This is a genomic window from Microcoleus sp. Pol12B4 (assembly GCF_036701385.1).
Lineage (GTDB): Bacteria > Cyanobacteriota > Cyanobacteriia > Cyanobacteriales > Microcoleaceae > Microcoleus.
Genome location: NZ_JAUBQR010000018.1, coordinates 1 through 48533, shown reverse-complemented (window position 1 = coordinate 48533; position 48533 = coordinate 1). Strand labels below are relative to the sequence as shown.

At 45.3% G+C, this 48533-nt stretch carries 46 protein-coding genes and 3 pseudogenes; 28 read left to right on the top strand and 21 right to left on the bottom strand.

From position 1 onward, the window contains the following. Positions 1–133, top strand: a pseudogene (locus QUA38_RS04650) (tRNA (guanosine(37)-N1)-methyltransferase TrmD); the annotation flags it as partial. A gap of 213 nt (positions 134–346) precedes the next feature. Here the strand turns inward: QUA38_RS04650 and QUA38_RS04645 are convergent. After that, positions 347–514 carry a hypothetical protein gene (locus QUA38_RS04645; RefSeq protein WP_333159622.1) on the bottom strand — a complete coding sequence of 56 codons (168 nt, stop codon included), beginning with the start codon at positions 512–514 and terminating at the stop codon, positions 347–349. A 394-nt stretch (positions 515–908) separates the two neighbouring features. Between QUA38_RS04645 and QUA38_RS04640 the strand changes: the two genes are divergently transcribed. The 6 genes from QUA38_RS04640 to larB all read left to right on the top strand — a co-directional run bounded on the left by QUA38_RS04640 (position 909) and on the right by larB (position 6269). Then, on the top strand, positions 909–1574 hold the full coding sequence (locus QUA38_RS04640; RefSeq protein WP_333159621.1) for a DUF1517 domain-containing protein: 666 nt from the start codon (positions 909–911) through the stop codon (positions 1572–1574). A gap of 277 nt (positions 1575–1851) precedes the next feature. After that, the gene (gene ispF, locus QUA38_RS04635; protein ID WP_333159619.1) at positions 1852–2331 is read left to right on the top strand and encodes a 2-C-methyl-D-erythritol 2,4-cyclodiphosphate synthase; all 480 of its coding nucleotides are present in this window, start codon (positions 1852–1854) and stop codon (positions 2329–2331) included. A gap of 62 nt (positions 2332–2393) precedes the next feature. Then, a complete protein-coding gene (locus QUA38_RS04630; protein WP_333159617.1) occupies positions 2394–2912 on the top strand; it encodes a hypothetical protein in 519 nt (172 codons plus the stop codon). Beyond that, the gene (locus QUA38_RS04625) at positions 2887–3492 is read left to right on the top strand and encodes a PIN domain-containing protein (protein WP_333159615.1); all 606 of its coding nucleotides are present in this window, start codon (positions 2887–2889) and stop codon (positions 3490–3492) included. The genes QUA38_RS04630 and QUA38_RS04625 overlap by 26 nt, the downstream gene beginning before the upstream one ends. A 40-nt stretch (positions 3493–3532) precedes the next feature. Then, positions 3533–5293: an ABC transporter substrate-binding protein gene (locus QUA38_RS04620; RefSeq protein ID WP_333159614.1), complete on the top strand. Its 1761-nt coding sequence runs from the start codon at positions 3533–3535 to the stop codon at positions 5291–5293. Between the two features lie 172 nt (positions 5294–5465). After that, positions 5466–6269 (top strand): nickel pincer cofactor biosynthesis protein LarB, encoded by an 804-nt coding sequence (gene larB, locus QUA38_RS04615; RefSeq protein ID WP_333159612.1) that lies wholly within the window; start codon positions 5466–5468, stop codon positions 6267–6269. Positions 6270–6640: 371 nt separating this feature from the next. On the opposite strand, the gene QUA38_RS04610 is transcribed toward larB, so the two are convergent. Beyond that, positions 6641–7252 (bottom strand): hypothetical protein, encoded by a 612-nt coding sequence (locus QUA38_RS04610; protein WP_333159610.1) that lies wholly within the window; start codon positions 7250–7252, stop codon positions 6641–6643. A 225-nt stretch (positions 7253–7477) separates the two neighbouring features. Here QUA38_RS04610 and QUA38_RS04605 point away from each other — a divergent pair, with 225 nt between their 5' ends. The 3 genes from QUA38_RS04605 (at position 7478) to QUA38_RS04595 (ending at position 9144) form a co-directional block, all read left to right on the top strand. Continuing rightward, complete coding sequence (locus tag QUA38_RS04605; RefSeq protein ID WP_333159609.1) at positions 7478–7690, top strand: high light inducible protein; 213 nt, start codon at positions 7478–7480, stop codon at positions 7688–7690. 142 nt (positions 7691–7832) lie between these two features. Continuing rightward, the gene (gene psbP, locus QUA38_RS04600; RefSeq protein WP_333041087.1) at positions 7833–8372 is read left to right on the top strand and encodes a photosystem II reaction center PsbP; all 540 of its coding nucleotides are present in this window, start codon (positions 7833–7835) and stop codon (positions 8370–8372) included. 121 nt (positions 8373–8493) lie between these two features. Further along, complete coding sequence (locus tag QUA38_RS04595; protein ID WP_333159607.1) at positions 8494–9144, top strand: nucleoside triphosphate pyrophosphatase; 651 nt, start codon at positions 8494–8496, stop codon at positions 9142–9144. A 166-nt stretch (positions 9145–9310) separates the two neighbouring features. Here QUA38_RS04595 and QUA38_RS04590 read toward each other — a convergent pair whose 3' ends face one another. Beyond that, positions 9311–10216 carry a calcium-binding protein gene (locus tag QUA38_RS04590; protein ID WP_333159604.1) on the bottom strand — a complete coding sequence of 302 codons (906 nt, stop codon included), beginning with the start codon at positions 10214–10216 and terminating at the stop codon, positions 9311–9313. A 302-nt stretch (positions 10217–10518) separates the two neighbouring features. Between QUA38_RS04590 and eno the strand changes: the two genes are divergently transcribed. After that, positions 10519–11799: a phosphopyruvate hydratase gene (eno, locus tag QUA38_RS04585; protein ID WP_445305028.1), complete on the top strand. Its 1281-nt coding sequence runs from the start codon at positions 10519–10521 to the stop codon at positions 11797–11799. A 161-nt stretch (positions 11800–11960) separates the two neighbouring features. Here the strand turns inward: eno and argC are convergent, their stop codons facing one another. Beyond that, positions 11961–13019, bottom strand: coding sequence for an N-acetyl-gamma-glutamyl-phosphate reductase (argC, locus tag QUA38_RS04580; protein WP_333159602.1), 1059 nt, complete (start codon positions 13017–13019; stop codon positions 11961–11963). Between the two features lie 317 nt (positions 13020–13336). On the opposite strand from argC, the gene QUA38_RS04575 reads away from it, so the two are divergent. Further along, positions 13337–14353, top strand: coding sequence for a sulfate/molybdate ABC transporter ATP-binding protein (locus QUA38_RS04575; RefSeq protein WP_333159600.1), 1017 nt, complete (start codon positions 13337–13339; stop codon positions 14351–14353). Positions 14354–14514: 161 nt separating this feature from the next. Here QUA38_RS04575 and QUA38_RS04570 read toward each other — a convergent pair whose 3' ends face one another. Together QUA38_RS04570 and hisF are read right to left on the bottom strand one after the other, a co-directional pair. Further along, entirely contained in the window at positions 14515–14856 is a 342-nt protein-coding gene (locus QUA38_RS04570; protein ID WP_333041098.1) for a low temperature-induced protein, read from the bottom strand. Between the two features lie 433 nt (positions 14857–15289). Next, positions 15290–16081, bottom strand: coding sequence for an imidazole glycerol phosphate synthase subunit HisF (hisF, locus tag QUA38_RS04565; RefSeq protein WP_333079326.1), 792 nt, complete (start codon positions 16079–16081; stop codon positions 15290–15292). A gap of 1395 nt (positions 16082–17476) precedes the next feature. Between hisF and QUA38_RS29265 the strand changes: the two genes are divergently transcribed. The 4 genes from QUA38_RS29265 to nadB all read left to right on the top strand — a co-directional run bounded on the left by QUA38_RS29265 (position 17477) and on the right by nadB (position 21984). After that, the gene (locus QUA38_RS29265) at positions 17477–17716 is read left to right on the top strand and encodes a zinc ribbon domain-containing protein (RefSeq protein WP_445305027.1); all 240 of its coding nucleotides are present in this window, start codon (positions 17477–17479) and stop codon (positions 17714–17716) included. Positions 17717–18356: 640 nt separating this feature from the next. Further along, positions 18357–19316 (top strand): adenylate/guanylate cyclase domain-containing protein, encoded by a 960-nt coding sequence (locus QUA38_RS04560; protein ID WP_333079327.1) that lies wholly within the window; start codon positions 18357–18359, stop codon positions 19314–19316. Positions 19317–19568: 252 nt separating this feature from the next. Then, positions 19569–20003, top strand: coding sequence for a photosystem II complex extrinsic protein PsbU (gene psbU, locus QUA38_RS04555; protein ID WP_006635850.1), 435 nt, complete (start codon positions 19569–19571; stop codon positions 20001–20003). 328 nt (positions 20004–20331) lie between these two features. Continuing rightward, a complete protein-coding gene (gene nadB / locus QUA38_RS04550) occupies positions 20332–21984 on the top strand; it encodes an L-aspartate oxidase (protein WP_333159598.1) in 1653 nt (550 codons plus the stop codon). 21 nt (positions 21985–22005) lie between these two features. On the opposite strand, the gene QUA38_RS04545 is transcribed toward nadB, so the two are convergent. The 7 genes from QUA38_RS04545 to btpA form a co-directional block, all read right to left on the bottom strand. Further along, complete coding sequence (locus QUA38_RS04545; protein WP_333159596.1) at positions 22006–22266, bottom strand: hypothetical protein; 261 nt, start codon at positions 22264–22266, stop codon at positions 22006–22008. 743 nt (positions 22267–23009) lie between these two features. After that, complete coding sequence (locus QUA38_RS04540) at positions 23010–23909, bottom strand: IS4 family transposase (protein WP_333159595.1); 900 nt, start codon at positions 23907–23909, stop codon at positions 23010–23012. Positions 23910–24148: 239 nt separating this feature from the next. After that, the gene (tnpC, locus tag QUA38_RS04535; protein WP_333159593.1) at positions 24149–25066 is read right to left on the bottom strand and encodes an IS66 family transposase; all 918 of its coding nucleotides are present in this window, start codon (positions 25064–25066) and stop codon (positions 24149–24151) included. After that, on the bottom strand, positions 25026–25412 hold the full coding sequence (locus QUA38_RS04530) for a hypothetical protein (RefSeq protein WP_333159591.1): 387 nt from the start codon (positions 25410–25412) through the stop codon (positions 25026–25028). The genes tnpC and QUA38_RS04530 overlap by 41 nt, the downstream gene beginning before the upstream one ends. A gap of 175 nt (positions 25413–25587) precedes the next feature. Further along, positions 25588–27723 carry a CHASE2 domain-containing protein gene (locus QUA38_RS04525; protein ID WP_445305026.1) on the bottom strand — a complete coding sequence of 712 codons (2136 nt, stop codon included), beginning with the start codon at positions 27721–27723 and terminating at the stop codon, positions 25588–25590. Between the two features lie 520 nt (positions 27724–28243). Continuing rightward, a complete protein-coding gene (locus tag QUA38_RS04520; protein ID WP_333159588.1) occupies positions 28244–29167 on the bottom strand; it encodes a vitamin K epoxide reductase family protein in 924 nt (307 codons plus the stop codon). Between the two features lie 163 nt (positions 29168–29330). Then, positions 29331–30218 carry a photosystem I biogenesis protein BtpA gene (gene btpA / locus QUA38_RS04515; protein ID WP_333078231.1) on the bottom strand — a complete coding sequence of 296 codons (888 nt, stop codon included), beginning with the start codon at positions 30216–30218 and terminating at the stop codon, positions 29331–29333. A 401-nt stretch (positions 30219–30619) separates the two neighbouring features. Here btpA and QUA38_RS04510 point away from each other — a divergent pair, with 401 nt between their 5' ends. Continuing rightward, entirely contained in the window at positions 30620–31606 is a 987-nt protein-coding gene (locus QUA38_RS04510; RefSeq protein WP_333159586.1) for a GDSL-type esterase/lipase family protein, read from the top strand. 282 nt (positions 31607–31888) lie between these two features. Here QUA38_RS04510 and QUA38_RS04505 read toward each other — a convergent pair whose 3' ends face one another. Further along, positions 31889–32941 carry a Gfo/Idh/MocA family oxidoreductase gene (locus QUA38_RS04505; protein WP_333097687.1) on the bottom strand — a complete coding sequence of 351 codons (1053 nt, stop codon included), beginning with the start codon at positions 32939–32941 and terminating at the stop codon, positions 31889–31891. Positions 32942–33447: 506 nt separating this feature from the next. Here QUA38_RS04505 and QUA38_RS04500 point away from each other — a divergent pair. Further along, positions 33448–34125 (top strand): hypothetical protein, encoded by a 678-nt coding sequence (locus QUA38_RS04500; RefSeq protein WP_333159584.1) that lies wholly within the window; start codon positions 33448–33450, stop codon positions 34123–34125. Positions 34126–34167: 42 nt separating this feature from the next. Here the strand turns inward: QUA38_RS04500 and QUA38_RS04495 are convergent, their stop codons facing one another. The 3 genes from QUA38_RS04495 to def all read right to left on the bottom strand — a co-directional run bounded on the left by QUA38_RS04495 (position 34168) and on the right by def (position 36430). Beyond that, positions 34168–35499 (bottom strand): PrsW family glutamic-type intramembrane protease, encoded by a 1332-nt coding sequence (locus QUA38_RS04495; protein ID WP_333159582.1) that lies wholly within the window; start codon positions 35497–35499, stop codon positions 34168–34170. A gap of 170 nt (positions 35500–35669) precedes the next feature. Further along, the gene (locus QUA38_RS04490; protein ID WP_199292547.1) at positions 35670–35870 is read right to left on the bottom strand and encodes a hypothetical protein; all 201 of its coding nucleotides are present in this window, start codon (positions 35868–35870) and stop codon (positions 35670–35672) included. Beyond that, on the bottom strand, positions 35870–36430 hold the full coding sequence (gene def / locus QUA38_RS04485; RefSeq protein ID WP_333151991.1) for a peptide deformylase: 561 nt from the start codon (positions 36428–36430) through the stop codon (positions 35870–35872). Before def ends, QUA38_RS04490 begins: the two co-directional genes overlap by 1 nt. Before the next feature lie 101 nt (positions 36431–36531). Here def and QUA38_RS04480 point away from each other — a divergent pair, with 101 nt between their 5' ends. Further along, positions 36532–36927 (top strand): DUF1648 domain-containing protein, encoded by a 396-nt coding sequence (locus QUA38_RS04480; RefSeq protein ID WP_333159580.1) that lies wholly within the window; start codon positions 36532–36534, stop codon positions 36925–36927. A 419-nt stretch (positions 36928–37346) separates the two neighbouring features. Here QUA38_RS04480 and QUA38_RS04475 read toward each other — a convergent pair whose 3' ends face one another. After that, complete coding sequence (locus QUA38_RS04475) at positions 37347–37745, bottom strand: aspartyl protease (RefSeq protein WP_333159578.1); 399 nt, start codon at positions 37743–37745, stop codon at positions 37347–37349. A gap of 119 nt (positions 37746–37864) precedes the next feature. Between QUA38_RS04475 and QUA38_RS04470 the strand changes: the two genes are divergently transcribed. Further along, positions 37865–39157 carry a pentapeptide repeat-containing protein gene (locus QUA38_RS04470; protein ID WP_333159576.1) on the top strand — a complete coding sequence of 431 codons (1293 nt, stop codon included), beginning with the start codon at positions 37865–37867 and terminating at the stop codon, positions 39155–39157. Positions 39158–39802: 645 nt separating this feature from the next. Beyond that, entirely contained in the window at positions 39803–40066 is a 264-nt protein-coding gene (locus QUA38_RS04465; RefSeq protein WP_333159574.1) for a hypothetical protein, read from the top strand. 42 nt (positions 40067–40108) lie between these two features. Here QUA38_RS04465 and QUA38_RS04460 read toward each other — a convergent pair whose 3' ends face one another. Continuing rightward, positions 40109–40732, bottom strand: coding sequence for a TenA family protein (locus QUA38_RS04460; protein WP_333159571.1), 624 nt, complete (start codon positions 40730–40732; stop codon positions 40109–40111). Positions 40733–41017: 285 nt separating this feature from the next. Between QUA38_RS04460 and QUA38_RS04455 the strand changes: the two genes are divergently transcribed. After that, positions 41018–41983, top strand: coding sequence for a glycosyltransferase family 2 protein (locus tag QUA38_RS04455; RefSeq protein ID WP_333159569.1), 966 nt, complete (start codon positions 41018–41020; stop codon positions 41981–41983). Between the two features lie 108 nt (positions 41984–42091). Here QUA38_RS04455 and QUA38_RS04450 read toward each other — a convergent pair whose 3' ends face one another. Next, on the bottom strand, positions 42092–42604 hold the full coding sequence (locus tag QUA38_RS04450; protein ID WP_333159567.1) for a hypothetical protein: 513 nt from the start codon (positions 42602–42604) through the stop codon (positions 42092–42094). A gap of 81 nt (positions 42605–42685) precedes the next feature. Between QUA38_RS04450 and QUA38_RS04445 the strand changes: the two are divergent. The 6 genes and pseudogenes from QUA38_RS04445 to QUA38_RS04420 all read left to right on the top strand — a co-directional run. Then, positions 42686–43498: pseudogene (locus QUA38_RS04445) on the top strand (IS630 family transposase); the annotation flags it as partial. 188 nt (positions 43499–43686) lie between these two features. Beyond that, positions 43687–43866: a hypothetical protein gene (locus tag QUA38_RS04440; RefSeq protein ID WP_333159566.1), complete on the top strand. Its 180-nt coding sequence runs from the start codon at positions 43687–43689 to the stop codon at positions 43864–43866. Between the two features lie 503 nt (positions 43867–44369). Beyond that, positions 44370–44642 carry a hypothetical protein gene (locus tag QUA38_RS04435; protein ID WP_333159564.1) on the top strand — a complete coding sequence of 91 codons (273 nt, stop codon included), beginning with the start codon at positions 44370–44372 and terminating at the stop codon, positions 44640–44642. A 721-nt stretch (positions 44643–45363) separates the two neighbouring features. Continuing rightward, entirely contained in the window at positions 45364–45603 is a 240-nt protein-coding gene (locus tag QUA38_RS04430; protein ID WP_333159562.1) for a hypothetical protein, read from the top strand. Further along, complete coding sequence (locus QUA38_RS04425) at positions 45603–46412, top strand: glucose 1-dehydrogenase (RefSeq protein ID WP_333159560.1); 810 nt, start codon at positions 45603–45605, stop codon at positions 46410–46412. The genes QUA38_RS04430 and QUA38_RS04425 overlap by 1 nt, the downstream gene beginning before the upstream one ends. 405 nt (positions 46413–46817) lie before the next feature. After that, positions 46818–47667, top strand: a pseudogene (locus QUA38_RS04420) (IS630 transposase-related protein). A 589-nt stretch (positions 47668–48256) separates the two neighbouring features. On the opposite strand, the gene QUA38_RS04415 reads toward QUA38_RS04420, so the two are convergent. Continuing rightward, positions 48257–48533 (bottom strand): element excision factor XisI family protein (locus tag QUA38_RS04415; protein WP_333159558.1); only part of this gene is annotated, 277 nt, incomplete at its 5' end.

Here is a 48533-nt window from a genome sequence, read left to right as displayed (position 1 = left end):
ACCGGCGGATTTTCGGGGATTGAAGGTGCCCGACGTGTTGCTGTCTGGTAATCACGCAGAAATTGCTCGCTGGCGCAAGCAACAGCAAATTGAAAGAACGCGCCAAAGGCGACCGGATTTGCTAGCGGATTAGTTAACTTTTGACTTTTAACAGTCGGGGTTGATCATCCTATTTTTAGCAGAGAAACTTATGTTAAAAAATCAACTTTTGTGCTGTACGGCGATCGCCTTTTTGCTCGCCGCTGAAGTTACTGTCAATTTAACTCCTAGCAGCGGCGGCAAGGTTACATATTAACCGGGAAGCTTTTGCCCGAAGCAGTGGCGGAAGTAGCGACGGGCGATCGTCTTATTCTAGTTCTAGTTCCAGTTCCAGCCGCTCCAACAGTACCTCGCCTAGCCGTTCTAGTTCTTCTAGCAACACCTCGTTTGGCACTTGTTCTAGCCCTTCTAGAAACAGCTCGTCTGGCACTTCTTCTAGTTCCATTTCCAGCCGTCCTAGTACCAATGGAAACACTGGGGAAAGAGTTCGCAGCAGCTCTTTTGAAAAGCCGGCTTCACCTGCACCTGTCGCCGTACCTAACCCTCCAATTCCCCAAAAATATGGAAATAACAGAACTTTAATTATTCAGCGCCACACCTATAATTCCGCTCCGAGTTATGCAGTTCCTTACAATCCCGGTAACAGTCAGTCAAATACTGGTTATAATCCTAATCCAGCAGTTAATCCAACGCCAATCACCACTGATTATTCCGGCAATATCGAACTCCTAACGCCATCTTCAGACAACCCAGGTAACAGTCAGCGAAATACTGATTATAATCAACAGCCAGTAATTAATTTAGCACCAATTCTCCCTGAAAATACCTTTGACAACGCTCCGACTTCGCCATCATCTGAGGATTGGAAATTGTTTTGGTTTTGGCTGTTTGTTTCGGTAGGGGGTTTAACGTTAATCGCTTACTGTATTTACTATCATCGCCCCCAGTCGGGAACTCAAAATAAAATACATATTCTTGCCGTCAGCCAGTTACAAGTTGCAATGTTAGTGGGATCTTGCCCAGGAGTTAAAAGTCAGCTAAATGAATTGACATTAAATTATGATATAAAAACTGCGATCAACAGGGCATTATTTTTGCCAGAATGTGTTCTGGTTGTTTTGCGTCCGTGCGACAAGTGGAGTCACGTTGGCGGGAATTACCAGATATTTACGAGTCGGGAGGAAGCTGAGCAAATATTCAATCAACTCTCGATTCAAGAACGCAGAAAGTTAAGTCTAGAAACTCTGAGTTTGGTTAACGGCGACACCCGCCGCCGCCACTCGGTCAGTGCTGGGAATAGAGTGTCGGGAGAGTATATTGTAGTGACGTTTTTGATAGGAAAAGAGGATGTCAGACCGCTGTTTGGAGACATTCGCGATAGTGGAAAATTGAAAATAGCGTTAGAGAAATCGGCGGCGACTCCTGCAGAGAATTTGCTGATTTTTGAGTTGATTTGGAGTCCGCAGGAGGAAACGCATAGTTTGACTGGCGGTGAGTTGTTGAGTTCCTATCCGGATTTGATTCAGGTTGGTTGATGGTTGATAGCTGAGGGCAATGTTTGAACTTGGCAATTAGCTGTCTAGTTCGGGCGCTAGTCTTAAGCCAATAGTCCTGGACGCATGGGTATCTAGAAACCTGGTTGGATGGCGCATCTACTTCTTTCCAAACCGCACCCAGGGTAAAAAACTCGGTTTGTTTGTTCCGAGTCGGTAAGTTTTAGTAAAAAGCTCGATCGCCCAAAAAACTCAATTATCCTCAGACAAAATATGAAATAATTGTCTACTGTCTGCTTTTCTCAAAAATCTACTTTACATGAACATCCGCATCGGCAACGGCTACGACATTCACTGCTTAGTTCGAGAACGCCCCCTCATCCTCGGCGGCGTCCACATTCCCCACGAATTAGGCTTACTCGGCCACAGCGACGCCGACGTACTTACCCACGCTATCATGGATGCCATGCTCGGAGCTCTCAGCTTAGGAGATATCGGCCTGTATTTCCCTCCAACCGACCCGAAATGGAAAGGTGCTGATAGTCTCGTACTGTTGGCACAAGTGAACCAGTTAATATTAGATAAAGGCTGGGAAATCGGCAATATTGATTCGGTGGTGGTGGCCGAACGCCCAAAGCTGAAACCGCATATTGAGCAAATGCGCGATCGGCTTTCTACTGTTCTACAATTAAAACCTGACCAAATCGGTATCAAAGCTACTACAAACGAAAAGTTAGGGCCGGTCGGGAGAGAAGAAGGAATTGCAGCCTATGCTGTAGTTTTAGTGTCCAAAAATTAAAAAAGTGGTTTGATAGTAGAAGTTGAATTTACTTAAACTTATACGCTAGGAAGGCTGAAACCATGCAAACTGAAACCTTGGAAGTAGAATTACCTATAGAGGCGGATATTATCGCGTTGGATAAGGACGATCGGGTAGTCGTGCTAATCGAAGTCAAAATTATTGAAGCTCAAGAACCAGCAGCAAAGCAGAGGATTGGTGATTACATAATATCTTGGATGAAAGCTGCGTTAGCGAAAATGTCCGAGCAACGCACCATCATTCCCTATGCGATTTTTGTTGACGCCGAACAAATTCTGATTTTCAAATGGGACGGAGTAAATTTATCTGAACCTGTTTGCTCTCTAAACACTGCTGAGATACTTCGCCATTATGAGCCTGAATTTGGCAAGAAACGGATATTTAAGCGATACCTAACTAGACTGGTTGAAGCATGGCTGCGCGACTTAGCTTATAATTGGAAGTCTGAAATTCCAACCGCCTCAGAACAGATAGCAAAAATCGGCTTGCTGCCACTTCTAGTAGGTGGGACGACAAAATCTGGGGTAGAAATTGGTGGCAATTTTATATATCGAGACTAACTTTCTGATGAGCATTGCTACGGGACACGACCCTGACGCTAACAACTTGTTGGTGAGTGTACCGACATCAGTCAGCATAGCCATACCAAGTATTTGCTGCATCGAATCACTTTCGGCTTTAGAAGACGAAATCAAGCGACGCAACCGTTTTTTAGGTGAAATGGAAAAACAAATTAGTCAGCTAAAGCGAGATAAAACTTCACCCTCTGCCCAGTCTCTTGTCTTTCACTTAGAGCAATCCCTCAATGAAAATGAGGCTCTGATAAATGATATCAATGCACGTCTTTTTGCAGCTCTTGATTTGTTAGCCACAAAGATAGAAATGATTCCCTTAACAGCAGGCATACTTCAAGCAAGTTTGAATTCAATTTTTATTGAAGAAGACCCGACAGACAATTTGATTCTGCACTGCATCTTGAATCACGCACACTTACATCCTAATGAAGTCAAGGTGTTTTTGAGTAATAATACAAAAGAATTTGGTCTGCCCAAAGTTAGAGATGCTTTGCGGGAAGTAGGGATAACCAAGTATTTTTCACGCACTGAAGACTTTCTCGGTTGGGTACAATCTCAATCATAGTTGCACGCAGGTGGTAAACTAAAAAATTATGAAAATTTTTATGATGCTATATTCAAGACTGCGCTGGCTGGCGATTTTACTTGCGGCAATTGCCACTATAACTCTGTCTGCGTGCACTCCAGCCCGATCGAACTTAGTAAACAGACTCATCGTTCCTACCCCCAGCGGCCCAGCCACCTTTAACTACCCGCTAAATCAATCTGCATACAGCGTCTTTGGCTATATGTACGAGGGATTGATCAACGAAAACGGCTTGACATCGGAGTTAGAACCCGGTTTAGCCGAGTCCTGGGAAGTTTCTAAAGATGGCAAAAAGATTGTCTTCACCCTGCGAGAGGGTTTGAAATGGTCGGACGGCGAACCCCTGACTACTGATGACATTATCTTCAGCTATGAAAAGATTTATTTCAATGACAAAATTCCGAGCGGTTTGAAAGATACTCTGAGGGTTGGCATGAGTCGCCAATTCCCAAAAGTTCAAAAAATAGACAGCCGCCGCGTTGAATTTTCCGTTGCAGAACCCTTTGCTCCTTTTATTAGATATGCTGGGGGAATCCCAATTTTACCAGCTCATATTTTACAGGAATCTGTAGACAATACAGATGCAGATGGCAAACCTAAATTCCTGACTACTTGGAACACGGATACCGATCCTCAAAAAATTGTCGGCAACGGTCAATATCGAATGCTGAGCTATACTCCTAATCAGCGCGTTGTTTTGGAAAAAAATCCGTATTTTTGGCGCAAAGATGCGGAGGGAAATCTTCAGCCTTATATCCAGCAAATTGTTTGGCAAATTATCGAAAATACTGACAATCAACTGCTGAATTTTCGCTCTGGCGATTTGGATACTCTGGACGTGCAACCGGAAGTTTTTCCGTTGCTGAAACGGGAGGAAAAACGCGGCCAATATACGGTCTTTAACGGCGGGCCGGATACTGGCAGCGTGTTTATGTGTTTCAATCTGAATAGGGGGCGCAATGCTCAAAATCAACCGTTTGTAGACCCGGTTAAGTCTCGCTGGTTCGCGAGTAAGGAATTTCGGCAGGCGATCGCCTACGGCATCAATCGCGACTCCATGACTAACAATATCTATCGCGGACTTGGCGCGCCGCTGCATTCTCCAATTCCGGCGCAAAGTCCGTTCTACCTGTCCCCAGAACAGGGATTGAAAACTTACAGTTACGATCTGCAAAAAGCCAAAGATTTGCTGTTAAGTGCTGGTTTTAAATATAACAGTGAGGGACAATTATTGGATGCAGAGGGCAACAAAGTGCGATTTACTTTGTTGATGGCTGCGGGTAAAAAAGTTCGGGAACAAATGGGAACGCAAATTAAGCAAGATTTAGGCAAACTGGGGATGCAAATTGATACACAGTTCCTCAGTTTTAACACCTATGTGGAAAAGCTGCGCCTGACGCGGAATTGGGATACTTACCTCGGCGGTTTTACGGGAGGTACTGAACCGCACAGCGGCTACAATATTTGGTCAGTCAATGGGACTTTGCACAGTTTCAACCAGGGCCCGCAAGCCGGAGAACCGCCGATTAAAGGTTGGGAAGTGTACGACTGGGAGCAGAAAATCGATGACCTTTATGTGAAGGCTTCCCAGGAGCTTGATGAGGCGAAGCGCAAGGAAATTTATGGGGAGACGCAGCGGATGATAGCAGAACAAGTGCCGTTTATCTATATGGTGAATCCGCTGACTTTTGAGGCGGTGCGCGATCGCGTTTTGGGAATTCGCTACAGTGCCCTCGGCGGTGCTTTCTGGAATTTGTACGAATTGAAAATAACAGAATAGTCAGTCGATTTTAGATTTTAGATTTTAGTTTTTAGATTTGATTTACTCTAAAGATGAATCTGGGAACTTGAACCTTAGTCTAAAATTTGGGGTCGATCGCGACAGAAGTCGGGGGCGTGTATCCGTTTTTGGGCGGATCGTTAATCAGCAGTTATTAGTCAGTCATTAATTAATGGAACCTGAAATTTTACAGAAGTTACTCGAATCTGTGGCGGCAGGCGATGTGAGCCCGATCGCAGCTTTGGATAAATTAAAGCATTTTGACTTTGAAGAAGTCGGCGATTTTGCCAAAATTGACCACCACCGTACTCTGAGAACGGGTTTTCCTGAAGTAATTTGGGGCCCGGGGAAAACCCCCGACCAAATTGTTGAGATTATCGAGGCGATGCGCGGGCGAAATTCTGCGGTGATGGCGACGCGAATTGAACAGGAAGTTTTCGAGCAATTGCAGCAAAAAATACCGGATTTGTGCTACTACCAAAAGGCTCGAATTTGTGCAATTTCTGCTAATTCCCCAACTCCGCAGCATCCGGGTACTGTGACTATTATCAGTGCGGGAACGGCGGATTTACCTGTAGCGGAAGAGGCGGCAGTTACTGCGGAACTTTGCGGTTTTCAGGTGCGGCGTTTGTGGGATGTGGGAGTTGCCGGCATTCACCGCTTGCTGAGCAACCGGCACGTAATTGCCGGTGCTGATGTGTTGATTGCGGTTGCGGGTATGGAAGGTGCTTTGGCCAGTGTGGTTGCGGGTTTGGCAGATTGTCCGGTAATTGCTGTGCCGACGAGTGTAGGTTACGGCGCGAGTTTTGGCGGGATTGCTCCTCTTTTAACTATGCTCAATTCTTGTGCGGCTGGTGTGGGTGTGGTGAATATTGATAACGGGTTTGGGGCGGCTATTTTGGCTTGTCAAATTCTCAGAACTGGTGGCAAAGTGGGGAAAATGAAAGAGGGGGAGAATGGGAAAGAGGGGGAATAGTTAGAAACCCCCTCGATTAGATCAGACTAAGGCTAACTGTCACAGGACGATCGACTTGTAGGGTGCATCTTGCACCATTCTCGCTTAACAGGCTTTCGGGCCTGTGAAGCGAAGAGTGAGTTTTCTTGTGGGGTGGGCCGAAGAGCCCGCCCGTAAAAAACCTAATTGAAAATGGTGCAACATCTCAGGTGCGTCAGACTCCGTTATTGAAAGATTATTGAAGATTTCCGGTAGTAGAGCACCTTACTATATATGCCAGTTGCGTCCAGGACGGCCAGACTCGGCGGTTGAAACCCGGTCTAAACTTGCCTCAGGTCCCAGCAGACGGCGACTAAAGAATACAGGAGGTATTATTCAAGCCGGGTTTGATATTACTTGCTGCCCAGCCAAATCGGATAAGCAGAAGAATCCTCAGCTTTCAACTTTTGCGCCTGATAACTCTTGCTAGTCCAACTAGCCACTGTTTGCAGGCTTTCTGTCAAACAACTTTCGCTACCAAAAGCTTCAAATCCCAAAGTCCACCACGCGCTGCCGTTAATGTTCAACTGAGTAAGTTCCACGGTGCAACCTTGGGGAATTGGGGCTTCTACTGGCACTGACATCACCACACCGGACTCAGAAACTTGGTAAAGGCGCAGGGCTCTTTTTTTCTTAACTCCCACCCACTTTCCTGTCGCTATAATATCCGCCGGTATCGGTGCGATGGTGTCGGCACAAACCCACTTCAGCCACTTCTCGGCCTTACCTTCCCAGCGGTTGCCGAACTGCATCGCCCCCAACTCTCCCTGACGCCACTTTACCTCCAAGGTTTTCCCGCGCAGCTTCACTCCCAAGTAGTCGCAGCTTGGTACTAGCAAATATATGTCTTCCCGCTCTTCAGGAGGCGAAAGATACCCGCCGAGACTGTCGCTTCCAAACCATTGATTGATCGATTTTGGCAGCGCACCGCTATAAAACCACCGCATTTCCAGACTGGCCCGCATAAATTTTTCCTCCGTTCCACAATTTTTGTCAAACCCAGACTGGATTTGCCACACACCATCGACTTTTGTGCCTCTCCACTCTATCCTCCCCCCTCCGGGGCCCAGAGTCTACAGTGCACAGTCCGATCGGGGTCTTTAAAAAAAATTTCTCACAATCCTTTACATATCTTCACAAGTGTGTTACATTTATTTACAGTACGTTAAAAACCATTTAGGAAAAAAAACATGACTAACAGAGGCTTCATGCTGGACGACGAAGGCAAAATGAACAATTTTGCGATCGAGCCCAAAGTATACATCGATGACCAAACCCGCACCGGCTTCACCCCTTACGCAGAACGCTTAAACGGCCGCCTTGCCATGATTGGTTTTGTTTCTCTCTTGGCTTTAGAAGTTTCTACCAAGCACGGACTGATTAGCTGGCTGACTCACCTGTAATGATTTTGTTAAAAATTAGACTATACGGCTATGCCTCGCGGGCGGTACACAAACGGCGAGCATAGCTTAACTGTTTTTAGGGGCAAGGTTTGGTGAGACAATTAAAATTAAATATTTTAGTGTTACCCTACCCGTAAAAATAATGCTCAAACGAATTGCGGCAATACTTCTGGTTGTTCTAAGCCTTACCTTGACCGGTTGTGTCTCTAAAGTCACCGGACTCAAAAGCTACGTTGATACTGGCGACGGCTATCAATTTCTCTATCCTAACGGCTGGCTGCCGATCGCGGTTTCTAACGGGCCTGATGTGGTGTTCCGCGATTTGATTCAGCAAACCGAGAACGTCAGCGTGGTAATCAGTCCAGTCGCGAAGGACAAAACTCTGGCGGATTTGGGAACGCCGACGGATGTGGGATACAAACTCAGCAAAAGTGCGATCGCCCCGGCTGATTCCGGCCGCGAAGCTGAATTAGTCAATGCAGAAGCTCGCGAATCGCGATCGAAAAACTATTACATTTTAGAATACGCCGTTAAGTTGCCAAACCAAGAACGCCACAACTTAGCGAGTGTAGCCGTCAGCCGCGGCAAACTTTTTACCCTTAACGTTTCCACTACTGAAGAACGCTGGCCAAAAGTAAAAGAAGCTTTTGAGAAAGTTGTTAAATCTTTCTCTGTTTATTAGATTAAATAGTAGTTTGGAATGGGGAATAGGGCTCCGGGAATTGGGGGTATAGAATCGTTTAGTTAATGTTTCTTCCTTCTTACCTCTTGCTTCTTCCTCCTTCCTTCTTTATTCTTAACTTATGAAAATTCCAACTTTTGTATTAGCTTCAGCTTCTCCAGCGCGCCGTCGCCTGCTAGAAAATGCTGGCATTCAAGCTGTAATTTGCCCCAGCGACTTTGATGAAGCGCAAATACAAATGAGGGATGCCAATAAATTAGTGCAGGTTTTAGCAGAGGGAAAAGCTGAGGGTGTAGCTAAGTTTTTATTGGCTAATTCTCACCCGCAAATCCCTAATCCCCAATCTTGTTTGGTGTTGGGATGCGATTCAATTTTGCTCGTAGATGGCGAAATTCACGGCAAACCCAAGGATGCGGAAGAAGCAATCTCGCGCTGGCAGAAAATGCGCGGTAAGGTGGGCGAACTGTATACGGGTCATGCTTTAATTGATACTAGATTCGATGACTTGGATCAGGCAATGTGTCGATCGCTCATTCGCTGTCAAGTTACAAAAGTTCATTTTGCCGAAGTTACCTCGCGCCAAATAACGGCTTACGTCGCTACCGGAGAACCCCTCGCCTGTGCAGGCTGTTTTGCACTCGAAGGTAAAGGCGGCTTTTTTGTCGAAAAAATCGAAGGATGTCACACAAATGTGATTGGTTTGAGCTTACCTCTGCTGCGGCAAATGCTCACCGAAATGGGATATGATGTTGCGGATTTCTGGCAATCTTAAATATTGTTGAATTTATGTCAGGAATCGGGAGGCAGAGCCTCGCTGATATGCCTTCCCAGGCAGACCCTGGGAACGAGGATTGAGAGCCTTGTTGTTGTCGGATGGGCGTTTCGTTCCGCCCATCCGTGCTATGCAGATTACCCTTGCCCACCAATTGGTAATTATCCTAGAGCGCCTCATCCGATACAGATATAAACTGAAGTTGATCCGGCGAAACATCCTTCACCAAACCCAAGATATTGCCGGTACTAGCTTCCCGAATCACCGTCGCCTTAGTATTTAAAATTCTAAAATCAGCAGTGCGAGGAATTCCCGGAGGAAAAGGGCCACTGCTATCGTAATCTCTGGCATCACCAATTGTTAAAAACCTTTCGCTCAAAACAATATCATTTCGCGTCAGTCCTCCCGCTAATCCAATGACATCACCTTCAGCCGGATTGTAATCGAGAATAAAATCGGCAGGCACTTCATCTACATCAAAATTGCCGCTAGGAAGCGGTTGAAGGGAACCAATTTCTCCAGAAGTTGCTCCCGCTTCTGTGCGGAGGACAAACAAATCTGCGCCTTCACTTCCCCAAACTCTATCAATTCCAGCATCGCCGATTAAAGTATCGTTTCCACTCTCTCCTACTAAAGCATCATTACCTTTACCGCCCCGAATAAAGTCATTGGCCGTGCCTCCATAAACGTAGTCATCACCTTGATCTCCGCTAACAAAATCGCTGCTACATTCTCCATAAAGAATGTCAAAATCTTGGCCGCCGCGAATTGTATCGCTGCCGCAACCTCCGATTAAAGTATCTGTGCCACTGTTACCGTTCATCAGTTCCGCACCACCTGAACCTCTGACAAAATCGTTACCAACTAAAGCCCGCAAACCTCCGGGAGTATTACGCAGAATTCCGTTGGCTAATTGAACTGCGTCGTCATTGGCAGTTAAGTCAAAAAAGTTGGGATCGCTGCCTGGATTTGGCAATGGCCCTGTGAGTAATTTGGTGTTTGGGGGATCAGCAATAATTGGGTCTGAATTTTCAGCTAATGCTCTAATTTCTCCGAGATTTGTTTCTAACATCCTAATATTCTCCTTTTTTGATTGACTTGGTTGACATTCTGATTTTAACAAAGGTTTCAATTAAGAAATCTGCGGGAATCTGGTGTTAAAAAAATCAAATTACTGTCAAACTTGCCGGAGGTCTTGATTCAACAAGCTTCGGTTATTGACACCAATCGGCTCGTCCAAATCCGCAAATATTTTGAACTGTGCACCAATAATTCTGGGGATCGCGTACTCTATTACCCGTCAGCAGTCAGCGTTGGAAAACCCAGAGACTGCTAATTGTCATGAAACCTTGAGTTCAGTTCGGAATAATTAATATGCTAGACACTGCGATCGATTCTATTCAAGCCAGAGAAATCCTCGACTCCCGTGGCCGCCCCACCATTGAAGCTGAAGTCTACCTAGCCAACGGTGTTGTGGGGATCGCCCAAGTCCCCAGCGGTGCCTCTACAGGCTCTTTTGAAGCCCACGAACTCCGCGACGACGACAAAAGCCGTTATGGTGGCAAAGGAGTCCTAAAAGCCGTCGCTAACGTCGAACACAAAATTGCCCCCGCTTTGGCTAATCTAGATGCGATCGACCAAGCACTGGTAGACAAAACCATGATTGAGTTGGACGGTTCCCCCAACAAATCCCACCTCGGCGCAAATGCCATTCTCGGAGTCTCCTTAGCCACAGCAAAGGCTGCCGCCGAGACTTTAGGACTCCCCCTTTACCGCTACTTGGGCGGCACCTTGGCGAACGTTCTGCCCGTGCCTTTGATGAACGTGATCAACGGCGGTTCCCACGCGGACAACAACGTAGACATTCAAGAATTTATGATTGTCCCTGTGGGTGCCCCATCTTTTAAAGAAGCTTTGCGCTGGGGTGCAGAAATATTTGCTAGTCTAGCTAAAGTCTTGAAAGACAAAAATTTGCTGACTGGTGTCGGCGATGAAGGCGGTTTTGCTCCTAATTTAGGATCGAATCAGGAAGCTTTGGATTTGTTGATGATGGCAATTGAAAAAGCTGGCTACAAACCGGGTGAACAAGTTGCTTTGGCTTTGGATGTTGCTGCTAGCGAATTTTACAAAGATGGGCACTATACTTACGACGGTGTGGCTCATTCGCCAGCAGAATTAATCGATTATTTGGATGGTTTGGTGAGTCAATATCCGATAGTTTCAATTGAAGATGGTTTGCACGAAGACGATTGGGAGAGTTGGGTAGCGCTGACGCAGAAAATGGGCAGCAAAGTTCAATTGGTTGGTGACGATTTGTTTGTTACTAATCGCACGCGGCTGCAAAAAGGGATTGATTTGAAAGCTAGCAATTCGATTTTGATTAAACTGAATCAAATTGGTTCTTTGACAGAGACTTTGGATACGATCGACCTGGGCAAACGCAACAGCTATCGATCGATCATCAGCCACCGTTCCGGTGAAACTGAAGATACCACCATTGCCGATTTAGCGGTAGCGACTCGCGCAGGCCAAATCAAGACTGGTTCTTTGTGTCGCAGCGAACGGGTGGCAAAATACAACCGTTTGTTACGGATTGAGGATCAATTGGGCGATCGGGCAATTTATGCTGGGTCGATCGGTTACGGGCCAAAATAACACTTGGTAATCGAAAATTTTCGTTCCCCGGCTCTGCCTGGGGACGCAGATCCGGAGGCTCTGCCTCCAATTTTCCTCGCGTCTTCGAGGCAGAGCCTCTGGATATCGGTTCCCAGGCAGAGCCCGGGAACCAGTTAAATCGGGATATTACCGATCCTCAATTAAGGATAGAAAGCCAATTGTGGCAAACCCAAAGTTTCTTCCCAAGCCATCATCAAGTTCATGCACTGGATGCCTTGACCGGCTTGTCCCTTAATTAAATTGTCGATCGCCGACAGTACAATCACCCTGTCAGTACGCGGATCGACTTCGATGCCGATATAACAAAGATTCGTACCGCAAGCCCATTTTGTTTGCGGATAAACTCCAGCAGGCAATACTTTTACCCAAGGACAATTGCGGTAAAAAGCGCTGAAAATTGTGATTAAATCTTCCCGCACCAAACCTGGATCGCGCAAAGTTGCGTAAACAGTTGCCAGAATTCCGCGCACCATCGGAATTAGGTGGGGAGTAAACTGAACTTTAATATCGTGTCCCGCTAAATCGCTGCAAATTTGCTCGATTTCTGGCGTGTGACGGTGGCGACCAACGCCGTAAGCACCCAGAGAACCCTCTGCTTCAGCCAACAAGAGATTAACTTCGGCTTTGCGGCCCCCTCCCGAAGCACCGGATTTGGCGTCTATAATTGCTGTTTCTGGCACAATGAGCCCTTGTTTGAGCAAAGGTGCCAGGGCTAATAAACTAGCAGTGACGTAGCAGCCGGCACAGCCTACTAACTGAGCGTTTTTAATGCGATCGCGATACAATTCTGGCAAACCGTAAACAGCCGTTGCAGCCACTGATGAGTCCGATCGCTCGCCGCCGTACCAAGCTTTGTAAGTTTCCAGATTTTCAAATCTGTAGTCAGCCGACAAATCCAAGACTTTGCAGCCTTTTTCGAGCAGCGTCGGTGCCATTTTGCAAGCTAAACCGTTGGGCAGCGACAGAAACACCACTTCACATTTTGCCGCTATTTTGTCTAGGTCGATCGCCTCCACAGTCAAGTCAATGCAGTTAGTCAAATGCGGATAAAGGCTGGAAAAAGGTTTTCCCGCACTGCTATCCCCGCCCAAATACACTACTTCAGCCGCTGGGTGATCTGCCAGCAGTCGCACAAGTTGCACGCCGCCGTACCCTGAAGCGCCGATAATTCCTACAGGCACACGTCCAACATCTCCCATTTTCCTTTATCCCCTCAGCCGTTGAAGTCAAAAACGCTTGAACTTTTGCTGCATTGTAGTACCAAACGCCAACTTTGGTGGCAAAGAATTGTGTTGTTTTGTGTTGGAGGTGCATTTTTGTTAATTTTCGGCTGTTTGACCGATGGCCAAAACCCTAAACTTAACAAACTGATGTGCGATCGTGCTATAAAAAACTTACTTTAACCCCTCCCCAAACCGGAGATTAACATTTTTCGCTCGAAGCTCGAACCTCGAAGCTCAACCTCTATCCGTTAAATCTGTTAAATTTTGTACACGGCTTCGTTGCCGAACTTCCTATGGGCATAGTTGTAGAAAACGTATCAAAACAGTTTGGCAGTTTCCAAGCACTCGATCGGGTCAGCTTAGAAATTGAATCCGGTTCCCTAGTCGCATTGCTGGGCCCGTCTGGTTCCGGCAAGTCCACGCTGCTGCGGCTGATTGCCGGTTTAGAAATGCCCGACTCCGGCAAAATCTGGCTAACAGGCCAAGATGCGACCAATACTAGCGTCCAAGACCGCAAAATTGGGTTCGTGTTTCAGCACTACGCGCTATTCAAGCACATGACAGTGCGAAAAAACATCGCTTTCGGGATGCAAATTCAGAAAATACCGCCAGCGAAAGTCAAATCGCGGGTAGAAGAATTGTTGAATTTAGTGCAATTGGCAGGATTGGGCGATAGATACCCGTCGCAACTTTCAGGAGGCCAGCGGCAGCGGGTGGCCCTCGCCAGAGCCCTAGCTGTGGAACCGAAAGTGTTACTGCTAGACGAACCTTTTGGAGCCCTCGATGCCAAAGTTCGCAAAGATTTGCGTGCTTGGTTGCGGCGACTGCACGACGAAGTTCACGTTACCACAGTCTTTGTGACGCATGATCAAGAAGAAGCAATGGAAGTTGCCGATCAAATTACAGTAATGAATAAAGGTAAAATCGAACAAGTCGGCACACCCGCAGAAATTTACGACCATCCAGCTAGTGCTTTCGTAATGAGTTTTATCGGGCCAGTCAATGTATTGCCCAGCAGTTCAAGAATGTTTCAAGACAACGGCTTTGACTCAGCCAACCCAGAGATTTTCTTGCGCCCTCACGATGTAGTAATTGAAACTACAGAAAATAGTGCAACGGTGCCTGCAAGAATCAGTCGCTTGATTCATTTGGGATGGGAAATTCAGGTAGAATTAACCTTAGATGACGGTCAAGTAGTAAACGCTAATTTGACTAGAGAAAGATTCGATAACTTGAACTTGCAGCCCCAGCAAAGAGTGTTTGTAAAGCCGAAAGATGCCAAGTCCTTTCCACTGTTTTATTCCATCTAAGACGAATTCTGAAAACTAAAGCTAAATTTAGATTGGATAGGGCTTTTCCAAGGATGTGGCGCGGTCCGGTGTTTCTACAAAAAAAAATCTAGGGACACGGCACCGCGCCGCGTCCCTAATCTTTTATACTGACTACTGTCCGCTGACTACTGCGCGCTGAGTTAGTCTTTAATTTTGTTGACAGCTTTTTTGACTTGTTGCTCAAAGGATGTAGCTTGTGTATTGGAAGGATTTTTCATTTTTTCAATGTCAGCGTCCCCCTGAACTTCGTTGGGTCCTTTGCTGGCTTTTTCTTGAGTTTCTTCCAAGGACATTGGTTTTTTGAGTACAGCTTCTTGAGATTCTTTTTCAATCCCTAAAAGTTGGTCTTCACCTTTTGTGGGGCTGCTAGTAACGGCAAAAGCGGGAAAAGCATTAGAAACAAACATCAACGCACAAAAACAAACAGCTATTAAAGTGCGGACTAAACGCTTGGCAGGGAAGTTAAAGCTGATAAAAGACATACAAAATTTCTCCGTTTTTAGAAGTTTTGATCGCTAAGATTGTTAACAGGCTGAAGCTCACTCATATTCTGCACAATCTTTAACTCAAGTTTGATAAAAGCAACCGTTGCTTTCTTTCAAATTGAGCTAACATATAATATTTAGCTGAAAAAGCTAGTATTTGAAATCCTTCTCAGGGAATATTTCTAGTTGACTGGCGTCGGTCGCCCCAAGAGATTTATGTAGAAGGCACTTGTGTAGAATCAAAAAAACCTTCTATAAGTGCCTTCGGATGCGCCTCACATAGCAGTATCAATGTCAGTAACTGGTTTTATCGTGGGGTGGGGGCGGGTTTATTTAGCCTGTTTGCAATGTGAGAGGGCGCTTGAGTGAACCTGCAGAGCGGTTTGTGGAAAATGTTGCAAAATATGAGATGCGCCCGACTATCTACTGACTAATGACTAATAACCAATGGCTGCTGCTGTCGCACGGGAACTTGAAATTTTGCTAGATAAGTTTTAATTTCTCCTACACTGAGTTGCCCGTAATGCAGCAGGGAAGCCAGCAGGGCTGCTTCTGCTTTGCCCTCAGTCACGGCTTCATAGATGTGGTGACAGTTGCCGGCGCCACCGGAAGCAATGACGGGAATTTCGACAATTTCGGCAATGCTTCGAGTTAATTCCAAATCGTAACCGGCTTGAGTGCCGTCCGAGTCCATGCTTGTCACCAGAATTTCGCCGGCGCCGCGCTGTTCGGCTTCTTTGGCCCAGGCGATCGCATCTTTGCCGGTATTTTCTCGCCCTCCGCGCACGTACACGTCCCAACCAGGATTATCTGCGTCTTGCCGTTTGCGGGCGTCGATCGCCACTACAATGCACTGATTACCAAATCGATCGCTGGCTTTGTCAATTAAACTCGGATCGCGCACCGCCGCCGAATTAATACTCACCTTGTCTGCGCCCGCCCTCAATAAACTTTTAATGGTGTCTAAAGATTGGATACCGCCGCCCACCGTCAAAGGGATAAATACGCGATCGGCCGTTCGGTACACCACATCGATCATAATATTCCGGTCTTCGTGAGTCGCCGTAATGTCCAGAAACACCAACTCGTCAGCACCCGCATCATTGTAAACCTGAGCCATTTCTACCGGATCGCCAGCATCCTGAAGATTGACAAAATTGACACCTTTGACCACGCGACCGGCTTTCACATCCAGACAAGGCAAAATTCTTTTCGACAACATACAATTATCTTCCAATTTAACTTACTCGGCGGGAAGTCCCCCGCTATAACTGTACTCATCTTAGCGGTGCGATGAAAGCCAGGGTTGTTTTTTGCCGTCCTGTTTGTGGTCTGGACTCCTAGCTGGAGAACGAGTTGAACAGGCAAGAAATAACCAATCTCTCAGCTATCACAAGACGGTAACAATAAATAAAATTCGTTTTTAAAATTTGATAAATCATCATAAATGTCGCAACGATTGCGACAACAAAGCCATCAAAAGTGAGCTTTAGGGCATTTAGCAGCTTACTCTAGCATAGAGAATTTTTACTCTTAGTGGTTCCCTACGCTCCTCACCAACATTTAATCTCAGAACAACAGACCTTAATCAGTCCGATTCACGGTCTGTTAAAAAATTATTAAAATTATTCAAAATGTTTCTGCAGGAATGGACTTTGACACGCCACAGCTTCTTGCTGTTTGGTCAAATTTCTTAAAAATCGCTGAGGGTCATAAGAATGGGGGGAGGTAAAATAGGCACTTTTCTAAGAATTGTTTTTTACACAGCAATTATGATCGCTGGTTCATTGGTGACAAGTTAAGACTTAATTGCATTTGTAAATCAGTAATTTTACTCAAAAAGAGTGCTTTTTTAGGAAGGGAAAATTCACGATTTGAGAGGGAGTAAGTATAAATATCATGGGAGGCATGATTCCTCGATCGCCCAAATCTCTGTTTTCTACCCAAAATCCGAGTAAATGTTGAGCATAATTGCTGATTGACAAATGCTTTTTTAGCTTAACTTGTTACCAATGATGCACAATAAAAGATATCAGCTCAGAGACGGTTCCCTTAAACCATTGCCTGGTAAGTTTTGCAGCTTGCTTGTTACATCGCTAGCTCAGTTTTGCTTCACAAAGTGCTATTTACCAGATGCGATTGCCCTGTCACCCAAAACTACATCATTTGAGTTCACTAAACCTATGCAGAGCATTCATCAACTTATTTGAAGGACGGGCATCTTTCTCGAAGTTCTAGTCAAGGCAGGACAACCAATCAATTCATTACCCCACAAAAAGTACAAATTTTTGGTGATAAATTCCTCAATTTTCTAGGCAACCTGGGGGTTGTTTTTATTAAAATAAACCAGAATTTATAAAAATATAAACCGTAAGCGGCATAAACTATCTCGCAAACATCAAGATTCAAATCCTCGCCATAAAGCCAGCTTAGCGGTCATTAGTCAGGAAAAGATGACAAACGCTCGTGATAAATTACCGGGAAAAATATCTCCCAAATTGGCGCAGTAAAACCAATTCATCGTTGTTGAAAATCTGGCAGTTAATAATTTAGATAAAATTATTTTATTTTATCCCAAAAAAACTAGCGATTCAGATGGTCAAAATAGACCAGACCTTTGAAATACAAGGCTGAAAGAGACTGTAAAACATACCTAGACACTGGTCGTCTTTTTGCACCATCGAGTAAGAGTTGCCACGTAGGTCTGAATCAGGTGGGTAGCCTTCCGTTGGAAGTGCGTAGCTGGACTTGTTCCAACTGCAAAATTAAGCACGATAGGAATGTGAATTCTGCTATCATTATTGGCGATGAAGGGCTGGGATTATTAGCGTTAGGAACTAGCACTTACTGCCCATGAACGGAATGTAAGTTCGACGTTTGGAAGGAAATCTTCGGTATGAGTGGCTGTTCTGGTTGAAATTGGAAGCTTACACCAGAGGGAGTAGTGCACAGAACTCTGGATCTGCATACCAGCTTACCCCCCTACCCCCCGCCTAGCTCTACCTTATACAGACAAGTCGATCGCTGACCCATATTGTAGAAACCCTGTTTCCTAGAATCTTGATTTCTCGTTTGGCCGAATCAATAACTTAAAATTCATGAAAATAAGCTTCCTTTCTGAGATTCATGCGAAACTTGGGTTTCAGGAATAGTGTGGCAAGATTTTGGACTTGTGTTTACACGCTAGCAGCCTAGTCAGAGAGCCATTTTCCCACTTTTTTCGGGCCCATCAAAATAAATAAAAGTTGTCTCCGCTCTGGGGCAGGCAGTATTATCAGGTACAATCTTGGTAGACAGTATGTTTTTACTGGCTGCTTCGGTAGATCGAATCATAAATACCTTCGCTCGCTCGATCGAATTTATGGTTCTGAAATCCTGCAGGGGCTAGGTGCATCGATGATGGACTAAAAAATCTAAAATCTGAAGTCTCAAATCTCAAATCGGTTAATTTTGTGTCGTTTCTAGGACTGTTGTGACGAGTGCAACCCAATCCACATATGGTACTTCGCACAGAAGGCGGCAATCGCTACTTGCCGCTCTCCGGCAGCAATTGCTGGACAGTAGGGCGGAGCGATGACAATAATTTTGTACTGACAGATCGCTGGATTTCCCGTAATCACGCGATGTTACAGCAGATGGAGACAGGAGAGTTCTACCTGATCGACTTGGGCAGCCGCAATGGTTCCTTTGTCAACGGGCGACGGGTCAGTATTCCTGTAACTCTCAGAAATGGCGATCGGATTATTTTCGGTCAAACCGAACTGGACTTCTACAACCCAACCGCCGGACACCGACACGATCCAATACACGAGACAGACTCTGAAGATTTTACGGCGACTTTGACGGTGCGTAGCCTGATTAGCGTCATGGTAATGGACATCCGAGACTTTACAGTTTTGACTAGACAGCTAGACGAAACCCTCCTCTCAGAAGTCATAGGCAATTGGTTCCGCAAAGCAGGACAGATTATTCGCGAACATGGCAGTTGGGTGGACAAATACATCGGGGATGCCATCATGGCCGTCTGGTTCCACAAAACCAGCGGTGTCAGCAGCGAGGAAATGATGCGCATTTGCCAAGCTTTGAGCGAATTGCACAAGGCAACAGACGAACTCAGCAGCCGTTACCCCCTACCTTTTCCTTTGCGAGTCGGGGCCGGAATCAATACTGGTTATGCAATGGTGGGAAATTCTGGCAGCAGCGACCGATCGGACTATACCGCTCTGGGAGATACTGTAAACGCAGCATTTCGCCTTGAATCTTGCACTAAGCAACTCGGCAAGGATATCGCTGTGGGAGAAACGACCTACAAATACCTGACGCAATTGGGGGCCGAGGGTGCTTTCGAGCCGCACACCGTGGCTTTGAAGGGTTACGACACTCCCAGCCTGACTTATGCTGGTACTTATGCTGACTTGAACGCTTTTCTCAAAAGGAAAGGAAAGAGTTCTCGATAGCTAAAAAATGGGGTGCAGGGCAAAAATTAACCCTTGAAAAGGGTAGTCCGAGTTTTTAATTTGGACTGCCTTTTATAAATTTTCCTGGGATGCTTAGAACTCGGCTACTATCATATATCGTCATTTTTGTCAAGATGCAGATGTAAAGTTTATAACATCCCTCTACCTATTGCGGATTTATCTGAAAAACTGCATAAGCAAAATGGTAGTCTCTACATAAATGCTGTGTATGAAATTGGGAGACAAAACTTCATGAAACGATTGGGTCGTCTATTGGCAGTATTGGGCTTAGTGCTGGGCTGCTTTGCATGGGCTGGAGACCAAAGCGCGATCGCGGCGTCATTAAGCCGTATCGTCTTGCCATCATCCTCGCTCCTAGCTGTTGAAGCTCCGGCTAGAACCAATCGCGCCGATGAGAAGCTTGCCACAGAATACGGCAAAAAACTTGATTTGAACAACAGCGCCGTCCGGGACTTTCGGGAATTTCGAGGGTTGTATCCCACTTTAGCTCGACTAATTATTAAGAATGCTCCTTACGAAAATGTTGAGGACGTACTCAATATTTCAGACTTGACGGATGCTCAGAAAAAAGTGCTGCAAGCTAACATGGACAAATTCACCGTAACTGATGTTGAATCAGTCTTTATTGAAGGAGACAACCGGTTGAATAATGGTCTCTACGACTAGGTAGCAGCGGGTCTCATTTGAAGGCAGAAGTCATTGGGCAGAAGGATTCGGCAGAAAGAAAAGATTTTTTTTCTATAGGCTGATGACTTCTGCCTTTAATTTCTGGAGACTTACTTTCAACCACCATTGGGCAAAAGCCTGCAAAAATTCCCTAGATTGAAATAAGCGGGTTCCCCAGATTCCTCTGTAGACTCAATTCTTTAATCTAAAATCTAAAATATAAGCTCGATCGACTGACATTAGTTCAAGTCCCCAGATTCCTCTGTAGACTCAATTCTAAAATCTAAAATCTAAAATCTAAAATCTAAAATTGACTGGCGGCAGATTTATGACTGACAAATTTGACGTATTGGTAATAGGTGCTGGCGCGGCGGGTTTGTACACGGCACTTTGCCTGCCAGAACATTTGCAGGTGGGCTTGATCAATAAAAATACCCTGCCTGTTTCTGCAAGCGATTGGGCCCAAGGAGGGATTGCGGCGGCGATCGCCCCTGAAGATTCCGCAGCGCTGCACGTTCACGATACACTGGCTGCAGGAGCCGGTCTTTGCGATTTGGATGCGGTGAAATTTTTAGTTGAGGAAGCTTCAGCCTGCATTGACTCCCTAGTGAAAATGGGCGTTGCATTTGATCGCACCGGCCCAGATTTAGCCCTCACCCTAGAAGCAGCCCACTCCCGCCGCCGAGTTCTCCACGCCGCCGACACTACGGGCAAAGCCGTGATCGCTACGCTGACAGCAAAAGTATTGAGCCGCAAAAACATTCAACTCGTATCTCCTGCCTTTGCTTTGAGTCTGTGGCTAGACGAAACCGGGCGCTGCCAGGGGATTAGCTCGATTTGTGGCTCACAAGTCAAGTGGCTGCGTGCCAAAGCCGTGGTGCTGGCGACAGGCGGCGGCGGACAGGTTTTTGCTCAAACGACCAATCCGTCGGTAAGTACCGGCGACGGCGTGGCAATTGCGTGGCGCGCCGGGGCGCTGCTGCGAGACTTAGAATTTGTGCAGTTTCACCCAACGGCGCTGAGCACAGCGGGCGCGCCTCGGTTTCTCATTAGCGAAGCGGTGCGGGGAGAAGGAGCTCATTTGGTTGACAGTAAGGGATATCGCTTTGCTTTTGACTCTCACCCCAGCGGGGAACTCGCCCCTCGGGATGTTGTCAGCCGCGCTATTTTCCGCCACTTGCAAAAGACGGGGGAACCTCATGTTTGGCTGGATTTGCGGCCGATTGCGGTCGATCGACTGCACTACAGGTTTCCGAATATTATTCAAGTGTGCGCTGATTGGGGAATTGATATTTTTTCCGAACCGGTGCCCGTGACGCCCGCGGCCCATTACTGGATGGGAGGAATTGTCGCTGACAAGTTTAACCAAACTTCGATTCCGGGTTTGTACGCGGTGGGAGAAACTGCGAGCACGGGGGTACACGGCGCTAATCGGTTGGCGAGCAATTCGCTGCTGGAATGTCTGGTTTTTGGTGCGCAAATGGGACTTTTGCAGCTAGAAGGTGGAAGGTCCGAGGCATTCGCCGATCAGTTCGAGGCGGGGGAAATCTTGGAAAAATCGATTTCTGAAAAGGACATTGAGGCGATCGAAAAGTTGCGGGTCGAATTGCCGAATTTAGTGTGGCAGAGTGCGGGAATTTGCCGGGGACAACGCGATTTGGAAAGTGCGATCGTCCAAATTGAGATTTGGCGGCAAGAATTTGCTTCATTGCCTTTGAGTCAAACGCTTGATAATTTACAGCCCGGACAAATTATTGATTTTTCCCCTGCTGAGGCGGAGAATAGCTCAATTTTGCGAAATTGGGGAGAAGTGGGGAATTTATTGGATATTGGCTATTTAATTGTCAAAAGTGCTGCGTTTCGCACCGAAAGTCGCGGCGGCCATTACCGAGTGGACTATCCCCTCACCGATCCGGATTGGTGCAGCCATACTTTAATTAACCAATCGAATTGGTACAAATCTCCGCGAATAGAAGATTGAAAATTTATTGAAAATTTGGGGTCAGCGCGTCCCCGTACCGTCACTTTCGGGGTTCCCGTTCGGGGGTGGTTCGTATTTTTGGGGATTTGCAAACCTAGATGTTGATGTAACTGTCCAAACTCTGGGAGTCGATGGCGTTGGGTTCTCGCCCGCGCTACGGACTTTTGTGAAATTGCTAGTTGAGTTGCTCGCAATTCGAGCCGCATTTGCGGTGCCGACTATATTCACTTGCAGGCAGGCCGCCAGGGTTGCCGTTGTTGTAAGCTGAATCAAAGTACGCATAGTATTCACACCCTTATTCAAATCACTGCAATAGATCCACGTCTGTACCACCTATTATATCTATCAATTTCCGTATTTCCACTGATATCTTTACATTTACTTTAATTAACTTTCATAAGTTTAGATAATTTTTTTTACATCAGAGCTTTTTGGCAATTTAAATCTGGTTTCAGGTGGGAATTTATTTTAAGATTTTGTAACATTTATATGAGACGGCAAGTTACTCTCATAAGTTTTATGTTTTGCTAAATATATCTAATGGCAGATGACAAATTAGAGGATTTTAAATTACAGGAGTTGAAATTTGAGGTTTCACTACTTTGGACATTTTCTTGAACGGTTTCAAAAAGCCTAGAGGGCTTACATTTTAAGAATCGAGCTATTTTTTTAAGTTAGCTACACAGGGGACGCCTAAAATAATATCCCCCTCACAACCCTATTAGGGTTTGATATCTAAAAATGGCTCAAATTTTGTCTAAAATAATTGAGATTTTAGATAAAAAATTGAATAGTTACAAATGACTGATCAAGCAAAAGGTCTGGGGGGGGGTGACAAAGAGGCCTAGGAGATAGACCGAATCAGGGTTGCAGCCCGCATACCTTGTTGATAAAAGCGACGTTTATTTCGAGTTGACTTCATTAACTGTTCCACTTCCAAAGAATATTGTTCGAGATAATTAACCCACTTTTCTCCATCTTGCGCCTACACCAAATGTACTCCGTCTTCGATATCTTTTTTTAGGTTATTGACGCCGACATACATATTTCCCTACCTGCTTGTTCCGAAGTTCAGTACCTTCAAATATTGCCAAACTATAGGCGAGTGTCATCAGCAGAATTATGTTAATCAGTCGGTTGCCTTTTAAGCTAGTTCCTTCCAGCTCGTAGCCTCCTGTTTTACAATCTCGAAACATTTCTTCGACACCCATCCGTTGCTTGTAAGCATCGATAGCTGCCTGCAATGAACCTAAATCTGTCAGAATAAACCACACTTCATCAAGCTTCCATGCCCCAGAGTTTCTTTTCCACTTACAAGCAACATCAAATCCAGTAGCCGGCTGAGTTTTTCTCACTCTTTTACCTTGAAAATATAAAGAGGTTCTCGGCACTATTCCTAATTCATCTAATTGCTGCCAAACTAAATGCTCTGTTTCGATACAATGATTTTTCTTCAGTCTTAAGCAAAAAGACACACCCTTTTGCTTCAGCCAATTTCCTCGGTCACTCGAACAAAATTTACGGTCTCCTAAAACGATAACTTTATATTCTGAAAATAATGGTAAAACTTGCTGTAGATTTCTCGTTTGTGACTCGAAGTTGCTGCTGCCCAATTTGGGTAACAATGACCAGTATAATGGAATTGCTCTTCGCTCCCAGATTAAGCTAACCATGAACAAATTAATACAGCCCCATTGGCTGCGCTCTATTGCAATTGATAAGCGAGTACCAACACGGCAATAAATTGTCAACCAATAAGTAATTAATGGGAACCAAATTAATTCAATCGTTAAGTTCGGTAAATCTAAAAACCTTTGTAATTTACGTCGCCGACATGAGGCTGTAATTAGACAGGGAAATACTCGGGAGAACCTCTCTAATCTCACTTGTTTTTCTGATTGCATCAAGGATAGCAAAATTGTCATCACCAAAAACTGAGATGGCGTCAGGTATTTTTGTAAATGACTCTGGTAAAATCTTAGTATCATTATTTTTTTGGATAGGCAAGCGTGTAACAACTCTGCTGCCTATCTTTTAATGTAATTGCTCAACTAGGGGAAAAAAGGGAGCCATGAATAGAGAGGGCTTGCTGAATAGCTTGATAAGCAGTTAAGCCCTGCCTTTGACCAGTATTCACAACTGAACGAACAGCCGCAAATAAATCTCACCCCCATTCTGAACGAAAACAGTTGGTCACACGGCGAAATATCGTACTCATCCGAATCGCTTGTTCGCTAGAATTATTTGTGGGTGGAATTGCCGCATCTTCCAGAAATAAAAACAAATTATCAATCAGCTCACCATAGCGTTTTCGTAACCGGATACCATCCGGTTGGTGTGGTGCTAAATTCAAAATTCTGGTTAATTTTTCCTGTAAATTTTTGCGATATCGGTCCAGTCTCGTCTCGTCCATTTTATCGCGTCGTCGATGGATGACAAAAGCCCTTAATAACAACATCTTCATCGCTGGGGCAAAAATCTTGTCTCCAGCATCAATGGCATATTGGCAATCCCTCAGTTGGTGGGCTAAACACACTTGCCATTGTGCTGCTGGGTGATTTTTTTGAGCGCTAAATAGGTCTGACACCCACACCTGTGGGCGATGTTCCCCGATAACTTCGTTAATTACCCCAGTTCCTCGACTCGGGCGGATGACATGCAAGCCAATATCCTGGTTCTGAAATACCCACTCCCATTGGTTTTGTCCGTTAACTCTGGCACTCGTTTCATCCGAGCAGATTAATTTTGCCTGTCGCAATCGTTGCAGTATGTGACTTATTCGATCGTCTAAACTGGTTTTGACTTTCCCCAACAGGTTAGCGATTGGTCCTTCTGAGATCTTTAACCCAAAAACGGATGCCAAGATTCCCGACATCCGTTCGTAGCTGATGGCATGAGTATAACGGAGACATGTGATTAAGCTTTGAATTGAACTGCCAAACGGTGAACCTGGTTCCATTCCCAATGGTACAGGGGCAACATAGTCGGTTTGACAACAAGCGCAGTGACCACCATAACGTTCGATGCGGGTGATGATTGGCTTAATTGGCGGTAGTTCGATTTTTTCGTAGACTGCCTGCAATTTTTGGGTGGCGACGGTGACTTTCTCTCCACACGCTCGGGCAACTTTTCAGTTGGGCGATGATTACTTGGTCGGGAGGGGGATGTAGTTCTCTTCCCCCTCCTGCTCTGCCTACGCTTCTTTGCCTTTTGCTCCCCTCAGTTTTCGATGGCTTAATGTTCGGCTTGAATCCTTTTGAGGGGAGAGTGCTGGAATTTTTGCTAGTTTTGCTGGGGGTGGTCTCTGGTTTGGCTTCCTCTCTCGCTGCTAAGGCGGCGGTGAGTTTTTGGATTTCCTGCCATAGCTCCACTATCAAGGCTTCTTTGGCCTGGTTCGATAGTTGTTTTAGGTCGGGCAGTTTTTCCATTTCTCTACCTAATCTCTATCTTGTCTTCTTGTCAAGGGTGTTGAGCAATTACCTTTTTTACCACAAGTTGGCTCAATCCTTACTAACTATGGGTTTGGGGCAGGTCGTCACCCCCCCCCCAGGCAAAAGGTGGGTACTTTACCTACAGTTGAATTAGGTTTTTAATGACTTTTAATTAATAAAAGTAATATTGATTTTTCCCGCGTTCCTTAGCACGATACATCGCAACATCGGCATTCTTGACTAAAATTTCTGGCTCTTGGCCGTCAATAGGATATAAACTAATGCCAATACTTGTAGTTACAGAAATTGTATGTTCTTCTAAAATAAAAGGCTGCATGATGGCGTCGCAAATTTTTTCCGCTACTTTCGCAGCTTCTTCTCGACCGGGAATTGCAGGCAAAATGACTGTGAACTCATCGCCACCCAACCGCGAGATTGTATCGCTGCCACGCAAGCATTTTTTGAGCCGACTGGCAACTGTTTTTAAGAGTAAATCGCCCACATTGTGTCCAAGAGTGTCGTTGATTGACTTAAAGCCATCTAAATCTAAAAAGAGTAAAGCTACCAATTCCTGAGTGCTGGAGGCTATTTCTAGAGACTTATGCAAGCATTCGTAGAACATTTGGCGGTTGGGCAAGCCGGTAAGAGCATCGTGATAAGCTTGGTGGCTGAGCTCAGCATTTTTTTGTTCGAGGGCATTTGCCCGAAGTTGGCGCTCGGTAATATCTCTAATTGCTCCGACTAAAAATAGGTTGCCGGCAGCATCTTTATGTAGGGATCTTTTAGTCGCAATCAAATGCGTAATTCCGTGAGCGTCAGTAAAATATTCTTCATTTTCTCGCGGCTGATGATTTTGAAATACTAATTCGTTTTGCTGCCAAAATATCTCGGCTTCGGCGTGGGGAAATAAATCGTAATCGGTTCGGCAAGTTAAAATTTCTAAAGAATAGCCAATAAACCGACAATATGCTTGATTCAAAACTACGCAGCGGTGAGTTCGATCTTTGACAAAAATGGGGTCTGGAATTGTATCGATTAGCGATTGTAAAAATTCTTTAGACCGTTTTAATTCTTCTTGCAAGTGAGCCAGATAACCCACAACTGCTGCGCCAGAACCCACAAGACTGAGGATTGGAGGAATTAACGGTAGCCACCAACCTGCTAAGAATACTAGGTATAAAGTCGCACTCAGGCCTAGACAGATACTTAATAAACAGTAAGCCGATCGACCAACCGATCGCAAATTCCAACTCACCTTTGCTCCGGCCCAAGACCACAGTAAAATCCACAGCAACTCCGCAGCCTCTGGCCAGACATTGATACCCCCGCGTCCGTCGAGGGCCGCACTCAAAATTTGGCTCAAGAAATGAGCCTGAAGTTCGACTCCAGGTATTTGCTGGGGAGGACCAAACCAACCGGAACTGTAAGCATTTTGGTAAAAGTCTCTGAGGCTGGGGGCATTTGAGCCGATCAACACAACGCGCGATCGTACAAAATCAGGGGGTACTTTGCCAGAGAGCACATCGCTCATCGATGCAGTGCGAAAACTGCCTCGCGGGCCTCGCAGGTTGGTCAAAATTTGATAGCCACGGCTGTCCGATCGAACGTAAGCACCATCATTCGGTTGAAAAGGCCGAAAAACCCCCTTGCCTAACTGCAAGTATTTAGGATTGATTCTTGCTGGTTGAGGGGAAATTCCTTCGCTTTTGAGGTAAAGCAAAGCCAGTCTGAGTGCGAAACTTTGATGAGTTTTGCCGTCTCCGGGCCAAGCATAGAGCAAAGTTCGCCGCACTTTTGAGTCAGCGTCGATGACCACATTGTTGAAACCAATTCGATCGAGCTTGTCAAGTACCCGAGGCGGGCGAACTCCGAGCCTGGTTTCGTCTGGCATCAACTCAATGCCGATTAAGTTGGGAATAGTTTTAAAAGTTTTGAGCAAGTCTGCGTTACCCGGTTGAGTTGGCAAATCTCGGTAAACGTCGAGGCCGATCGCCCGTGGCTTGCCAGCGTGCAATTTTTGCAGCAGTTGGGCCAATACAGCATCCGAAATTGGGTAGCCGTATTTTTGCAAGTCAGCTTCTTTAATTTCTACAATGACGATGCGCGAGTCAATGGTTTCTGCCGGCCGCCAGCGCACAAAGTGGTCGAAAGCAGCCCATTCCCACACCTGAAAAAATCCGAACCAGCGCATTACAATGACCGTACTAGCAACGGCACTTGCAGTAATCAATACTCGGCGTTCTCTATCGACCCATTTTTTGATGGTTTTTAGCATATTTTGGGGATTTGGGCCTCGCCCTGTGAGCATCTAAACTACTACTACCTATAGGTTTTACATCTCCGAGCCTATTTTAGATTTTAGATTTTAGATTATCCAATTTTTTAGTTTTTCGGTGTGGGCGAGTCGATTTTAGATTTTAGATTTTAGATTATCCAATTTTTTGGTTTTTCGGTGCGGGCAAGTCGATTTTAGATTTTAGATTATCCAATTTTTTGGTTTTTCGATGCGATCGGGCTGCAAGAGCAGAAACCGGGTTTTGCAACCAAAATATGTCATTTCAAAAATCACTCTGGAAGCAGAAACCCGGTTTCTTGCATTTTTATGTAAAATTTTTAGTAGTTATTCACTGATCTAAATACTAGAAACCCACAACTTGTTTAATTTTTTTTTGTTCTCACTAACTTTTACTATATTTTTATTGATTATAGATAGATGCCAAATTTTAGATTGATTTCGCAGCAAGAGCTAAGAATAAACTAAGTTAAAAACCAGGATATTTCCTGCCCATCAATCTAAAATCTGTCATCTAAAATCTCCCAACTTCCTGTTAGTTTTGAAAGTTGCGCGAGCCGGTGTAACCAGATAAATCAGCAAGTTTATTCAAAGATTGCGTCCCCGAATAAAACTGACCATTAATCTCCCATGTCGGGAAACCTTTAACATTCGCAGCAGCAGCTTGGCAAATTTCAGCACGGGAATTTTGCCCCCTGGGATCACATTCAAAATAATCAATTATTTTGGCTGCTTCTTTGCCGAACAGCATTTTTTGGTCGTGGCAGTGGGGACACCAATAAGCGCCGTACTCTTTAGCGCCAATTTGTCGGAGGTGGCGGGCCAAAGCAATTTGTGCCGGGCCGGAGGTTGTAGTGACTACAGGGGGTAAAATTCCGGGGGTAGAGACGGTAGGAGCAGGTGAGTTGACGCTGTTATAAAGTCCCAAGGCACCGATCGAACTCACCATTGCCACCAAAATGCCTGTAAACACCAACTGTCCGATATCTTCCCACTCGCGTCCCACTAGCACCAGCACAAACAGCGACAGCGAAAATAAGGCAGAAGTGATGCAGTAAATGCACAGTTCCTGAATTTCAAAAGCCATCAAATACACCAAATAGCTGCTGAAAATTACCATCGCAGCGGTGATGATAAATAGCGCTGGCCAAGTTTTGTTTTCTAGTTGAGAGTGCAGTCCTTTCTTGGTGTCGGGATTTACAGCTTTGGGAGCCCATGCCAGGATTGCTATGCTCAGGTAAGCCAGACAGCCTAACAAACTTAAAGGCACTGTGCCAAAGACTGTAGCGTAGGGACTGTTGAGAACTTTGTCGCAGCCGCTGGTGGGACAAATGACCGAGCCAGTCGTGAATTTAGCGATCGTGAGATAGGCCGTTTCTACGACGCCTATGGCTGCGATCGCTGCCATCACAGTCCTAGACCAGCGATGAATCCAAGGGGTTGAACGTCGGCGAATCATTTTTTGATTTGGTAATTTGGGAATTGGGAATTGTTGACTGTTGACTGTTGACTAATGACTGTTAATTGTTAACTAATGACCGATGACTGATGACTACTGACTACTGACTACTGCCAACTGCCAAATGACTACTGCCAACAGTCAACAGTCAACAATTCCCATTTTACGTTTTACTTGTGAGTTTGCCCGGTTCCGGTGTGGGCCCTCTTGAGCCATTAGCGTCTCTGTTTTCCTGTTCGCGCTCTTTCTGTGACAAGCTGCGGCGGGCGGCTTCTACAAACTGACTGACGCGGATCGGATCGATGGGCTGCTCGATGCGGCCGTTTCGCTTCAGGGAACTCGATACGATTACGCCGTCAGCGGCCTGCATGAGGGTGGAAATGTTTTCCCAGGAGGCGCCACTGCCGATGAAAACTGGAATTCCCGCCGCTGCTGCACTCGCGAGTTCTAAGTCTTCGAGATTGGGAGGGCTGCCTGTTGTCCAGCCGGAAAGGATCACGGCGTCGGCTAAAGCGCGCCCGATCGTTTCTTGAACGGCTGTGGTCAAGTTGGGGCTGCCTAGGGGGCGCCCGTGCTTGACTAACACGTCTGCTAATATTTTGACATCGCTGCCCAATTCCCGGCGGTAGCGCAGTAGCTGGTGAGCTTGGCCTTCAATTAAGCCTTGGTCTGTAGCCATGATGCCGTTGAGGACGTTGACGCGGATGAATTGAGCTCCTGTGCAGGAGGCGATGGCGATCGCGCTTTGGGCGTCGTTTCGCAGCACGTTAACGCCGATCGGCAGCGTCACGAGATTTGTTAGCCTCTCAACTACCAGAGTCATGGCACTTACAACAGCCGGATCTACGCTGTCTTTAGCAAAAGGAGCGTCGAAAAAGTTCTCGACTATGATACCGTTTGCGCCACCAGAAGCCAGCGCTGTAGCCTCTTGCTCGGCTCTTCCGATAATAGCTTTGAGGTTTCCGCCCCAGCGGGGAGAAGTTGGCAAAGGCTGTAAATGTACGACACCGATTATGGGATTCGGCGTTTTGAATATTTGTTTTAAGTCCACGGATTTTCCTGAAACCACCAAGTTCACTGACGGCTGACGGCGGATTTTGACGGTATATTCTAGAATTCTATATCCACGAGGGCGATCCGGTTGACTTAATCGGGTTGCAAAGTTGCTCAAAGCCCGACGGCATAACATTTTAGATTTTAGATTTTAGTTTTTACAAGGACAACCTACTTACCTCACTCGAAGAGGGATACTTGCTTCAAGGCACGAGTCCTCGAAAGCAAAAAAAGTTTAGATTTTAGGGAGATTTCCCAGATTCATCTGTGGAGTCAATACTTTAATCTTTAATCTTTAATCTACTGACTACAATCGGGGTTGAGAGCTTGACTGCTGTTGCATTATTTTTTATACCTTGGTGTCGGCAGGGGTTTTTCCTTCTCTATCGAGGTTAAGTGGTGGAAGTTGTTCTCATAATTTTGGCTGTCACCGCAGCACCCGCAGCAGCAATCGAAGTGCTGCTGCGGGTGCTGCTGGGTTTTGGCAATCCCTTGATTTACATTGCCGATGCCGAGTGCGGCTATTTGTTGGCGCCTAACCAGAAGGTGCGTCGCTTGAGCAACCGGATTGAGATTAACGAGTATTCGATGCGTAGTGGAGCGATCGCCCCCATACCCCCTCCAGAAACTCTGCGCCTCTTGCTGTTGGGAGATTCTGTCGCCAACGGTGGTTGGTGGACACATCAGACAGATACGATCTCGGAAATTATGGCTCGGAATTTGAGACTGCTAGTACAGAATCTGGCGAACCATACACAATTAGGTCCACAAGTCAACTATTCAGATTTTGAAGTTTTAAACGCCTCAGCCAATTCTTGGGGGCCGAGGAATCAACTTGCTTACGCCAAGCGGTTCGGTGTTTTTGGGGCAAAGGCTTTGGTTTTGCTGCTCAATACGGACGATTTGTTTGCGTCGGCTCCCTGTTCTCTGGTTGTGGGGCGCGATCGATCTTACCCGGATCGCAAACCCCGATCGGCTACGCTAGAGTTATTGAGCCGCTACCTGCTCCCTGCGGCGCCGACTCGCCAATTGGCAGCACCCGGAGCTACAAGCGGCGATTTAGTAGGCTTTAACTTAGAAGCTATTAGCCAAATCCAGAAAATAGCTGTATCCGCCAACGTCGAGTTTTTGCTAGCCGTCACGCCCAAGCGTGGCGAACTCGGCGGCCCGGGCCCTCGCGACTGGGAAGTCAATGCTAGAGCGCGTCTCGCCGAACTCGTAGAAACAGAGAAAATTACTTACATAGATTTTCTTCCCATTTTCAATTGTGCGGCCGAACTTCCAACGTTGTATCGAGACAGCATTCACCTCAGTCCTCAAGGAAATCAGCTAGTTAGCAAAACCATCAGTCGTCAAATAGTCGCTCTTTTTTGGCATAAATCGTGACTTCACCTAAAAATGGATACTTGCCCACGACTTCTGTTGTCGAGAGCAAAAAATTTAAAACCTTAGTTCAAGCCCCCAGATTCATCTGCAGAGTCAATCTAAGATCTAAAATCGTTTGACTGAGGGCAACTCGACGCTCGCACTCGCCGAACTTCTCACGCCGAATTGTCCAATCTCAAATCGACTGACATCGAATCCGGTTGCATGGGAACAGTTACCATCTTCAACGAACAACAAACCCAAACTGTAAAAGCACCCGGAAACGACACGATTTGTCTCGATTTAGCTAACTTGCAAAGTAGACTCTAGCTCTTTCGGATACCAAGCTTGACCGTCGAGAGCCATTTGCTCGATCGAACTCGCAAGCCGCAGAGCTTTGAGAGCTTGTTCTCCTCCTACAGAAGGCTGATTTCCACCCCGCACGCAATTAATAAAATGCTCCAATTCTGCGTGGAGCGGTTCAATATTGCTGGTGTAAACTTTCTCGATCAACCCATCTTGACGGTAAAGCACCTGACCGTAATCCGTCACGTAATTGGCGGTTGTTTGTCGGTGAATCAAGATTTCGTTGTTGAGAAAATCTGCCTCTGTCAGAGAATTCTTGCAGTGAGCCACGATTGAACGGAGTTTGCGGTGCGTCACCTTACTGGCAGTCAGGGTGGCGACAATGCCGTTAGCAAAGTTCAACGTCGCTGTCACGTAGTCTAAATAACCTGAATCTGAGGCCCTGCTGCCGCTGGCCGTCAGCTTCACCACTTGGGAATCTGCCAATTCCAAAAGCAAGTCGATGTCGTGGATCATTAAATCCAAAACTACCGATACGTCGTTAGCCCGCTGGGAATAGGGACTCATCCGGTGAGCTTCCAATGCCAGTAACTCTTCAGTTTTCAGCACTTTGCCGAGTTCCTGAAAAGCTGGATTGAAGCGCTCGATGTGACCCACTTGTAAAATCCGGTGGGCCTCAGCAGCCGCGTTAACCAAAGATTCGGCTTCGGCAATGCTAGCCGCGATCGGCTTTTCGATTAAAACGTGAACACCCGCTTGGAGACAAGACATCCCCACAGGGTGATGCAGGCGAGTTGGAACGGCGACGCAAACTGCATCTACGTGGGCGAGCAAATCTCGGTAGTCTTCAAAGAAGCGAACCCGGTATTTGCTTGCTACATCTATTCCCCGCTCTACATTTATGTCTGCAACACCCACGAGTTCGATATCTTTTAGCAAGCTCAGAACTCGCGTGTGATGCTGGCCCATATTGCCAACCCCAATCACCCCAATGCGGAGGGGTTCGAGTTGACTTCGCTGGGCGAAAACGTTTGCGTATCCCAATGACATCCTATCTAGCACTCCTGGATTCTCCTCCACCACCACAGGAATCAAGCCCCTTGGCTTCCCTCAGCTACTCACAGCCATCCAGATAGTACCACAGTCAAACTATTTGTGAAGAATTTCTAAGTTCAGTTGCGATTATCGCATCAGCCAATCCAGCAGAAGCTCGTCATACACAAGGGCAGAATACAGGCGTCAAATGTCTGGAAATTGCGTATTGACAAAATACATAAAATATGTATGTGCCTTGGGACGATCGTCTGCTGCACCGCAACAACACAAACCGATCGGAATATTTGGCGAGTACGATCAAACATTTTTCTGGTTTCTGTTCACAAGTAATAGTGAAAGTCATAAATTATACAAATACAACAGATGATCCATCCGTATTACTTCGGTTACTTACATTCAGTAATCTTTGACTTCAAAAAAATTTACTTTAAGAATGCGGATAATTACGGGCGATTGCTCACTCAAATAAACTAGACTTACGTAAAGTTTAATAAAAAATAATGATTCAAAAACAAAGGCCCAGATTAGGAAGTGCGATCGCTAGCACAATTTTAAGTTGGTTTTCAGCCGTGTCATTCGTAGGAGTAGACAAAGCACAAGCCGCCGCAGTCACCTACAATTTCCAAGTAGAAAATGGTGAAGCTAGCGGCTTTTTTAAGTTGAATAACTCCTCGCTTACAGGAATAGGAATTGAAGAAATTGCAGTATCTGAGGGAAGATTAGAGACTTTTCTCAATCTTACTGATTATGGAGGTGGAGAAGCCAAAGAATACTACGATTTGGCAGGGTTTACAGTTTTATTTTATCAAGGGGCTTTTCGCGGACTGCAAGCAGGTGGCAGCGACGAAGTGATCAGAGAATATATCAGTCCTCCAGACGAACCAGGAGCCCCTTTTTCCTTCACGTATAGTGGCGGCGCATCTTGGTCTATGGCTACGAACGGACTGTCCTCTGATATGTGGACATCTTTTTTCTGGGGGTATAAGGACGTATATATTATACGCCCAGACGATAGTGTAGATCTAGTTGCCAGATCGATCGTGCGTGATACCCCTGTTTCCTACACCCTAGTGAATACCGAACCAGAACCAGTTCCCGAACCTCTCACCGCAGGGTCTGCAGCTTTAGCATTGGCAGGTTTAACCTGGTTAAAACACAAGAAAAAAATGGCAGTTTGAGGTGCGATCGCACCTCAACAATTAAGCACTTAGCAGTCACTTTTAAAAGAATATTCGAGTTGCAAAATTTTGCTCTCGATTGGGAGACAGAGCTCTAGCTTTCAAAATCGCAGCTACCAAAAACGCATAGGACAAAACTCCCACCAAGGCTAGCAAAAGTACGCTGACGGCTCCCGACGCATTCCACAAAGCGTGAAGTGCCGAAGCGCTGAAATAGCCGACGCCCAAAATTTGCCAGCGCTTCCTAGGTTTGAGGGCACTCAAACCGATAAAATATCCCAAATAGCCGCTGTAAGCCATGTGTCCGGCGGCGGAACCCAAAATGCGGGGAATTAGCAACTGCAATCCTACTAATTGTCCCGCCTCCGCCCCTGCTTGCAGGGTGACATTTTGGATGACATTGGGAACGTACTGTCCCAGAGTTTCTAACAGTGTAAAGCCGACTGCCGAAGCACTTCCTAACAGAATTCCGTCTAAAGGTTCCCAAACACCGATTCGATCGCGCCACGGATTTCGCAGCCAATTTCCCAGTAACATCGCTCCCAAAACGGGCAGGGCTTTCAGCAATTCTTCCATTAGACCCGCCCCGAAAAACATTCGGGTCAAAAAAGGCAAAAAACTGACTGTTTCGCCTTCGGTTGGCAGGCGGCCGGGCAAAATTTCTCTAAATACTAATATAAATCCAATTAATAAGGGGCTGGTCACAATCAGGACTGTAGCTAACGCCGAACCAAGTAATACCCACCAAGGCTTGTGTTTGCCACACAGTTGATAGATAAAGTAGTAAGCCGCGCCGGCGAGGTAAGCTGACAGCAGCAAGTTGAATGCTGCGGAATTTCCAACCGCGACAAACATTGACACGACAACAATAACTGTGGCAATACCTGGATATAGGTAAGCTTTTTGGCTTAATTGTTTGCCAGTGGAGGCGATGGGGAATAATTGAGTTAAAGTGAGAGCATCTTTTTCGCTACCAGCAAAATTGCCCGTTTGTGCTGCTGGGAATCCGGGTTGATTTTGGCAAGGGGTTACGGGAGATTCAAATATAAATTCAGGGCCGTCAAGGCCGAGACTGATGCGATCGCCTGTTTCTAAAGTTTGGCAGCCAGAGAGCTTTTTTCCGTTGATATAAGTTCCATTAGCGCTGTTGAGGTCGCAAATTTCCCATCTCGTCAAAGTACCTTGAGTTAAGGGACGGATCGTGGCGTGGCGACGAGAAACCATGCCGTGACCCATCGACTCTAAAGCTATTTGACAATTGCGATCGCGTCCGATGACCAATTCCCCTTCTTCAGAAAGTTGGTACTGAGATGCTGGGTTTCCCACAGCGTCTTTGGCTGGCACTTGTCGCAGAAATCCGATTTCATTAGTCATGAGTTATGAGTCATTAGTCATGAGTTATGAGTCATTAGTCATGAACTCGCGAGCTGTTAGCTGAGGTTATTTTTGAGCAGTCTTTATTCCACAGTTATTGGTTGTTAGCTGCTGACTAATTACTAATTACTCATAACTGCTGACTAATGACTAATGACTAATAACTCTGCTTATAGATTGGCCCTGGCATCCTGAACGGCTGCATAGAAAAATATGCCAGTTAGCGGTACGCTCAGAGCAAGGATGATGCCCGTGACTAAATTGCCCAGTTGAGCTTCTCCCGATGACAGCTCAAAAATTGAGCCGACTGCCGCGATCGCAGTGATGCACGAAAGAGCTAAGAGTAAACCACTTTTCGGAGTTCCTGCCATCATACTGATTTTACTGCCTTTGGGGAAAATTTATGCTTGACTAATGCTTCATTCAGTGCGAGCTTGTTTTCTACTCTGTCTACAAACAGCACTCCGTTGAGGTGATCCATTTCGTGCTGAATTGCCCTCGACAGTAACTCTGTTGCTATCAGGGTTTGTGGGCGGCCGTATTCGTCTCGGTAGGAGACTTCAATGACTTCTGGGCGTTTGACTTCTAAATAAACTCCCGGAATGCTCAAACACCCTTCTTGCAAAATGCAGATATCGCTGCTGCTACTTTTGATGGTGGGGTTGATCAAAACGATTGGGGGTGTAGCTGGATTTTCCGGGTCGCAGTCGAGCACGATTACTTGTTTGTGGACTCCGACTTGGGGGGCGGCCAAACCGATGCCGTCTGCACTGTACATGGTTTGTAGCATTTCTCGGACTAGCTGCCGAATTTCTGCATCGACGCTTTTGACGCGCTTGGCTGGCTGCCGCAGGACGCGATCGCCTAATGTGTGTATTGTTAGGGGCGGTTTTTCTAACTTTTTCTTTTCAATCAAGACCTGAGCCGTCATAAAACCTCGCGGGATGTTTGGAAACCCCCAACGAAAGCTGTTGGGGAATGAAATTGGAACCAATACTATTGTTTTCAATATTAATCTAATTTTAAGTAGCCATGACTGGAAACACACCAAACCAACGGCCGGTTATTTCTCTGAGGCTTTCGCCTGTTGTAGTGGCGGTAGAGCTTTTGGGTGCGATCGCGATTTTGCTGGCGATTTTGCTCATCGTCAAGTTTTGGGCAGTTTTGCCTGATGGAATTCCCATTCATTTCGGCTTGGGGGGGCTGCCTGATACTTGGGGCGACAAGGTGACGATTTGGCTCATGCCCGCGGTGGCTGCGATTCTTTTTGCGGTTTTAACTGCTGTATCGCGCTATCCGCATACTTTTAAATATCCGGTACCGATTACTTCTGAGAACGCTCACCGGCAATATCTTTTGGGGCGAGGCCTTTTGGTTTGGCTGAAGGCGGAGATTTGCTGGCTGTTGGCGTTTGTGGTGCGACAGTAAATTCTTGTGGCTTTGGGCAATGCTCAAAGGTTTAGTGTGGAGTTAGTTTTGGGGATAATTGTTTTGATATTTGGGACGTTTGGCGTGTATTTGCTCAAGGCTTATTCTGCTCGCTAGATGTAGGGCAAAATACTTGTATTTACCCAAAAACCAGTTTTTTGTGTAGCCCAGAAATTAACAACCCATGAGATTAGTTTCCCTCTAACAAACGAAATAAAATTCTTTGGTAGTGACAACTAAACTTCTAAAAGCTTTATCAGAAGTTTAGTCCTCAATAAAACTTTTTTGAGGGCTGGTAATTGACTGGATATGATAGGAATCATAGGCGAGATGTTTGTGCTACGGTAAACGCCGATCGACTAAACCACAAAATATGTTTATTTGTCATTCATTGGCAATACTCGCAGCCGTTGATTTTTTCAATCTGGTTCTAAGCCTAGCATTTCCATCGGAATCACGCCAAGCAAAACCGCATCAACTCCTTCGGGTATTTCCAGGCAGTCAAACACTGCTTGTCGCCCTTCAACTTCAAGCATAATATCTTCTTGAAAAATCCGCCCTTTCCTCACCCCCGCAGTAGTTTGTATATTGGTTTCTCCAAGTTGGCTCCAACCTAACTGGCTGATAATGGAAGCTGGTAAAGCAAGCAGAGTGGCTCCGGTATCGACTAGAACTTTATCGAGAGTTAATGAACGAATTTCACCCGCAGGAATGAACCCACGCTCAGCTAGGACTTGATCGATGCGATTGGTTATGGTGATTGTTGTAAGAACTTGACCCATTTGTTTGCCTTGCAGATTGGGCAGCACCAGGGTCATATTATGTTACCTTTTTGAGTGCAATTGGTGGATTTTTCTATTTTAATGCTCTCTAGAATTGTCCGGCGTTGGTTAAAATCGTTTTATTGACCAGCCACAGTTAGAATTTGCCTCAACGCATGACACCAGAACCAAACTCTTCTCAACCCAATCGCCCTGAATCTAACGTAACTGTAGAAAGTCTCAACGGTGCGAACCCTAATGTGCCACCAGAAGCAGCGACAATCGTCGCTACTGCTGAACCCGAAAAACCGGTGCCGTCGCCTCCAACTCGCAAGATTTTATTGCCGCAGCAGCCGGAACAAACGACTCCTGAGAAGTCGGGGTCAGTGCTGACGCTGGGGTTGATCGCAGCGATGATTTTTGGGCTGGCCAATGACAACATTTGGCTGGGCTTAATTGGCGCCGTCGGTGCGATCGGCATATCGCTGCGGCTAATGTGGCCGAGTTGGGGCAAAATCTGGGTGCAGGTAATTCCGCCAACTTGGCGCACGCTGATCGTCGCTTGCTTCGGGCTTTTAGCTGGGATTGTTGGCTTGCTGATGCTCAGCGGTAGTAATACTGAACCGGGAGGCCGCAATATCCAAATCAACTGGGACGCCATCGGCGCTCTCGGCGAGTTGATCGGCGCTTTGGGCCAAATTTTGATCGCAATTTTGGGCGTTTACGTGGCTTGGCGGCAGTACGTGATATCGAAAGATTTGACGATTCAGCAAAATCGAATTACGCAGCAGCAAACGATCGATGCTTATTTTCAAGGGGTTTCGGACTTAGCCCTTGACGAACAAGGGTTTTTGGAAGACTGGCCGCAGGAAAGGGCGATCGCAGAAGGCCGCACCGCCGCGATTATGAGCAGTGTAGATGCTGAAGGTAAAGCTAAAATTCTCCGGTTTTTGTCGCAGTCGAGATTGGTTACTCCGCTGAAGCGCGATCGGCTTTTAGGCCGCCCCATCCTTGACGGCGACGGTGGCTACGCTGAAGATAGAGATCACGGTATCCGCGTTATCGATCTCAATGTCATGTTAGCGGGTGCTGACCTGGCTGGCACCGATTTGCGGTGGACGGATTTGAGCGAAGCCAACCTCGTCCGCGCCAATCTCAGCAAGTGCGATTTAGTGAAAGCAAACCTCTCGCGCGCTGTCTTGTACGACGCCAATCTCGCTCGTGCCGACCTGAGAGCAGCCGCCTTATTCTACGGCTCGGCAGAAACTGCATCTCCCCGCAGCCGTACCGAATTTCCCAACTATCAAACGGGTGAACATACCGGTGCTGTGGTTGAACATGTTGATTTCACCGGTGTCAAGCGGCTGTCGGAGGAGCAACGCTATTACTGCTGCGCTTGGTGCGGAGCGAAGTCGAGAGAGACTATTCCCGGTGGTTGCGAAGGGATTCCCAATAAACTCGGACGTTAAAATTAGTAGCACGCTGTACTTACGTATATATTTGGCGATCGCTCGGCAGCGGACAATACTTTAATTTTAAATCAACACTCTTGCGCTGTTTTAGCCATGAAAAATAGGGATTTAGGACTAGAAGTAATTCCGCGCCATCCGCGCTCCAAAAGCCGGAACGGGTTAATTTTTGTAATTGCTATGTGGTTTCTGAGCCGATCAATAATGGCGATCCGGATGCAGGTAATTGCTCCTTTAGTCTGCAAGAACCCGCCCGTGTATCCCTGACGGCCACCTCTTAGTTTTGTCAGTGGCTTCCTTCCCAAAAGCGGCTGGGAACTGTTTTCACACTGGGACGATAAATGGTACGTCGAAACCTGTAATTTAGGCTACAGCTATGCAGAGGACGAGCAGCAGAATTCTGTAGTTTTTTATCCGCTATTTTTTTTGCTGATGCGTGGGTTGACGACTCTGGGAATGCAAGTGGAATTAGCAGGTGCACTAATTAATAGTTAGGCGTTCTTGGGGTTATTATTGGTGGTTGCAAGCTGTTATAGCGATCCTAAATCATTTGTGAATTTCTTACTCCCTCCCCTTAGTAAGGGGAAGGCTAGGGTGGGGTAAAACATTTACGACTCCTGCAAGGATTGCTATAGTAAATTTGCGATGGCTTTGGGCGGTGGCTATTTGTTGTCGTACTTGGGAAAAAGGCTGAGCATTACAGTCCTCTATTTCGGTTTTTGCTCTTTAGCGTTACTGATAAACTCCGGTGCTCTGCAATCGGTTCATCGCTACGCTTACGGCATTGTGTTGCTCTCGATGGGACTCGGTTTAGTGTTGAGTAGTCAGCCTCGTTGGGGATATGCTGTTATGACATTATTTGGCACATTCCTGCTGTACATGGCTGTTAAATTTGCTGCGTGGGCGTAGGTAACTTAGGATAGTTTTCCATATTTTTGGCAGAAACTTAATTTACTCTATTTCCCAAGCTGCCTGAAAAAAGTCTCTTTCACATAGCATAGCGTAGCGATAGGTTGCTTCTACTTCTGGCCCAGCATCTGCGTAGCGATCGACCAAACTTTCCAGCCGTTTTGCTAAAATCTCAAAATCCGGGCTGCTATAGGTGGAAATCCAGTCGCTAAAAGCGTGTTCCGGTATATTAGGTTTAGCTAGCTGCTGTCCCAAAAAAGCATACAACCGCAAGCAAGGAGTCATCGCGGCGGCTGTCAAACCTACACCACTTCCCCAGGCTGTCGCTAATAAAAAATCTGTGTAGCGGCGGGTAGCGATTCCCGGTTTTGCCTCTTGCAAGTTTACACCCCATTTGGCTGCATATCCTTGATGCAAACGAAGTTCTTCTAAAACGCCACTACCGAGATTGTGAAGGATTTCAAATCCCTCCCAGTCAGGTGCTTTTGCGGCAGCGATACTGTAAGCGCGAGCAAATGCTCCCAGAAAAAATGCGTCTTGTGCAACGTAATATGCAAAACTATTTTGAGGGAGACTGCTGTCAGCAATGCCTCTGACAAAGGGATGTTGCAGACAGGCTTCGCTTAAGTCTTGATTTGCTTGCCAAAGATCATTAGAATTTGTCATGCAATTTTGAATCTATGGGTTATGATTGTAATTTTTATATTCTGACTAAACATCTATGATAACAGATGTTTATGATTGGTGTGTGTCAGTCTTATGGTATATTTTATTTTTCGTATTTAACAAAATAGATAAGTTTTGGCAAGCTACTATTTTGTGGGTTGCTGTTGTCTGGCTCAAAAAGCGAAATTACGTGCCGAGCCTCTTTCCTGAAGTGACCAGGGTGTTTGGGTAAAAAGAAACTTTTGATTTAACGGTTAAAAAGCCGATTTTAAAACAGAAACTGCAATGAACGATACACCTACGTATTCTTTGGTAATTCCTATCTATAACGAAGAAGAAAATCTCGCTGAATTGTATCGGCGAATTAGTGCCGTGATGGATCGAATGGACGCCCCAGTAGAATTAATTTTAATCAATGATGGAAGCCGCGATCGCTCTCTGGAACTTTTGCGAGAATTGCACGAAAAAGACTCACGGATTTGTTACCTCAGTTTGGCCCGCAATTTCGGTCATCAAATAGCTGTAACTGCTGGTTTAAACTTTTCTAGAGGTCAAGTGGTAGTCATCATGGACGGTGATTTGCAAGACCCACCAGAGCTAATTATAGATATGGTAGAACAGTGGCAGCAGGGCTATCAAGTTGTTTACGCTCAGCGTACTCAACGCCGTCAAGAAGGTTGGTTTAAGCGATTGCCAGCTTATATGTATTATCGAATTTTGCGGAATCTTGCTGATGTGGATATTCCCATAGATACGGGAGATTTTTGTTTGATGGATAGGTGCGTGGTGGATGTACTCAACGCCATGCCAGAACGTAACCGCTACATTCGGGGATTGCGCGCTTGGATTGGTTTTAAACAAACCGCAGTTAAGTTTGAACGTGATCCGCGCTTTGCAGGCGAGGTTAAGTATACCTTCAGAAAATCTTTGAGTTTAGCGATGAATGGTTTAGTATCTTTTTCAAAAGTTCCCCTCCGACTTTCGATTTATTTAGGGTTGTTTGCTGCATTTATATCAGTGTTAATGGCTTTTTTGATTTTGTACTGGCGGCTTTTTTATCCAAACTCTGCCTTAACTGGTTTGACAATTGTGATGATGGCAGTTTTCTTTTTGGGGGCGGTACAATTGGTGAGTATTGGGATTTTGGGCCAGTATATAGGGCGGATTTACGAGGAGGTGAAGGGCCGGCCACTTTATACCCTGGCAGAAGTGGCTGGCTTCGATCCATTGCGTCAAAAAAACTGTAAATAAGCAGGAGGTTTTTACTATCTTGATGGCTTAAAGATAGCGGTTGTATGGTGCCTGAATCACCTGAAGCCTGAACCACATTCAAAAGGCGGGTTGTTGATTCATTATTTTCTACTTAATTTCAGCGTATATAAACTCCTGCTCCCATTGTTGAGCGACTGTATTCCAGCCAAAGGAATCTTTAAGAGCTAATGCTTCCTGTATTAAATACTGTTGTTTTTCAGGAGCTTTTACCAAGTTAATCACTGCTGTAATAAAAGCATTATTAGTTTCCTCATTACCCGCAGAGTCATTAATTCTAATATTTAATTTTACAGTGTCATCTAAATCTGCATAACTTGTCACCACAGGAACACAACTAGCAGCTTGCGCTTTCCAAGCACTAATACAGAAAATCCCCGCAGCAGTATGGCAAGGATAAACCCAGATACCTGATTTGAATAATTCTTCCACTAACTCCTTGTGTCCAATACTGCCATGTTCATAGACATTTTCCTGCTCGAAAAGTTGTAAATTTTTTTGCTTTTTATCGGGTAAGTATCGAATTTTTTTAAGATAAGGTGAATTAATTAAAGAATCAATTCCTTGCCTACCATAAAAAATATGTAATTCAACATCGTGCACTTCTTGGATATAGCAACCGCCAAGGTGGTTATGGCATAAACTGTAAGTAGTCCCAATTGTTCGCGTGCGAGCGTACAACTTATGCCCAAGCCCTACAGTTACGACTTTCGTCAAAAGGTGATACCCGCTATCAAAGTCGATGGCTTGAAGATTACTCAAGCCAGTCAACTGTTCAATATTAGTCGCAACACGATCGGTCTCTGGCTAAAACGACTTGCCCAAACAGGGGGGGTTGAAGTATTGCCCAATCAACCGTTGGGTAATGGTCATAAAATTACTGCAGGGGGTACAATTTAAAGAATTTGTGAGGGCGCATGGGGATAAAACACAAGTAGAGATGGCATAACTATGGTTTGAGGAAATTAGCGATCGAACAATCTCAAAAGCCTTAGAAAAAATTGGTTTTATTCGTAAAAAATACTTATGGATATTGAGAAAGGTGCGAATAGAAACGCCAAAAATTCACAGAACAGTTAGCCAGGTATAGCCAAGAAAAAGGAGTCTATATAGATGAGTCAGGAATGGATGACCGAGATGAATATGGGTATGAATATAATGAGATAGGTGACAGCTTTGAAGCACTGAAAAGTGGTAAAAGAAGAAGAGGACGAATAAATATGATTACGGCGGGAGTGTAATGGGAAATTATTAGCACCATTTACTGTAGACGGAGCCTGTAATCGAAGTGTATTTAAAATCTGGCTAGAAACTTGTTTAGTACCAGTATTAAAACCTAGACCAGTAGTGATAGCAGATAATACAACATTCCACAAAGGTGGACGTATTCAAGAGATAATTCAATCCACAGGATGTCGATTGCTCTATTTGGCACATTATTCGCCAGATTTAAACAAAATTGAGCAAGGATGGTCAGGGCAAAAAAGTCGCATTCGTTAACAAACCGATAGATTTAGCTGTCTTCGAGATGCTCTGGAAGATGTCCTCAGCACAGCGTTCTAACCGCCTTGGCGGTTGCTATACTTTTACATATAAAATGATTTAGGATCGCTATAGTCACCATAACTGGATCCGCTAGCATTAATGCGTTTGAGTGCGAATTTCTTAGAACAGCCCAAGGACAGGTGCTTTGTTTTTTGCTGGCATTTTGTGCGATCGCGCTAGGTGGTTATTTGACAGCAACGCTGGGCACATTTTTCCTGAGTCAGGAGGCTGAGAGCGATCGAGCAGAAATAGCTGCTACACAATCACTTCAAGCTGTGGAAACAAACATTACTGCACTGCCAAGGTTCAAGCCTGCTTGACGAAAAGGTTTAGACCTGTGAATTGCTGACCTTGGATTCGAGGATGAAGTTGATCGCTCTCGATGCGATACTAAAGAAACGATGATGTCTGTCCAATTATAGATCACTTTTTACTCTAAACTATTCCAAGCGAGAGATGATATTTTAAATTTTGAATTTTACTATAAAAGTATACTCTAACCACTCAAATAAAAAAATTAAAATGATGGAAAAAACAAGCCGAATAAATTATTGATAGAAAGCAAAAAAACTTGATTCTGGATAACTCCCATATTTCACTGTTCAATAGTGCCGACAGTTTTGCTCTAGCCCAATGCCTGATTTTATAGGACTTAGAGCCACTGGAGATAATTAAATCAATGTCATCTCCACTCCTGACGCGGCATTTAATTCGACTTTTTTATGGTCCTTGCCCTCTCAAGCTTGTATTATCTTTCCAAAAAAACCGCAGTATTGATTGAATATTAAGCTGCTTCTATCTATTTCATTGACACGATAAACTCATGGAAAACACATTATTCGATCGCACATTCCGGGACAGCGAAGGCAAAATAGTTATAGCTCAGATGCCTAATCTACCACTGAGTGTGGGGCTTGTAGCTACTTTATTAACGCTCATTGTTACAACAGGTAAAATTAATTTAGGGTTGGAGCTAGTAGCCTTTGGCTCTTTGTTTACTTGGGCTTGGGAAGAATTATTTCAAGGCGTTAATTACTTTCGTAGAGCATTAGGTCTGATTGTGCTTGTTGGTCTAATTGCGTGGAAACTTCAATAGTTAGGTAAGCATACATCAAATCAATAAGGTATAGCAAAACTTTTGATCAGGCGGATGAGGAACGGTGGAAAGGTTGACAGGCTGTAAAGGACAACCCAAAAATTAACACCTATCGGATGTGGGAACACCTCAACAATGCTCAACTAATTCGCTACCTTCTACTCTTTGTGCTTGGTTGGGCGATTGTGGAGGTGTTGGCATATTTTGAAACGGTTCTGATTGTTTTTATTTTTGCAGCTATTCTCGCCTTTCTGCTGAACTAACCCGTCAAATTTGTATCTCGTTTCATCCCTCGTTGACTAGCAGTAGTGCTGGCTTTTTTACTTGCCTTATTGATTGATTTTAGGTGCGTTAAGGGCAATGTTAGGATTAGCTCACATTTCCCAAGCACAGCATTTATTAGAACAAGTTCCTCACTTTTTAGACTCGCCGCTCGCACTGTTGGAAACACTTCAATAGTTTCTGTTAAATCCCAATATTACGTTAGATTTCAGCACCTTTAAGAAACAACTGCACCAAAAAGTCATCGGTATAATCTGCCTGGACTTTTCCACAGTGCAAAATCTGTTATTCAGTTTGCTAGATGTGATTGTGCTTACGGTGGTTCGCTTCTTTATGCTGATCGATGGTAGACGACTATGGAATCTGATGTGAGGCTCTTTCCACCCGGCTTATGCGACGATTGGACCAGGGCAATCCAAAATAAATTTCTAGCTTTCTTTTGGCTCTGTTGCTGTTATCAATCTTTTTCGGCCTCTCTACCTTTGTGGTGTTTATCTTGGTGGATATTCCCTATGCACGGTTCCTGGCTGCAGTCGCAGGCGCATTTGACCTTATTCCCAGTATTGGCGCGATGAAAGGCGTGGGGAAAAGACAGAACAACCTTCTGGTTGATGTTGAAGCTAGTTGGCTTGAGATTTCGGTTAAGATATTTTATTTTAAATCTCTGGGAGAGCAATAATGAAAGGTTTAAAGGGAAAAAACGCACTCATTACTGGAGCTAGTTCAGGCATTGGGCAGGCGATCGCCATTCGTCTTGCTCAAGAAGGTTGCAATATTGCCGTTAACTATCGCAAAAGCTTAGAAGAGGCAGAAGATACTGAAGAAATAGCTCTACAAAAAGCCTGTGGACAAGCATCGGAATGCGGGGTTGAAACGCTATTAGTTCAGGGAGATGTCTCCAAAGAAGATGATATCCTTCGTATGGTGAAGAGTGTCATTGATAAATTTGGTAGTCTGGATATTTTGATTAATAATGCTGGGATTCAAACAGAAAGCGCATCCCATGAAGTGCCAACGGATGAATTCGATCGCGTGATAGCAGTCAATTTGCGAGGTGCATATCTCTGTGCGCGGGAAACCATTAAGCATCTGTTAGAACAGCAGCGATCTGGGGTGATTATCAATATTTCAAGTGTGCATCAAATCATTCCCCGCCCGATGTATATCAGCTATTCCATCAGTAAAGGTGGCATGGGAAATCTGACTAAAACCATAGCGTTGGAATACGCAAGCCGAGGCATCCGCGTCAATGCTATTGCCCCCGGTGCAACAATTACACCGATTAATGAAAGTTGGACGGACAATCCAGAACAAAAGGCAGTAGTGGAAAGCCATATCCCAATGGGACGGGCAGGTACATCGGAGGAAATGGCTGCATCTGTTGCCTTTCTTGCATCAGATGAAGCGGCTTACATTACGGGACAAACGCTCTATATTGATGGTGGATTGACCCTCTATGGTGACTTTCGCGAAGCTTGGTCTGCCTAAATTAACTTGAAGAAACTATTGGGAGGAAATAGGCGATCGCTGCCATTTTACCTAAACAAGGATTTTTTGGGGGATGGCTTTTTTTACTCACCCGACACTAGACTAAACGGCACTAAGGTGTCATGCAGATACAGCGGATTCCAGGTTTATGAAGTACAGCAGCAGCAGCTTGTAAACCAGTTTTTGAAGTGCTTAGTATTCACTCCTTCAAGCGCAGTAGCCAGTAAAACATCAACCATCTTAGTAGTGGTTGGTGAGAACTGACGTAAAAAAGCTTTCAGTTGTGACCACCATAATTCTATCGGATTAAAGTCTGGAGAATAGGGTGATATAGTCATTTCAAATAAGTATGAGACTATTTAAAAATGAGGTAAAATGAATAAAAATAGTCAAGCCACTAGAAAAATGTCTTACAGTATTGATTTGAGAAAAAGAGTAGTAGATTATGTAGAAAATGGCGGTCGTATCGCTCAAGCGGCCGGACTTTTTAAGGTAGTTGTGGCAACGATATATCGGTGGCTGGGTCGGACAGACCTTAGAGCCACACAGGTAAAAAGGCGTAAGAGAATACTAGATTGGCAAGCCTTAGAAAAGGATGTAAAAGAGAATCCAGATACCAGATTAATCGATAGAGCCAAGAAGTTTGGGGTAAGACCAAGTGCCATATCTTATGCTCTTAAAGAAATGAAAATTACTCGAAAAAAAAAAGAACTTCGTTACCAAGAGAGAAACCGAGAAGCAAGAATGAAATACTACCGATATTTGAGAGAATTGATTAAAGTATCGGGAAGTCAAAGTCTGGTCTTTATTGATGAGTCAGGATTTGAAGAGTTTCAAGATTGTGCATTTGGCTGGTCGAAAAGAGGCAAAAAAATCTGGGGCGAAAAGTCAGGAAAACGGGGGAAAAGAGAAAATCTAGTAGCGGTTCGACTGAAAGGAAAAAAGGACTTAATTGCCCCAATGGTTTTTACGGGCAGCCTCAATGCATAAGGTTTTGAAGGGTGACTATCTTTATATTTATTACCCTCTCTGACGGAGCCATCTATATTAATCATGGATAATGCACCAATTCAGCGAAAAACAGCCATCCGAGAACTGGTAGAGGAAACGGAGCATCAAGTTCTTTTTCTCCCAAAATATTCTCGCCTACATGAACGATATTGAACACGATTTTAGTGCCTTAAAGCGAGCCAGAATGTATGCTCCTCCTGGCACATCTTTAGATGAACTCATCTGTGCCTACTACGCTCAATAGTGTCTCTTTTTTATTTGAAATGACTATATTTATTACATCTTAGCAAAACTTAGCTTTACGAAAGGCACTTAGGGGATGAGAACGCCTCTGAAACTTTGATTATAAGAGCATTAAGACTGCTGAACTACGAAAAAGATAGGGGATTATTGACAGGTTTATTCACTCATATGATCGGTAGCGAGCGCCCGATGCAGCCTCATTTTCCACGAGAGAAACCCAAAAAACATCACCGAACACACCGACTCCGATCTTTTTTGAGGTATATCAACTCAAACCGTAAGTCTTGTAAGTCTTTCCACTTGCTTGTCGCCCCGTCAAAACGCTCGCACCCGATCCCAGGGCGATCGCACCTTCTCACCCTCACTTTTCTACAACCTTCTCCTATCGCTTGCTTTAAAAGTTTTTGAAGTACGTGAAGCGAAGCTATCCCGTAGGGAATCGCCCTCCCACTCAAATCGCTTGCACTCCATCATACTTTCAAGGATTTTCGCTGCTGCTCCCTAGTAGGCACTCCATAAGCAGTATAAGGTCTAACATCAGGCGGTAGAAGTCCCAAAACAATTGATTCGGCAGGAACTCCCGCTGCAACTCACTCCTCAGCAATCAGGCGATCGGTATTATTTGCTTGAATCCACACCTGACCGTCAATAATATCAATATGAATCACGCAATGGTGAATACGCTGCTCATTAAACCAACCTATATTTATTAACATATAACGGTCATTTTCCAAATCAAAATTTATTTCATTTTGGATACAACTGTCAAAAATGGGAATCTCAGCGTATTCAGTAAGGAGATGCTCAACAAGTTTGCGATAATTATTTAAGCTATCCCTGGTACTATTTTCTCTATTTTTGGCTTGA

Excerpts from the sequence above, each read along its gene's own strand:
- ispF (WP_333159619.1), top strand. The coding sequence starts at position 1,852 with ATGAACATCCGCATCGGCAACGGCTACGACATTCACTGCTTAGTTCGA.
- QUA38_RS04630 (WP_333159617.1), top strand. The coding sequence starts at position 2,394 with ATGCAAACTGAAACCTTGGAAGTAGAATTACCTATAGAGGCGGATATT.
- QUA38_RS04620 (WP_333159614.1), top strand. The coding sequence starts at position 3,533 with ATGATGCTATATTCAAGACTGCGCTGGCTGGCGATTTTACTTGCGGCA.
- larB (WP_333159612.1), top strand. The coding sequence starts at position 5,466 with ATGGAACCTGAAATTTTACAGAAGTTACTCGAATCTGTGGCGGCAGGC.
- QUA38_RS04610 (WP_333159610.1), bottom strand. The coding sequence starts at position 7,252 with ATGCGGGCCAGTCTGGAAATGCGGTGGTTTTATAGCGGTGCGCTGCCA.
- QUA38_RS04605 (WP_333159609.1), top strand. The coding sequence starts at position 7,478 with ATGACTAACAGAGGCTTCATGCTGGACGACGAAGGCAAAATGAACAAT.
- psbP (WP_333041087.1), top strand. The coding sequence starts at position 7,833 with ATGCTCAAACGAATTGCGGCAATACTTCTGGTTGTTCTAAGCCTTACC.
- QUA38_RS04595 (WP_333159607.1), top strand. The coding sequence starts at position 8,494 with ATGAAAATTCCAACTTTTGTATTAGCTTCAGCTTCTCCAGCGCGCCGT.
- QUA38_RS04590 (WP_333159604.1), bottom strand. The coding sequence starts at position 10,216 with ATGTTAGAAACAAATCTCGGAGAAATTAGAGCATTAGCTGAAAATTCA.
- eno (WP_445305028.1), top strand. The coding sequence starts at position 10,519 with ATGCTAGACACTGCGATCGATTCTATTCAAGCCAGAGAAATCCTCGAC.
- argC (WP_333159602.1), bottom strand. The coding sequence starts at position 13,019 with ATGGGAGATGTTGGACGTGTGCCTGTAGGAATTATCGGCGCTTCAGGG.
- QUA38_RS04575 (WP_333159600.1), top strand. The coding sequence starts at position 13,337 with ATGGGCATAGTTGTAGAAAACGTATCAAAACAGTTTGGCAGTTTCCAA.
- QUA38_RS04570 (WP_333041098.1), bottom strand. The coding sequence starts at position 14,856 with ATGTCTTTTATCAGCTTTAACTTCCCTGCCAAGCGTTTAGTCCGCACT.
- hisF (WP_333079326.1), bottom strand. The coding sequence starts at position 16,081 with ATGTTGTCGAAAAGAATTTTGCCTTGTCTGGATGTGAAAGCCGGTCGC.
- QUA38_RS04560 (WP_333079327.1), top strand. The coding sequence starts at position 18,357 with ATGGTACTTCGCACAGAAGGCGGCAATCGCTACTTGCCGCTCTCCGGC.
- psbU (WP_006635850.1), top strand. The coding sequence starts at position 19,569 with ATGAAACGATTGGGTCGTCTATTGGCAGTATTGGGCTTAGTGCTGGGC.
- nadB (WP_333159598.1), top strand. The coding sequence starts at position 20,332 with ATGACTGACAAATTTGACGTATTGGTAATAGGTGCTGGCGCGGCGGGT.
- QUA38_RS04545 (WP_333159596.1), bottom strand. The coding sequence starts at position 22,266 with ATGCGTACTTTGATTCAGCTTACAACAACGGCAACCCTGGCGGCCTGC.
- QUA38_RS04540 (WP_333159595.1), bottom strand. The coding sequence starts at position 23,909 with ATGACAATTTTGCTATCCTTGATGCAATCAGAAAAACAAGTGAGATTA.
- QUA38_RS04530 (WP_333159591.1), bottom strand. The coding sequence starts at position 25,412 with ATGGAAAAACTGCCCGACCTAAAACAACTATCGAACCAGGCCAAAGAA.
- QUA38_RS04525 (WP_445305026.1), bottom strand. The coding sequence starts at position 27,723 with ATGCTCACAGGGCGAGGCCCAAATCCCCAAAATATGCTAAAAACCATC.
- QUA38_RS04520 (WP_333159588.1), bottom strand. The coding sequence starts at position 29,167 with ATGATTCGCCGACGTTCAACCCCTTGGATTCATCGCTGGTCTAGGACT.
- QUA38_RS04505 (WP_333097687.1), bottom strand. The coding sequence starts at position 32,941 with ATGTCATTGGGATACGCAAACGTTTTCGCCCAGCGAAGTCAACTCGAA.
- QUA38_RS04500 (WP_333159584.1), top strand. The coding sequence starts at position 33,448 with ATGATTCAAAAACAAAGGCCCAGATTAGGAAGTGCGATCGCTAGCACA.
- QUA38_RS04495 (WP_333159582.1), bottom strand. The coding sequence starts at position 35,499 with ATGACTAATGAAATCGGATTTCTGCGACAAGTGCCAGCCAAAGACGCT.
- QUA38_RS04490 (WP_199292547.1), bottom strand. The coding sequence starts at position 35,870 with ATGGCAGGAACTCCGAAAAGTGGTTTACTCTTAGCTCTTTCGTGCATC.
- def (WP_333151991.1), bottom strand. The coding sequence starts at position 36,430 with ATGACGGCTCAGGTCTTGATTGAAAAGAAAAAGTTAGAAAAACCGCCC.
- QUA38_RS04480 (WP_333159580.1), top strand. The coding sequence starts at position 36,532 with ATGACTGGAAACACACCAAACCAACGGCCGGTTATTTCTCTGAGGCTT.
- QUA38_RS04475 (WP_333159578.1), bottom strand. The coding sequence starts at position 37,745 with ATGACCCTGGTGCTGCCCAATCTGCAAGGCAAACAAATGGGTCAAGTT.
- QUA38_RS04470 (WP_333159576.1), top strand. The coding sequence starts at position 37,865 with ATGACACCAGAACCAAACTCTTCTCAACCCAATCGCCCTGAATCTAAC.
- QUA38_RS04465 (WP_333159574.1), top strand. The coding sequence starts at position 39,803 with ATGGCTTTGGGCGGTGGCTATTTGTTGTCGTACTTGGGAAAAAGGCTG.
- QUA38_RS04460 (WP_333159571.1), bottom strand. The coding sequence starts at position 40,732 with ATGACAAATTCTAATGATCTTTGGCAAGCAAATCAAGACTTAAGCGAA.
- QUA38_RS04455 (WP_333159569.1), top strand. The coding sequence starts at position 41,018 with ATGAACGATACACCTACGTATTCTTTGGTAATTCCTATCTATAACGAA.
- QUA38_RS04435 (WP_333159564.1), top strand. The coding sequence starts at position 44,370 with ATGGAAAACACATTATTCGATCGCACATTCCGGGACAGCGAAGGCAAA.
- QUA38_RS04425 (WP_333159560.1), top strand. The coding sequence starts at position 45,603 with ATGAAAGGTTTAAAGGGAAAAAACGCACTCATTACTGGAGCTAGTTCA.